Origin of the sequence: Pseudomonas sp. URMO17WK12:I7 (genome assembly GCF_003269045.1) — a bacterium.
Taxonomy (GTDB): Bacteria; Pseudomonadota; Gammaproteobacteria; order Pseudomonadales; family Pseudomonadaceae; genus Aquipseudomonas; species Aquipseudomonas putida_J.
In genome coordinates this window covers 312749-369360 of sequence record NZ_QLTL01000003.1, presented here as the reverse complement: position 1 = coordinate 369360, position 56612 = coordinate 312749, and the positions used below count along the sequence as shown (strand labels likewise).

Sequence of the window (56612 nt, the reverse complement as noted above, 5' to 3'; positions counted from 1 at the left end):
TGATCTCTGCCCCCTGCTTGGCCTGCCCCGCTGTCTGGTCGCACAGTTGGGCAATCCGCACGATCTGCTGGTTGATGTCCTCGGCCACATGGCTCTGCTGCTCCGACGCCGTGGCCATCTGTTGGCTCATGCCGGTAATGCGGCTGACCGCCTGGGCAATCCCGGCCAGCGCCGTCTGCACCGCTTCGACGCTGTGAACGCTGTCCCGCGAGATCTGCTCGCCGCGGCTGGCGGTGCTCACCGCCCGCTCGGCCCCGGCGCGCAGCGAGGCGATGATCTGGTGAATCTCGTCAGTGGAAGCGCGCGTGCGCCGTGCCAGCGACCGCACTTCGTCGGCAACCACGGCAAAGCCCCTGCCCTGCTCGCCCGCCCGGGCCGCCTCGATCGCGGCATTGAGCGCCAGCAGGTTGGTCTGCTCGGCAATCGAGGTGATCGTGTCGACCACGCTGCCGATCGACTGGGTCTGCTCGGCCAGGGCATTGACAGCCTGGCCGATATCGCTGACCGCCTCGCTCATGCTGCCCATGGCCTTCAGGCTCTGCTGCGCCAGTTCGCTGCCGTGCTGGGCCAGTTGATCGGCATCGCCAGCCGCGTGAGCGGTGCTCTGCACATTGTGGGTGACCTCCTGAATGGTCGCCGCCATCTGCGCGATGGCCGTGGCCGACTGGTCGGTCTCGCTGCGCTGGCGGTCGAGCATCTGCGCCTGGGCATCGGACAGGTCGGCCGACTGCGCGGCGCGTGACTTCACGCCGACGCCGGCATCCACCAGGCGGGTAAGCGCGGTTTGCAGGCGCGCCTCTTCGCTGATGATTGCCAGGTCCAGCTGGCCCCGCAGGCCGGGGTTGTCACTGTAGGTCAGGGCCACCAGGGGGCTGGTGAACGCCTTGGGGTGTTCAGCGAGCGTGCGGCGGATCGCCTGGCTTTGCTGATGCTCGATCAGGTACCAGGCCACCAGCAGGCTTGCCATCAGTAGCCCCAGTGCCGCAAAAGCCGGCAGCCACACGTAAGCGGCTGCGGACACCAGGCCCGCACCGATCAACGGCCAGCCATGCCCCAGCAGCTGGCCCAGCCGGGCCGCCGCTGGCACCGCCGGCTTGCCCCCGCGCAATCGTGCATAAAGCGCTTCGGCACGGCGGATCTGCTCACGGCTTGGGACCGAACGCACCGACTCGTAGCCACTGATGCGGCCATTCTCATAAATGGCCGTGACATAGGCGCTGACCCAGTAATGATCGCCGTTCTTGGCGCGGTTCTTGACTACGCCCATCCAGGGCTTGCCCTGCTTGATGGTCTCCCACATATGCCCGAAGACCGCTGGCGGCATATCAGGATGGCGCACCAGATTGTGCGGCTGGCCGACCAGCTCGTCGTAGGTGAAGCCGCTGATCGCAACGAAGGCATCGTTGCAGTAGGTGATGCGGCTGTCGAGGTCCGTGGTGGAGATCAGCCGCTGATCGCCGGAAAAGGTTCTTTCGTGCTCAGTGACGGGCAAATTCATGCGCATCTTGGGGCGGTCCCTGCTCGTATAGATGAAGGGCATCACAGCAAGTAGAGGTTTAGCAGAACGCCATCACCGGAGAGGTCAGGTCAGCGTAGAAATTGGCCAACTTTCCGACGGGCTGCACCCCTCACCCCACGTACAACTGACTCTTCAGCAGGTCGCGGAAGGTCTGAATCAGCGGCTCGCGGCTGCGGCCACGGCGGATGATCAGCGAGAATGGCGCCTGGTAGCCGAACGTGGCCGGCGATAGCACCCGCAAATCGCCTTTGTCCGCCCACGCCTGGGCGTAGTGCTCGGGCAGATAGCCAATGTAGGCGCCCGAGAGGATGAGGATCAGCTGCGCCTCCATGCTCTCGACTGTCGCCGCACTGTGCTTGAAGCCATGCCGGGCCAGCTCGGCCTGGCTCCAGTAGCCGCGCCCGACCATGCGCTGCTGGGTTACCACCTGCTCAGGGATGCGCCTTTCGGCGAACAGCGGGTGGCGGCTGCTGCAATACAGCCAGTGCTGCTCCCGGTACAGCGGCTGGTAAAGCAGGCCGCTCATGCGCGAGGAGAACGCACCGATGGCCAGGTCCAGGCGATTGTCCTGCACGCCCAGTTGCAGTTCGTATGGGCTGGATACCGACAGGTGCAGGTGCACGGCCGGGTGTTCCTGGCTGTAGGCGCCGATCACTTCGGCCAGCGGCAGTGCGCGATCGCCGACGGTGGAATCGATCACACCGAGGTTGAGGGTGCCGCGCAGCTCGCCCTTGAGCGCTGCAGCGTACTGTTCGAAACCATCCAGCTCGGCCAGCAGGCGCAGCGTCTCCTGATGGAACAGCTCGCCTTTGCTGGTCAGGCTGAAGCCGCCGCGGCCGCGGTGGCACAGGACGATACCCAAGGCGCCTTCGAGCTGGCTCATGTAGGTACTGATGGCCGAGGTCGACAGGTTGAGCTCGCGCTGGGCATTGGCGAACCCCTGGTGGCGCACCACGCTGACGAAGATGCGCAGCAGTTTCAGGTCGGGCAAGGTCGAGGCCATGGTGCAACGGTTCCGCAAGGGGTGTTTGCGCGCAGTCTAACCGCTCCAGCGGCCTTTAGTTCAGAAATTCCTGAAGTAAGTATTTGCCGGTAGCGATTTTTCCCGCGCACTACCTTGCGCAGACTTGGCCGAAATGTCCCTGCCCGCCGGCATATCCAGACTGGGAAGGCGTGCGGCGGAACAGGTTCGAACAAACAGAACAATCGACCGACTGATGAGGCCCACCGTGGACAAAGTTCTCCACCAACCACTGGGCGGCAACGAAATGCCGCGTTTCGGCGGCATCGCCACCATGCTCCGTCTCCCACACCTGCAAAGTGCCGAAGGCCTGGACGCCGCGTTCATCGGCGTGCCGCTGGACATCGGCACCTCGCTGCGCTCCGGCACCCGTTTCGGCCCGCGGCAGATCCGCGCAGAATCGGTGATGATCCGCCCGTACAACATGGCCACCGGTGCCGCCCCGTTCGACTCGCTGTCGGTGGCCGACATCGGTGACGTGGCGATCAACACCTTCAACCTGCTCGACGCCGTACGCATCATCGAAGAAGCCTACGACGAGATCGTCGAGCACAATGTCATCCCGATTACCCTGGGTGGCGACCACACCATCACCCTGCCGATCCTGCGCGCCTTGCACAAGAAGCACGGCAAGATCGGCCTGGTACACATCGATGCCCACGCCGACGTCAACGACCACATGTTCGGCGAGAAGATCGCCCACGGCACCACCTTCCGCCGCGCCGTGGAAGAAGGCCTGCTCGATTGCGACCGCGTGGTGCAGATCGGCTTGCGCGCCCAGGGCTACACCGCCGACGACTTCAACTGGAGCCGCCGCCAGGGCTTTCGCGTAGTGCAGGCCGAAGAGTGCTGGCACAAGTCGCTGGAACCGCTGATGGCCGAAGTGCGCGAAAAGGTCGGTGGTGGCCCGGTGTACCTTTCGTTCGACATCGACGGCATCGACCCGGCCTGGGCGCCTGGCACCGGCACCCCGGAAATTGGCGGCTTGACCACCATCCAGGCGATGGAGATCATTCGCGGCTGCCACGGCCTGGACCTGATCGGCTGTGACCTGGTCGAAGTCTCCCCGCCTTACGACACCACCGGCAACACCTCGCTGCTTGGCGCCAACCTGCTGTTCGAGATGCTCTGCGTGCTGCCAGGCGTCGTGCGCCGCTGACACCGCTATACCCCGGCAGGAGCCATGAGGGAGGGCCATAGAGGCCCGCCAACACAAGACTAGACCGCCGGGCGCCGTGAACACGCCTGCGCGGTCGATCTCGCCATAATAAAGATAATCGGGAGACCCCCAATGGCCTTGGACATCATTGTTGTAATGATCTATACCGCCGGCATGCTCGGGCTGGGCTGGTATGGCATGCGACGCGCAAAAACCCACGAAGACTACCTCGTGGCCGGGCGCAACCTCGGCCCCACCCTGTACATGGGCACCATGGCCACCACCGTGCTCGGCGGCGCCTCCACCGTTGGCACCGTGCGCCTGGGCTACGTCCATGGCATCTCTGGCTTCTGGCTGTGTGCCGCCCTGGGCCTGGGCATCATCGCCCTCAACCTGTTCCTCGCCAAACCGTTGCTGCGCCTGAAGATCTTCACCGTCACCCAGGTGCTGGAACGGCGTTACAACCCCATGGCCCGGCAGGCCAGTGCGGCGATCATGCTGGCCTATGCGCTGATGATCGGCGTCACCTCGACCCTGGCCATGGCGACCGTGCTGCAAGTGCTGCTCGATCTGCCCTTCTGGGCGTCGCTGCTGCTCGGCGGCGGCGTGGTGGTGGTCTACTCGACCATCGGCGGCATGTGGTCGCTGACCCTCACCGACATCGTCCAGTTCGTGATCAAGACCGTTGGCCTGATGTTCATCCTGCTGCCGATCTGCCTGTACAAGGCCGGCGGCTGGGACACCCTGGTGGCCACGTTGCCGGCGGCCAGCTTCAGCTGGACCACCATCGGCTGGGACACCATCATCACCTACTTCCTGATCTACTTCTTCGGCATCCTGATCGGCCAGGACATCTGGCAGCGGGTTTTCACTGCCCGTGACGAAAAGGTCTGCCAGCGCGCCGGTACCACTGCAGGTGTGTACTGCGTCCTGTACGGCCTGGCTTGCGCCCTGATCGGCATGTCCGCACACGTGCTGATGCCGGACCTGGCCAACCCGAACAATGCCTTTGCCGAGATGATCAAAGGCCAGCTGCCCGAAGGCATTCGTGGCCTGCTGATGGCGGCGGCCCTGGCGGCCATGATGTCCACTGCCAGTGCCGGCCTGCTGGCGGCCTCGACCACCCTGACCGAAGACCTGCTGCCCAAGCTGCGTGGCGGCAAGCAATCGAGCCTGGGCATCAGCCGCCTGTTCACCCTGATCACCGGCCTGGTGGTGCTGGGCATCGCCCTGGCGGTGAACGATGTAATCAGCGCCCTGACCCTTGCCTACAACCTGCTGGTGGGCGGCATGCTGATCCCGCTGATCGGTGCGATCTTCTGGAAGCGCGCAACCACCGCAGGCGCCATCGCCAGCATGTCGCTGGGCTTTGCCACCGCGCTGTTCTTCATGTTCAAGGACGGGCTGGATGCCAACACGCCAATCTACTACAGCCTCGCTGTCGGCCTGGTGAGCTTCGTGCTGGTGAGCGCGCTGTCGCGCAAACCGGTGGGTGAAGTGAAGCTGGCCTGATGGGCCAGCCTGCACCGGTCTTTTCGCGGGTAAGCCCACTCCCACATGGATATCACCGCTTTCAAGGCCTGTGAGTCTCCTGTGGGAACGGCGGTTCGGCGCCCCGATTTACCCGCGAAAGGGCCGATACTGCCCAAGCAAATGCAACAGACACAAAAAGGCCGCGGCATCTATCCAGATGCTGCGGCCTTTTTGCATTTCAGCGACGACGCGGCTGGCGCCTGTGCTGCTCTTCATCAGTCGGGATCGGCACCGGCTGCAAGGGTGGTGGAATCAGCCCCAAAGCGACGCCCAGGTCGTGGAGCCAGTTGAACATTTGGTTTTTCATAATGCCCCCTTGACGGGTCAGCCTCACGGCAATTCAATCCTGCGATGTTTCATACAGATCATAGCCCGATGTCCTGTATTACGCATGCTCTTGTATCTACAGATATGGGCTAGCATGACGCGGATCAAGCGGAAACGGCGCATTCCGACGACTGGTTAATCGTTTCGCTTTGTTGCAGGTCGATCCAAGCCTGCAAATTGGCCCCGCGCATCCCCTGTCGCCACATCAGCCAGGTTTGCGCGTGATCGAACGGCGACTGCAGGCGATGAGCGCTCACCCGATCGCGCCCAGGCAAACTGTCGAGCATCGACTGCGCCATCAAGGCCACCCCTGCACCGGCGATCACGCAGGCCAGCATGCTCTGGTACGACTCGATCTCCATCACACGCCCCATGGGCGTGTGGTCATGGGCATACCACGCCTCCAGACGCATACGGTAGGAACAACCCTGGCGGAACGTGAACACCGCCTTGCCTGCCACGTCCTTGGCACTGCGTACCGCTGGGTGCTCGGGGCTGGTGATCAACACCAGCACTTCATCGCACAGTGGCACACCATCCAACCCGGCCAGGCGGGGCGGGCCGTCCACCAATGCTGCATCCAGACGGTGGCTGAGCAACCCTTCCAGCAGGTCGCCGCTGGGTGCTGCCTGCACCTGCAGGTTCACTGCCGGGTGTTGCTGGTGGTAGCGCGCCAACAGGGCTGGCAAGTGGATGGCGGCAGTGCTGTACATGGTGCCCAGCACAAAATCGCCGGCCGGTTGCCCGCCCTGCACCGCCGCCACGGCTTCATCACGTAACGCTGACAGGCGGTTGGCGTAATCCAGCAGCACCTTGCCCGCAGGCGACAGCTGCAGGCGCTGGCGCTCACGCAGGAACAGCTCTACCCCTAGCTGCTCTTCGAGCTGGCGCAGGCGCGTCGACAGGTTCGACGGCACCCGGTGCAGGCGCTCGGCGGCGCGGGTTACCGAACCTTCCTCGGCCACCGCCTGAAAGATGCGCAGTTGGCTGAACTCCATGACATTCTCCAAAACAGAACAACTTGATCATCATTATTCAATTTTATTGAAAGTCAATGCGCCCTACCCTGCCATCCATCGCATTGATTCGCGCAGGAGAGTACTCATGTCGCCCTTCGTACAACTGCTGGCCAGCGCCGTGGCCCTGATGATGGCCATGGGCATCGGCCGCTTCGCCCTCACTCCGCAACTACCGCAATTGATCGCTGAAGGCCAGTTCGACCTGACCGCCGCCGGGCTGGTAGCGGCAGCCAACTACCTGGGTTACTTCCTCGGCGCCGTAGACGCCATGTACGCGCGGCGGCCGAACCAGGTGCGGCTGCGCCTGCACGCGGGCCTGTGGCTGTGCGTGCTGCTGACCCTGGCTTCCTGGGCCGCTGACGGTTTCTGGAGCCACCTGCTGCTGCGCTTCGGTACCGGCTTAGCCAGTGCCTGGGTGCTGGTGATGATCACCAGCCTCAGCCAGCAGGTAGCCAATGCCCACAACCGCCAGCGCCTTGGGGCGATGGTGTTCGCCGGGCCCGGGCTGGGTATTGCACTGACGGGTTTGCTGGCACTGGTGGCGCATCTGCTAGGGCTTGGTTCGGCGGCACTCTGGCTGGTGTATGCCATTGCCGCCCTGGTGATGTTGCTGGCCGTACTCCCCTGGCTGCCTCGTGCCCTGCAGCCTGCCGTAGCGCCCGCCGCTGCGCAGCCGGGCCCAACCCGCAGCGTCGGCATCGGCCGCCTGGGGCTGGTCTATGCCTTGTACGGCATCGGCTACATCCTGCCGGCGACCTTCCTGTCGCAGATGGCCAACCAGCAATTTCGCGGCAACTGGATGGCTGACCTGTTCTGGCCAGCGTTTGGCCTGGCGGCGGCGCTCGGTGTGGTGCTGGTCAGCCTGCGCCGGGCGGGCCGTACGTCGGCCTGGCTGACACTCACTCTGTGGTTGCAGGGATTGGGAGTGCTGGCCTGCCTGATGGGAGGTGGTGTTGGTCTGGCACTGGGCGTGGTGCTGTGCGGCGGGCCATTCCTGGCTTGCATGCAACTGGTGATGCAGCGCTCGCGGGAACTGGCACCGCATGCCACACAACGCAATGCCGGGCTGCTGACCGCCTGCTTTGCCATGGGGCAGTTGAGTGGGCCTTTGCTGGCGGCACTGAGCAACCACTACAGTGGGAGTCTGCAGCCAGCGCTAGTGCTGGCGGCGGTTGGGCTGGGACTGGCAGGGGTACTGGTGCTGATCGCTGAGGGTAGCCCTCAAGATTGCCAGGCAGCGACCCGAACAGCCTGAAATTTTGAGATTTCCAGTACCGGCCCTTTCGCGGGTGAACCCGCTCCCACAGGGTTACAACAGAGTTCGAGCCTGCTCAGTCCATGTGGGAGCGGGTTCACCCGCGAAAGGGCCGGTACTGGCAACCTTCAACCCAAGAACCTGCGCAGTTGCTGCTTCACCCAAGGCTCTGCGCTTACCAGGATCACGCCCAGCAGCACCATCACCGCCCCAAGCACAAAGTTCACACTCAACGGCTCGCCCAGCAGCAGCACCCCGAAGGTCACGCCGAACAATGGGGTGATGAACGAAAACACCGCCAGGTTGGAGGCCAGGTACTTGCGCAGCAGCCAGAACCAGGTCAGGTAACTGATGAACGACACCACGATCCCCTGGAACAGCACACTGCCCATCGCAAGCGGCGTCAATCTCACATCGCCAATCTGCCCGCTGACCAGAGCGATCAACAGCAACCCGGCAAAGCCCACCGCCAATTGATAAAACAAGGTAAGGGTGGCTGGGGCCTCGGAAAGGCGCGAGCCACGTACCACTACCGTGGTCGCGCCCCAAGCCAGCCCGGCGAGCACGCCAAAGGCATCCCCCAGCAGCATGCGCCCATCCATCTCGGCGAACGACATCCCCCCCGCGAAGGCCATCGCAATCCCGGCAAAGGCCAGCACGATGCCCAGCCACTGCAACAACCGCAGCCGCTCGCTGGGCAACATGAAGTGCAAGCCAAGCGCTGTGAACACCGGCGCTGTGTAGAGGAACACCGACATGTGCGCCGCCGAGGTCAGCTTCAGCCCTTCGGCAATGAACAGGAACTCAAGCCCGAACAAGCCGCCGGCCAGCAGCCCTGCCCGCCAGGTGCTGCCCACCTGTTCCCAGCCGCCGCGCCAGCAGATCATCAGCCCCACCAGCACTGCGGCGATGCAATTACGCAAAGCTGCCTGCATCACTGGCGCGATATCCACCGCCGCAGTCTTGATCAGTACCTGCTGGCAGCCCCAGATCAGGCACAGGCCCAACATCACCTGAAAGGCGAAGGCATCGGGATGCTTGCGGGCCGCGCTCATGGGCGGGCCTTTTGGGTGGTCGAGGGCATTGGCTAGGGCTCGGCAGAGGTGAAGGAATACCGATTATCGGGTTTCCCTGTCCGCTCTTGCCAGCCTCAAAACGACCTCAAGCGATCTGCGCCTTTGCAGACACCTGCTCGAAGGTGGCTTCGTCCAGCCCGTCAGCCTGCTCATCAAGCACCTGACGCGGGTGTTCGAAGCCCGGGATGCTGCTGTCGATCAAGCTCAATAGGCGCGACCCACGCTCAGTGAGCACGAAATTCTCGCCATTGCCGCCATCCTCTTGCGGCCGACTTTCGATGAAGCCGCGCTCGAACAGCAACTTCTCGTACTCGCAGGCACGGGTTTTCAGATGGTCAAGGTCGCCCACCGACTGGCCCTTGGCGGCCAGTGCCGCGGCGTGCTGCTCGGCATAGGGGCGTGGCGTGAAGCTGTGACCGGCGCCGTTCTGCACTTCGTGCAACATGCGCTCGATCAGGTCCCAGTCGTAGGTGCTGCTCATGGAGGTGGCCTCCTGCTGTGGACGAAGGGGGTATACAGGTTCGGACCTGTTGGCAGGCGGGAGTGTTCCAAAAGATATCTGGAGCCGAGGGGGATCGCGGTAAATATACCCAGGGGTATAGCCGCCGGTCGTTGGCACTGAACCAACCCTCGCGCGCGGGCCTCCACCGCGTATCACCACGCCGGAGGTAGAAAGGATGAAACCGCTGCTGCGCATCGCCTGTGCCACCGCCCTGTGCTGTGCCCTGCCCGCCTGGGCCTGCACACCGGAAGAAGCCACACAAAAACGTGAAGAGCTGGCCGGGCTGGTCAGTCAACTGACCGAGCAGAACCCGCAGAAGGCCAAGGAGATCAATGACGAGCTCCAGGGGATGGAGCTAGGGACGGCGAGCAAGGATTTGCCCGACAAATGTCAGTTGATCGACAAGCGGATCAAGGAGCTGAAGGAAGCAGAAAAGAAAACGGAATGATTCATCAGCCGCTGGCGCCAGCCCTGTAGGAGCGGCCTTGTGTCGCGAAAGGGCTGCACAGCAGCCCCGCGACATTCGCATTGAAGCATCAATTCAAGGGCCGCTTTACGGCCCTTTCTCGACACAAGGCCGCTCCTATAAGGAACCGGATCAGCCTTACTCGGCTGCCGGCTTGCGCTTCTTCAGCGGCGCCAGGCCATCGGAACTGGCCAGCGGGGCATTAGGCCGAGGCTTGGCGGTCGGCTTGCGCTTGGCAGCGGCCTTTTTCTCGCCGGCCTTCTTGTCGACCTTCTTCTTCTTGGCACCCACCGCCTTGCCCGAAGCCTTGACCTTCTTCGGCCCGTTGTAGGTACCTTTCACTTCCTTGATCACCCGGCGCTCGAACTGCTGCTTGAGGTAGCGTTCGATGCTGGACATCAGGTTCCAATCATTGTGGGTGATCAACGAAATCGCCAGGCCTTCACCGCCGGCACGGCCGGTGCGGCCCACACGGTGCACGTACTCGTCGCCGCTGCGTGGCATGTCGAAGTTGATCACCAGGTCCAGGCCGTCGATGTCCAGGCCACGGGCCGCCACATCGGTGGCCACCAGCACCTTGGAGCTGCCCTGCTTGAAGCGCTCGATGGCCAACTTGCGGTCCTTCTGGTCCTTCTCGCCGTGCAGTACGAACGCTTTCACGTCCTTGGCCACCAGGTGGCCGTAGATGCGATCGGCCAGGGCGCGGGTGTTGGTAAAGATGATCGCCTTGTCGAAAGTCTCGTTGGCCAGCAGCCACTGCACGATGGCTTCCTTGTGCTGGTCGTGGTCGGCGGTGATGATCTGCTGGCGAGTGCCTTCGGCCAGCTGCGAGACGCTGTTGAGCATCAGGTGCTCAGGGTCTTTCAGTACCTTGCCGATGATGTCGCGCAGGGCCGCGCCGCCGGTGGTGGCGGAGAACAGCAGGGTCTGCTCGCGGTTCTCGCACTCCTTGCACAGGCGCTCCATGTCTTCGGCGAAGCCCATGTCGAGCATGCGGTCGGCTTCGTCGAGGATCATCACTTGCACGTGGGACAGGTCGAGGTTGCCCGCGTTGAGGTGCTCGAGCAGGCGGCCCGGGGTGCCGATCAGCACGTCCGGCACCTTGCGCAGCATGGCGGCCTGCTCCTTGAAGTCTTCACCGCCGGTGACCAGGCCCGCCTTGATGTAGGTGAACTGCGAGAACAGCTGCACTTGCTTGAGGGTCTGCTGGGCCAGCTCGCGGGTCGGCAGCAGGATCAACGAGCGGATCTCGACGCGCCCGCCTTTGAGGTCCACCAGGCGGTTGAGCAGCGGCAGGACGAACGCTGCGGTCTTGCCGCTGCCGGTCTGCGCGGTCACACGCAGGTCGCGCCCTTGCAGGGCCAGGGGGATGGCCGCGGCCTGCACCGGGGTTGGCTCGACAAATTTAAGCTCGGCCACGGCTTTAAGCAGGCGTTCATGCAGGGCGAATTGGGAGAACACGGAGGTAACCTCAGGCAAGTGCGGGAAATTCAGTTGCATAGGGTAACGTTTTCTGCCGCCTTAGCCGAATTTCTTTTGGCAACTTTGTTGGCTTCCGCGCTCTAATGGCGCTTCGTTTCGCTGCAATAGACTGGTTTACAAGCTTATGGACATCCAACGCATCTGGCGTGACAGCCTCGACCTATGGGGCACCCTCGACCAACATCCCCTGCTCCACGCCGCCATCGGGCTGGCGGTGCTGCTGCTGATTTCCCTGGTCCTCGGCCGCCTGGCGCGCTTTCTGGTACTGCACAGTGCGCGCCTTCTGGCCCGGCAGGCAGCACTGAAGTGGCTCGACGACCTGCGCCATAACAAAGTGTTCCACCGCCTGGCCCAGACCATCCCGTCGCTGGTGATCCAGTTCGGCCTGAAGCTGGTGCCGGAGCTGTCCGAAACCGCCCAGCACTTCCTCGGCAACGTCGCCCTGGCCTTCACCCTGCTGTTCATGACCATGGCCCTGTCGTGCCTGCTGGATGCCCTGCTGGACATCTACGCCCGCACCGAACACGCCCGCACCCGCTCGATCAAGGGCTACGTGCAGCTGGCCAAGATGATGCTGTGGATTTTTGCCTCGATCGTCATCGTCGCCACCCTGATCGACCGCTCGCCGCTGTTGCTGCTGTCAGGCCTGGGTGCGATGTCGGCGGTGCTGCTGTTGGTGTACAAGGACACCCTGCTGTCGTTCGTCGCCAGCGTGCAGCTGACCAGCAACGACATGCTGCACGTGGGCGACTGGATCGAGATGCCCCAGGTCGGCGCTGATGGCGATGTGGTGGATATCACCTTGCACACGGTCAAGGTACAGAACTTCGACAAGACCATCGTCTCGATCCCGACCTGGCGCCTGATGAGCGAGTCGTTCCGCAACTACCGCGGCATGCAGCAGTCGGGCGGGCGACGGATCAAGCGCAGCCTGTTCATCGACGCAGCCGGTGTACGCTTTCTGACCCCGGATGAGGAGCATCGCCTGAGCCAGGTCAGCCTGCTGGGCGACTACCTGGCCGGCAAGCGCCAGGAGCTGTTGGCCTGGAACGAAGCGCTGGGGCCGGTGCCCGAGCTGTCGGCCAACCGCCGCAAGCTGACCAATATCGGCACGTTCCGGGCGTTTGCCCTGGCCTACCTGAAGAACCACCCGAATGTGCACCCGAACATGACCTGCATGGTGCGGCAGATGCAGACCACCGCCGAAGGGATACCGCTGGAGATCTACTGCTTTACCACTACCACGGTGTGGGCGGATTACGAGCGGATTCAGGGGGATATCTTCGATTACCTGCTGGCGGTGTTGCCGGAGTTTGGGTTGAGCCTGTATCAGCAGCCGAGTGGCAATGACATGCGGCTGGGGTTGGCGGGGCGGGTTGTTGAACCTGCGTCGCGTCGACTGGAAGAAATGAGCGAAGTTTGAGATTGCCGGGGCTGCTGTGCAGCCCATTCGCGGGTGAACCCGCTCCTACAAGTACCGCGCAACGCTTAGGCCTGCGCAAATCCTGTGGGAGCGGGTTTACCCGCGAAGAGGCCCTCAACTACCCCGCATAACCCAGCAGGTACAACAGCCCGGTCAAGGTCACCAGGGACGCCACGGTCGATAACAGGATCGTCCGCGAAATCAGCCCAGCCTCGCGGTTGTAGTACTCGGCCAGCATGAACGGCCCGGTGCCGGTCGGCAGCGCCGCCAGCAATACCGCCGAAGCCGCCCACATGGTCGGCAGGCTGAACACCTTGAACGCCAGCACCCAGGTCAACGCGGGCTGGCCAATCAGCTTCAGGCCCACCAGCGGCCATGGGCTGGCTTGCGAACCGGTACGTTTCTCGGCCAGGAACGCCCCCAGCGAAATCAACGCACAAGGCGTGGTGGCCAGCGCCAGCATGTCGAGAAAATGCATCACCGGCTCGGCCAACCCCAGCCCGCCCATGGCCCAGCCCGCCCCTGCCAGCGGCGAAATCACCAGCGGGTTCTTCGCCAGCGCCTTGCTGACCAACAGGATGGCACGGCCGATCTGCCGCTCTTCCTGCAGGCCGATCTCGATCAGCGTCAGGGAAGTCGCGAATACCAGGCAGACCACGATCAACGACGAGATCAGTGCCGGTTGCAGGCCAGGCTGGCCAAACAACAGCAGGCACAGCGGGATGCCGATGTAGCCGGTATTGGCATAACCGGCGCTGAGCCCGTCGATGCTCGCTGCCACCAGCCCATGGCCGCTGTAAAGGCGCCAGCCCAGGGTCACGACAAACATCGCCAGCGCGCCGGCGCCGAAGGCCACGATGAAGCCCGGGTGCCAGATCTCACTCCAGGTCGCTGTGGCGGTGACCTTGAACAGCAGCGCCGGCAGGCACAACCAGACCACCATCTTGTTGATCTCGGCGGCGGCCTTGTCACCGAGCTTGTTGGTCTTGCGGCATAGAAAGCCGACCAGGATCAGGGCAAAGATCGGCGCGACAATGACGAAGATGGTATGCATGTCAGGCCTTGCCGGTCGCAGGCGCCTGCGCGCGATTGCCCAGCCGGCTCAGCCACACCGAGGCAAGAATGATCGCCCCCCCCAGGAACAACCGGCCAAGCGGCTCGTCGCGGTTCCAGATCAGCAGGTTCAGCAGCAGCCCCACTGGCACATGCAGGTTGTTCATCACCGCCAGCGTGGCGCCAGAGACCAGGCACGCGCCCTTGTTCCACCAGTACAGGCCCAGTGCCGTCGGGCACAGGCCGAGGAACAGCAGCACCAGCCACTGCACCTGGGTGCTCGGCAGATGCTGGGCATTGCCGAACAGCAGGAACGCCGGCAGCGCCACGATCAGCGCACCCAGGTAGAAGTAGCCAAAACGCTTGTAGTGCGGCAGGTCGCTGGGGTTGCGCGCCACCAGGTGGCGGTACAGCACCTGGCCGGCGGCATAGGTGAAGTTGGCCAGTTGCAGCAGCAGGAAGCCGATGAAGAAGTCGCCACTGATGCTGTCGAAGCGGATTACCCCGGCCCCTGCCACGGCCACCAGGGCGGCGAGCAGCGCCCAAGGGTTGAAGCGCCGGTTCAAGGCGTCTTCGATCAAGGTCACGTGCAACGGCGTGAGGATGGTGAACAGCAGCACTTCCGGCACGGTCAGCACGCGGAAGCTCAAGTACAGGCAGACGTAGGTGATGCCGTACTGCAGCGCGCCGATCAGCAGCATCGAGCGCAGGAAGCGCGGCTCGACCTGGCGCCAGCGGGTCAGCGGCAGGAACACCAGGCCCGCCAGCACCACGCGCGCGAGCACGGCGAAATAGCTGTCGACGTGCCCGGCCAGGTACTCGCCGATCAGGCTGAAGGAAAACGCCTGGATCAGCGCGACGATTATCAGGTAGCCCATGGTTGCCTCTCGTGGATCAAGGGCGCGACCTTAGCGGGTTGCGGCACGTGAGTTCAACCATTGGGAAAGTAAGGGTGGCTGGCCACTCGGTCTTTGTAGGAGCGGCCTTGTGTCGCGAAAGGGCTGCAAAGCAGCCCCGGCAGTATGTGCTGCCGTGCTGAGATCCTGGGGGGCGCTTCGCACCGCTTTCGCGACACAAGGCCGCTCCTACAACAGCAAAAGCAGACCGCGTGCGCAGGCATAAAAAAGCCCGGCCATAAGGCCGGGCAGGTACACCCAAAGGAGCAAAAACAGGTGTCAGGGATGGGAATTCGTTGAGCCTCAGGCCACCGCAGCCAGCTTGGCCTTGGCCTGGTTCAGGCCCTTCTCGTGGAACTCACCGCTCATGTTCAGGCCTTCGGCATGAATGAAGTCGACATCGTGAATACCGATGAAGGCCATCACCTGGCGCAGGTACGGTTCCTGATGGTCGCTGGTAGCACCGGCATGGATGCCGCCGCGGGCAGTCAGGACAATGGCGCGCTTGCCGGTGAGCAGGCCTTGGGGGCCGGTCGGGGTGTACTTGAAGGTGATGCCGGCGCGCAGCACGTGGTCCAGCCAGGCCTTCAGGGTGCTGGGGATGGTGAAGTTGTACATCGGCGCAGCCAGCACCAGCACGTCGGCCGCCAGCACTTCATCGGTCAGCTCGTTGGAACGGGCCAGGGCTTCCAGTTCGGCGGCGCTGCGCTGTTCTTCAGGTTTCATCCAGCCACCGAGCAGGTTGGCATCCAGGTGCGGCACCGGGTTCACCGCCAGGTCACGTACGGTGATCGCGTCGGCCGGATGCGCCGCCTGCCACTGCTGGATGAAATCACGGGTCAGTTGACGGGACACGGAATCCTGCTGGCGGGCGCTGCTTTCGATGATCAGTACGCGGGACATGGGGTGCCTCCATCGGCAAAAAGGGTAGCGATTCGATGGAGGTGAGATTAAGGCTTGACCTATCGATAAAAAAGCGTAAAAAGTGGGTTCAATCTATCGATTAATCAGTTTTATTGCGCTTTGCAGCTCAGCGCGATGCGCAGCTTGATGATCTGCCGGTTGAAATTGGCCGTCACGTCGACGCTTTTACCGGCCGGGACGTTGACCCGGCGCACCCGTGGCGCCTCGGGCCCGTTGCGGAAGGTCACCTTGCAGGCCGCCGGCACTTGCCCATAGTTGTTCAGGGTAATGGAGCCGATGTCGTAGGCAGTGTCGTAGGTGGTGTAGTCCAGCTTGACCCCGGTCAGTTCCTTCTCCACGTCGATGGGGTAAGCCATGGCCCCAAGGGGCAGGCACATCAGTATTGCCGCACAACATTTCTTCATGGGGCGCTCTCCTTGAAAGAGCGCAGCTTAGGACAACAGGAGCCAAACATGAAAGCGCCGCGCGTGACCCTGGATCAATGGCGGACCCTGCAGGCAGTGGTCGACCATGGCGGGTTTGCCCAGGCCGCCGAAGCCCTGCACCGTTCGCAGTCTTCGGTCAGCTACACCGTGGCACGCATGCAAGAGCAGCTGGGTGTGCCGCTGTTGCGCATCGATGGCCGCAAGGCCGTGCTGACCGAGGCCGGCAATGTGCTGCTGCGCCGTTCGCGGCACCTGGTCAAGCAGGCCAGCCAGCTGGAAGACCTGGCGCATCACATGGAGCAAGGCTGGGAAGCCGAGGTGCGCCTGGTGGTCGATGCGGCCTACCCCAGCGCCCGGCTGGTACGCGCCCTGGCCGCGTTCATGCCGCAGAGCCGCGGTTGCCGGGTGCGCCTGCGTGAAGAGGTGCTGTCCGGCGTCGAAGAAGTGATGCACGAAGGCATCGCCGACCTTGCCATCAGCAGTTACAGCATCGGTGGTTACCTGGGCACCGAGCTGAGCTCGGTGGAGTTCGTTGCCGTCGCCCACCCCGAGCACAGCCTGCACCGCCTGGGCCGGGAGATCACCTTCCAGGACCTGGAAAGCCAATTGCAGGTGGTGATCCGCGACTCCGGCCGAGCGCAGCCACGCGATGTCGGCTGGCTCGGCGCCGAGCAGCGCTGGACCGTCGGCAGCCTGGGCACCGCCGCCACCTTCGTCGGCAGCGGCCTGGGCTTTGCCTGGTTGCCACGGCACATGATCGAACGTGAGCTGCACGACGGCGTGCTGAAGCCACTGCCGCTCGATCAGGGTGGCAGCCGCCACCCACTGTTCTACCTTTATTCGAGCAAAGAGAAGACCTTGGGCCCGGCCACGCAGATTCTCATCGACCTGCTGCGCAATTTCGACACTGCGCCACTGGACGTGCCCTTCGCAGCCCCCCCACAAGCCTGAGAGGACCGCGCCCATGGCCTATTTCGAACATGAAGGATGCTCGCTGCATTATCAGGAATATGGCCAGGGCGAGCCCCTGGTGCTGCTGCACGGCCTGGGCTCCAGCAGCCAGGACTGGGAGCTGCAGGTACCTGAACTGAGCCGCCACTACCGGGTGATCCTCATGGACATCCGCGGCCACGGCCGTTCCGACAAGCCACGCGACGGTTACCAGATCGCCACGTTCAGCGAAGACCTGCTGGCCCTGCTCGAGCACCTGCAGACTGGCCCGGTGCACTTCGTCGGCCTGTCCATGGGCGGCATGGTCGGTTTCCAGTTCGCAGTCGATCACCCGCAATGGCTGCGCAGCCTGTGCATCGTCAACAGCGCACCCGAGGTCAAGCGCCGCACCCGCGGAGACTGGCTGTGGTGGCTCAAGCGCTGGGGCCTGGCGCGCATCCTCAGCGTCGAGACGGTTGGCCAGGGCCTGGCCGCCAGGCTGTTCCCCAAGCCCGGGCAAGCCGACCTGCGCAAGAAGATGGCAGAACGCTGGGCACGCAATGACAAACGCGCCTACCTCAAGAGCTTCGACGCCATCGTCGACTGGGGCGTGCAGGAACGCATCGGGCAGATTCGCTGTCCCACGCTGGTGATTGCCGCCGACCACGATTACACCCCGATACAACTGAAAGAGCGCTACGTCGCCCTGATGCCCCACGCCAGGCTGGTGGTCATCGACGATTCCCGGCACGCTACGCCCCTCGATCAACCCGAGGTCTTCAACCAGACCCTGCTGCAGTTCCTCGCAGCCGCTTCCACCTCTCAAGGATCATTGAGCCCATGCTGAAAAAAATCCTGCTTACCGCCTGCTCGGTCGCCTTCGCCACCAGCGTCATGGCTTCCGACAAGACCCCGCACGTACTGCTGGACACCAGCTTCGGCCAGGTCGAAATCGAGCTCAACGCCGAGAAGGCACCGATCAGTACCAAGAACTTCCTCGGTTATGTCGACAGTGGTTTCTACAACAACACCATCTTCCACCGCGTGATCCCGGGTTTCATGGTCCAGGGCGGCGGTTTCACTGACCAGATGGTGCAGAAAGACACCAAGGACCCAATCAAGAACGAAGCCAGCAACGGCCTGCAGAACACCCGCGGCACCCTGTCGATGGCGCGCACTTCCAACCCGAACTCGGCCACCAGCCAGTTCTTCATCAACGTCGCCGACAACGACTTCCTCAACCCGGGCCGCGACGCCGGTTACGCCGTATTCGGCAAAGTGACCAAGGGCATGGAAGTGGTCGACCAGATCGTCAATTCGCAAACTACCGTCAAGAAAGGCATGCGCGATGTGCCGGCCGACCCGGTGTACATCAAGTCCGCCAAACGCATCGACTGACTGCAGGTTTCACAGGGACGTGAAACCTTCCGAGGTCGGGTAGCACAGGAGTCTTGTCACCCATGCTGTACCGCCGTTTCGAGCAACTGATCGATATCTTCCGCGACGCGCCCAGCGAGTCGCCGCCCGGCCAGGTCTGGCCTTTCTACCTGTATTACCTGCGCCAGGTCTGGCCGAGTTTTCTCGCCCTGCTGGTGGTGGGCCTGTTCGCCTCGCTGATCGAGGTGGCGATGTTCAGCTACCTGAGCCGCATCATCGACCTGGCCCAAGGCACGCCCAATGCCAACTTCTTCAGCGACCACAGCGGCGAGCTGATCTGGATGCTAGTAGTGATCCTGCTGCTGCGGCCGGTATTCTTCGGCCTGCACGACCTGCTGGTACACCAGACCATCAACCCCGGCATGACCAGCCTGATCCGCTGGCAGAACCACACCTATGTGCTCAAGCAGAGCCTGAACTTCTTCCAGAGCGACTTCGCCGGGCGCATCGCCCAGCGCATCATGCAGACCGGCAACTCGCTGCGTGACTCCGCCGTACAGGCGGTGGATGCGCTGTGGCATGTGCTGATCTACGCCATCACCTCACTGGTGCTGTTCGCCGAGGCCGACTGGCGCCTGATGCTGCCGCTGCTGCTGTGGATCACCGGCTACATTGCCGCGCTGTACTACTTCGTGCCGCGGGTGAAGCAGCGTTCGGTGATTTCCTCCGACGCCCGCTCCAAGCTGATGGGGCGGATCGTCGATGGCTACACCAACATCGCCACCCTCAAGCTGTTCGCCCATACCGACTACGAACAGCAGTACGCCCGCGAAGCGATCAGTGAACAGACCGAGAAAACCCAGCTGGCGTCGCGCGTGGTCACCAGCATGGACGTGGTCATCACCACCCTCAACGGCCTGCTGGTCGTCACCACCACCGGCCTTGCGCTATGGCTGTGGAGCCAGTCGCTGATCACCGTCGGCGCCATTGCCCTGGCCACTGGGCTGGTGATCCGCATCGTCAACATGTCGGGTTGGATCATGTGGGTGGTCAACGGCATCTTCGAGAACATCGGCATGGTCCAGGACGGCCTGCAGACCATCGCCCAGCCGGTCACCGTCACCGACAAGCCCCATGCGCCGCCACTGAAGGTCAGCCGCGGCGCCGTGCGCTTCGACAACGTGGACTTTCACTATGGCAAGGCCGCCAACGTGATCGAAGGGCTCAACCTGGACATCCGCCCGGGCGAGAAGATAGGCCTGATCGGCCCGTCAGGCGCCGGCAAGTCGACCCTGGTCAACCTGCTGCTGCGCCTGTACGACGTACAGGGCGGGCGCATCCTGATCGACGGCCAGGACATCGCCGAGGTCAGCCAGGCCAGCCTGCGCGCGCAGATCGGCATGATCACCCAGGACACCTCGCTGCTGCACCGCTCGATCCGCGACAACCTGCTGTATGGCCGCCCTGGCGCCAGTGAAGCGGCGCTGCAAGAAGCCGTACGCCGCGCGCGGGCCGACGAGTTCATTGCGCAGCTGTCGGACGCCCAAGGCCGAACAGGGTTCGATGCCCATGTCGGCGAGCGGGGGGTGAAGCTGTCTGGCGGCCAGCGCCAGCGCATCGCGATTGCCCGGGTGCTGCTGAAGAACGCACCGATCCTGATCATGGACGAAGCCACCTCGGCGCTGGACTCGGAGGTCGAGGCGGCCATTCAGGAAAGCCTGGAAACGCTGATGCAAGGCAAGACGGTGATCGCCATCGCCCACCGGCTGTCGACCATCGCCCGGATGGACCGACTGGTAGTGCTGGACAAAGGGCGGATCGTCGAAAGTGGCAGCCACAGTGAATTGCTGGAGCAGCGGGGCCTGTATGCCCGCTTGTGGCATCACCAAACTGGCGGCTTTGTCGGGGTCGACTAAGTCCTGTTCCGGCCTCTTCGCGGGCAAGCCCGCTCCCACAGGGACTGCATAAGTCTCAAGGACGACGGTGATCCTGTGGGAGCGGGTTCACCCGCGAAGCGGCCCGAAAAGGCAATAGAGATCTCAGTCCTTGCGGTAAGGCAGCATCTCTTTGGCTTCCTCGGCATACCCCCTCACCCCTGCCCGCTCCTGCTGCAGAAAATCCTCCACCGCTCGCCGCAACCCCGAATGCAACAGGTAATGCCACGACCGCGTCAGCACAGGCTCGAACCCGCGAATCAGCTTGTGTTCGCCCTGCGCCCCGGCATCGAAACGCTGCAGCCCTTCGGCAATGGCAAAGTCCATGCCCTGGTAGAAGCAGGTCTCGAAATGCAGCCGGTCAAATTCATCAAGGCAGCCCCAATATCGACCGAACAGGCTGTCGCCCCCGACCAGGCTCAAGGCCATTGCCACATCACGCCCGCCCTGGCGCGCCATCACCACCCGCACAGCCTCGGGCATGCGCTCGGCCAGCAGGCTGAAGAATTCCCGGGTCAGGTACGGTGAGCGCCTGCGCACCGCATAGGTGTTGGCGTAACAGAGGAAGACGAAATCCCACTGCGCCTCGTCCAGCTCGTCGCCGCGGTACCAACGAAAATCAATGCCCTGCCCCGCCACCTGCTCACGCTCCTTGCGCATCTGTTTGCGCTTGCGTGAGCTGAGGCTGTCAAGAAAGTCCTGGAAGTCACGATAACCGTGATTGCGCCAATGAAACTGGCAGCCCAGTCGCTCCATCCAGCCCGGCAGGCCGGCTATCTGCGCATCCAGCTGAGCATCGGTGAAATTGATATGCGCCCCCGACAACCCGCCCTTGCCCAAGTACTCCGGCAATGCCTGCAGCACCAGCAAGGCATCGGCAGGGTCCACCGCCAGCAGGCGCGGCCCGCTGACGGGGCTGAACGGCACGGCACCGAGCAGCTTGGGGTAATAGGCGATGCCGGCACGCTCGCAGGCATCGGCCCAACCGTGATCGAACACGTACTCGCCATAGGAATGCCACTTGCGATAAGCCGGCAGCAACGCACGCACCTGCCCGTCACGTTCGAGCACCAGGTGTTCGGCTGCCCAGCCGGTGTTGGGCGCCACGCTGCCGCTGTCTTCCATGGCACTGAGAAAGGCATGGCGCAGGAACGGTTGGCCAGGGGGAACCAGGGCATCCCAGGTCGCCGCTGGCAGGTCACGCAGGTGGGCAAGGCTGTAGAGACTGGTCACGTTTTCGACTCACTGTTCAAGGCCATCAGTATCGGCGAACAGGGGCCCGTCGCTCAAATGATGATCGGCCCGTTTCGCCTTTCTCTCTCAATTACTTAACAGCAGTGCCATTAATTAGACATTATTCTGTCATTCGCCCCCGCAATACTTGCGCCTGTTTTCCGGAACCCCAGAACCTGTCTAGTCAGGCCCTTTCCGAAGACATGCCAACATGGGGGTGGGCGCTAAGCCTCCCCAAATCTTTTAAGTAGGGAGAACCTTATGCGTCTTGTTTCTACACTTACCGGAGTGAGCCTCACCGGCATGATGCTGGCTCTGAGTACTCCGGCCAGTGCGGCCGTCGACGCCAAGCTGCTCGAAATGCTCCGCGCCAATGGCTCGATCAACCAGGCGCAGTACAACGAACTCCAAGGCGACCTGGCAAAAGAAACCAAGGAAAAGGCCGACCAGAAAGCTCAGTCCGAACGTATGAGCGCTTTCGAACAAAAAGTGGCATGGGCCGCCAAGACCCAGATCAAGGGTGATGTGCGCCTGCGTTACGAAGACGTCAACGTCGACAACCCGATCTCCCGCAGTGGCAACCAGGACCGCGAGCGCGTGCGTGCCCGTGTCGGCTTCTACAGCGAGATCAACCCGCAGGTCGACGCCGGCGTGCGTGTGGCCACCGGTAGCAGCGCCGATGCCCGCTCGACCAACCAGAGCCTGGACAACTACTTCGAAAAGAAATCGCTGTGGGTCGACCTGGCCTACCTCGACTGGCACCCGACTGCCGTACCGAACCTGCACTTGATCGGCGGCAAGATGATGCAGCCATGGGTGAGCATGGGCGACATCATCTGGGACAGCGACATCAACCCGGAAGGCGTGGCTGTCACCTACAAGACCAACGCCGGCCCGGCCGAAGTGTTCGGCAGCATCGGCCACTACAACCTGAAAGACAACGTCGACGGCGACGGTGTTCAGTTCAAGCATGACGCTCAACTGTACGCTGCCCAGCTGGGTACCAAGTTCAACGCGGCTGACACCGTCAAGGTCACCGTCGGTGCCAGCCTCTATGGCTACGATAACGACAAGGCCTCGGCGGCGCTGCGTTCGCTGGGCAACACCACCGACGAGTTCAACCTGGTAGAAGGCTTCGGTCAGCTCGACTTCACCGGCTTCGCCATCCCGCTGTCGGCTTACGGCCAGTACGTCAAGAACACCGAAAGCACCGATGGCAAGGACACCGCCTGGCTGGCGGGCCTGAAGTCGAAGATCGGTGCCTGGAGCCTGGACTACAACTACCGCGACGTACAACGTAACGGCGTGGTCAGCCTGTTCACCGACTCTGACTTCGGTAACGGCTTCACCGGTTCCCGCGGTCACAAGTTCAAGGTCGGTTACGAAATCGACAAGAACTTCGCCCTCGGCGCGGCCTACATGATGGCCAAGACCGACTACTCCAACCTGCCGAACAGCAATGCTGACGTAGACACCCTGCAGGTGGACCTGGAAGCCAAGTTCTAAGCTAGCAAACTCCTCTGCTTCACGCTGAGGCGGGAAATGCCGACCCCATCCGGTATTTCCCGCCTTTTTTTGCCTGCCAGAAATGCACCCGGCCCCTTCGCGGGTAAACCCGCTCCCACAGGTACTCCACAGGACTTGTTAACCGTGGCGTACCAGTGGGAGCGGGTTTACCCGCGAAGAGGCCGGTACAGTCTCTACAAAACTCAGCGCTTGCGCAGAATCACGCTACCAATCGAATAACCTGCACCAAACGAACTCAGCACACCCAACGAACCCTTGGCCAAGTCATCCTGGTACAGGTGGAAGGCAATCACCGACCCCGCCGAACTGGTGTTGGCATAGCGGTCGAGAATCACCGGTGCCTCTTCCTCGTTCACTTCACGCCCCATCAGCTTCTTGACGATCAGGTGGTTCATGCTGAGGTTGGCCTGGTGCAGCCAGAAGCGTTTGACGTCGGACGACTGCAGGCCATTCTCGCCCAGGTGCTTGCCGATCAGCTCGGCGACCATCGGGCAGACTTCCTTGAACACCTTGCGGCCTTCTTGCACGAACAACTTGTCGCGGGCCCCAATGCCCTCTTCCGCCGCGCGGTTGAGGAAGCCGAAGTTGTTGCGGATATTGTTGGAGAACGCGGTTTTGAGCTTGGTGCCGACGATGTCGAACTGGTGCGCCGAGGTGGCCTTGTCAGCACGTTCGACCAGCACCGCAGTGGCGGCGTCACCGAAGATGAAGTGGCTGTCGCGATCGCGGAAGTTCAGGTGCCCGGTACAGATCTCCGGGCTCACCACCAGCAGTGCCCGGGCCTGGCCCAGTTGCACGCTGTTGGCAGCGGTCTGGATGCCGAAGGTGGCCGACGAGCAGGCCACGTTCATGTCGAAGGCAAAACCCTCGATGCCCAGCGCCTGCTGCACTTCGATGGCGATGGCCGGGTAAGGACGCTGCAGGTTGGAGCAGGCGACGATCACCCCATCGACATCCGCCGGGGTACGGCCCGCGCGTTCCAACGCCTGGCGCGCAGCGGCCACGCCCATTTCGCAGAGGATCGACTGCTCGTCGTTGGAACGCTCCGGCAGGCGTGGCTTCATGCGTTGCGGGTCGAGGATGCCGGCCTTGTCCATGACGAAACGGCTCTTGATACCCGAGGCCTTTTCGATGAAGGCAGCGTCGGACACGGGGGCTGCTTCGATTTCGCCACGCTCGATGGCGGCGGCATTGTCCTGGTTGTACTGCTGCGACCAGGCATTGAAGGAGGCCACCAGTTCTTCGTTGGAAATGCTCTGGGCCGGGGTATACAGGCCGGTGCCGCTGATCACGACGTTATGCACGATCGATCCTCTGCTCAAAGGCCATCGCCACGGGGCGCTGGCTGGGAATGTGACAGAATAATGGCACTTTAGTACCAATTTCTCGGCGAGGGTTGCGCCCTCGATCGCGGATGAATCTGCGCCTACAGGACGGTGCAATCCCCGTAGGAGCGGATTCATCCGCGATGGGCCGCAAAGCGGCCCAAATTGCATCAATATTGCCACATCTGCGGAAGTTTATCCTTCCACCAGGCTCCACTGCTTGCTCAATCTCTTGTCAGAAATAGGCACCTTGGTGCCCAACTGCTGGGCAAACAGCGACACCCGATACTCCTCCAGCAACCAGCGATACAAGGTCAGCGCTTCATCGCGCTTGCCCTCCTGGGCATGCTTGTCGGCCCGTGCCTTGTACTGCGCCCACAGGTTGCCCAGCTCGCCGCTCCAGACCCGGTCCTTCTGCACCTGAGCACCCAGCTTCTCGAGGCGCAATTCCACCGCCTTGAGGTAGCGCGGCAGCTCCTTGAACCAGGCTGCCGGCGTCTCGCGCACGAAGCCCGGGTACACCAGGTTGGCCAGCTGTTGCTTGATGTCGTTCAGCGCCACCGCCTGGCTCAGGTCGATCTTGCCCTTGAAGCGCTTCTGCAAACCGTGCCACAGCTTGAGCACTTCCAGGGTCTGGCGGGCCAGGCGCTCGGCATGCTCAGCCCAGCTGCCGCGTTTGCGCTCAGCCAGCCCTGCCAGCGCCGCACCGTCACGCGGCAACGTCGCTTCGCCGTCAAGGATGCAGCTGTCCAGACTCGCCAGCAGCATGTCCTCGACCAGCGCCTCGATGCGGCCCAGTTCGCGGTACAGCAGGCCCAGCTCGGTCAGCCCCGGCAGCTTGCCGCGCAGGAACTTGGCAGGCTCCGCCAACTGCTGCAGCAACAGGCGCTGCAAGGCGCGGCGGTGCTGAAACTCGGCTTCTGCCTGGGTCGAGAAACGGCCTTCACGCACGGTGCCGTTCTCTTCCACCAATGCAGGGTAAACGGTCATCGACAGGCCAGCGATTTTTTGCTGGGCGGTCTGTTTGACCTCGCTGAAGGCCTTGGCTTGTACCGGTTGCTCGCCCTTCTCGGTACGTGGCACGGCCAAAGCGGCCTGGCTGGCAGCGGCAAAGCGGGCGGTCAGTTCGGCCAGGTCGCGGCCTTCACCAAGAAACTTGCCCTGGCCATCGACCACTTCGATGTTCATGCGCAGGTGGCCTTCGACCAGGTTGACCGACTCGGCCCAGGCCTCATCGCTCACCCGCGCGCCGGTCATGCGCAACAGCTCCTGGCCCAGCGCCTGGGGCAGCGCGCCCTGGCCGAAGGTCATCCGCGCCAGCGAGGCCTTGACGAAATCGGGCACCGGCACAAAGTTCTTGCGCAGGGCCTTGGGCAGGTTACGTACCAGCGCCACGCACTTGGCTTCCAGCAAGCCAGGTACCAGCCACTCCAGCCGTTCGCCCGGCAGGCTCGGCAACAGCGGCGCCGGTACCCGCACGGTTACACCGTCACGCGGGTGGCCCGGCTCGAAGTGGTAGGTCAGCGGCAAGCGCAGTTCACCGACTTGCATGCTGTCAGGGTACTGCGCCGCAGTGACTTCGCTGGCCTCGCGGGCCAACACGTCTTCCTCGCGCATGATCAGCAGATTCGGGTCCTTCTGGCTGGTCATGCGGTACCAGGCATCGAAGGTCGCGGTCTGGTGGATTTCCGCCGGCAAGCGTGCTTCGTAAAACGCGTACAGGGTTTCTTCATCGGCGAGAATGTCGCGCCGACGGGCCTTGGCTTCCAGCTCGTCGAGCGCTTCGAGCAGGCGTTTGTTCGCGGCCAGGCACTTGGCACGTGACTGGATTTCACCGCCAACCAGGCCCTCGCGAATGAACAGTTCACGCGAGGTGACCGGGTCGATCGGGCCAAAGTGCACCGGGCGGCGGCCGACCAGGATCAGGCCATACAAAGTGATCTGCTCATAGGCCACCACCTGCCCGCGCTTCTTCTCCCAGTGCGGCTCGAAGTGGTTCTTCTTGATCAGGTGGGAGGCCAACGGCTCGATCCAGTCAGGCTCGATCTTGGCAACCATGCGCGCATACAGCTTGGTGGTCTCCACCAGTTCGGCCGCCATCACCCACTGCGGGCGCTTGCGGCCAATGCCGGAAGACGGATGCACCCAGAAGCGCCGCTGGCGGGCCCCCTGATAATCGCCCTCTTCGGTCTTTTGGCCGATCTGGCTGAGCAGGCCGCTGAGGATCGCCTTGTGCACTTTCTGGTAGTCGGACGGTTCCTTGTTGACCGGTAACTGCAGCTCGCGGCAGATCAGCGACAACTGGCGATGGGCGTCGCGCCACTCGCGCAGGCGCAGGTAGTTCAGGAAGTTCTTGCGGCACCAGTTGCGCAGGGGGCTGGCCGTCAGTGCCTGGCGCTGCTCTTCGAAACCCCGCCACAAATTGACCAGCGCGGCAAAGTCGGTATCGGCGTCCTTCCACTGCGCATGTGCCTGATCGGCGGCCTGCTGGCGCTCTGGCGGGCGCTCGCGCGGGTCCTGTACCGACAGGGCGCTGGTGACGATCAGCACTTCCTGCAGGCTGCCCTGACGCGCACCTTCGAGCAGCATGCGGCCCAAGCGAGGGTCAATCGGCAGGCGCGCCAGCTGGCGGCCGATCGGCGTCAGCTGGTTCTCGCGGTTGACCGCCGAGAGTTCCTGCAGCAGGTTGAAGCCGTCGCTGATGGCCTTGCCATCCGGCGGCTCGATGAACGGGAAAGCGTCGATTGCACCCAGGCGCAGGTGCAGCATCTGCAGGATCACCGCTGCCAGGTTGGTGCGCAGGATCTCGGGGTCGGTGAAGGCCGGACGGCCATTGAAGTCTTCTTCACTGTACAGCCGAATGCAGATACCCGGCTCGACCCGGCCGCAACGGCCCTTGCGCTGGTTGGCACTGGCCTGCGAAACGGCCTCGATCGGCAGGCGCTGGACCTTGGCGCGGTAGCTGTAACGGCTGATGCGCGCGGTGCCGGTGTCGATCACGTAACGGATGCCGGGCACGGTCAGCGAGGTTTCCGCAACGTTGGTGGCCAGCACCACCCGGCGCCCGGTGTGCGACTGGAAAATGCGCTGCTGCTCGGCCGGCGACAGGCGTGCGTACAGCGGCAGGATCTCGGTATGGCGCAACTGCGCCTTGCGCAGGATCTCTGCGGCATCACGGATTTCCCGCTCGCCCGGGAGGAACACCAGCACATCGCCGGGGCCTTTGCCCACGCTGCGCTCGTGCTGGGCGATTTCGTCGAGGGTGGCCAGTATCGCCTGGTCGACGGTAAGGTCGTCCTCGACCTGGTTGCCCTCCTCGTCCTGTTCGCTGGTCAGCGGCCGGTACCAGGTTTCCACCGGGAAAGTACGGCCGGACACCTCGATGATCGGGGCATTGTCGAAGTGCTTGGAAAAACGCTCCAGGTCGATGGTCGCCGAGGTGATGATCAGCTTCAGGTCCGGACGGCGGTGCAGCAGCGTCTTCAGGTAACCGAGCAGGAAGTCGATGTTCAGGCTGCGTTCGTGGGCTTCGTCGACGATGATCGTGTCGTAGCGCTCGAGAAAGCGGTCGTGCTGGGTTTCGGCCAGGAGGATGCCGTCGGTCATCAGTTTGACCAGCGTGTTGGCATCGCTCTGGTCTTCGAAACGCACCTGGTAGCCGACCAGCCCGCCCAGCGGCGTGCCGAGTTCTTCGGCAACCCGGGCGGCGACACTGCGCGCGGCAATCCGCCGTGGCTGGGTATGGGCGATCAGGCCATGGCTGCCGCGGCCCAGTTCCAGACAGATCTTCGGTAACTGGGTGGTCTTGCCAGAACCGGTTTCGCCAGCGATCACCAGTACCTGGTGTTCTGCCAGGGCCTTCTTGATTTCATCACGCTTGGCGGCGATCGGCAGGCTGTCGTCGTAGCGGATCTGCGGCACGCTGTTCTGACGCGCAGTGACCTGGGCGCAGGATGCCTGGACCTTTTCCACCCACTGCGCCAGCTTGGCCTCGTCGGGGCGCTTGCGCAGTTCATGCAGTTGACGGCGCAGGCGATGACGCTCGGCAATCATGGCGTGGTCGAGGTTTTGCAGCAGTTTGTCGATGGCTTGGTCAGTCATGGGGCTTTTTAGTGATGCAGGTGGGCCTGCTTTTTCATGATCGGCATTCGAAGGATGCGCGATTGTCGCAGATTTGCCGGTTCTCTGCTGCCTGTGCCGGCGCTTTCGCGGGTAAACCCGCTCCCACAGGAACCGCAGTGGAATCAGATCTGAGGGAATCCTGTGGGAGCGGGTTCACCTGCGAAGAGGCCAGTCCAGACAGTACATATGTTTAGCCAAGTCCGATGTGAAGGTTGCCATTCACTGCTTTAATCAACCTTAAGCCGCATGTGAGTATCAAAGGCATGACTCCCGCCCAGACCATCGCCCCACCGTCGTCCCGCCCTTCGCCAGCGAAGGCCCGGTCCCACGCCGGTGAAAATCCGCTGGTCCATATCATCCTCGCCTTCTGGGCCCTGTGGCACTGCCGCCACGCGCGCCCCCCGGATTCTTCGCTCACGCCTTTGTGACCCGACTCGGCCCCAGCCCGGCCGTCTGACTCAAGTGGACCGCGCCTGCGCGCAGGTCCCGTGCGCCTGTGAGCGAACCCATCATGCACTTTGCACCTGTAGAGCACGCCAGCCGTTTCCTGGCAGATAACCCCGATATCGAACTGTTCGAACTGTTCATCCTCGACGCCAACGGCGTGCCACGTGGCAAGCTGCTGCACCGCGACGAACTGCTGGCGGTCTACCAGAGCGGGCGCCCGCTGCCCAGCACCATCCTGGGCCTGACCCTCAATGGCGACGACGTGGAAAACTCCGGCCTGGTCTGGGATGTCGGTGACATCGACTGCCGCGCCTACCCACTGGATGGCAGCCTGGTCCGCCTGCCGTGGCGGCGGGTGCCGACTGCAGCAGTGCAGGTCAGCATGCACCCGAGCGAGGGCCTGCCGGCCAGCGTTGCCGACCCGCGCCATGTGCTGCTGCGCACCATCGAGGCGCTCAAGGCTGACGGTTACCACCCGGTGATGGCCTGCGAGCTGGAGTTCTACCTGCTCGACCAGAAACGCGATGCCCAGGGCCGCCCGCAACCGGCACTGGACAACGACGGCGGGCGCCCTCGCAGCACCCAGGTCTATGGCCTGCGTGAGCTGGAACAGATCGAACCGTTCCTCGCCGACCTCTACGCTGCCTGCAAGGCCCAGGGTATCCCTGCTCGCACGGCGATCTCCGAGTACGCCCCGGGCCAGGTGGAAATCACCCTGGAACATGGCGATGCGCTGGAAGCGATGGACCAGGCCGTGCGCTACAAACGCCTGGTCAAGGGCGTGGCCCATGCCCATGGCATGCAGGCCTGCTTCATGGCCAAGCCGTTCGCGCAACTGGCCGGCACCGGCATGCACATGCACCTGAGCCTGGCCGACAGCGCCGGCCACAACCTGTTCGCCAGCGAAGACAAGGCTGGCACCCCACTGCTGCGCCAGGCTGTTGCCGGCATGCTGCGCCACCTGCGTGACTCGCTGCTGCTGTTCTGCCCCAACGCCAACTCGTTCCGCCGCTTCCAGGCCAACAGCTATGCGCCATTGGCGCCGACCTGGGGTGTCGACAACCGCACCGTCAGCCTGCGCGTGCCCGGCGGCCCGGCCAACAGCCGGCATGTCGAGCACCGCATCTGTGGCGCCGATGCCAACCCATACCTGGCTGCCGCCGCCATTCTGGCCGCCTGCCATCGCGGCATCCGCGAGCAGCTGGACCCCGGTGCACCGGTAGAAGGCAACGGCTATGCCCAGGCCACCGAGCACCTGCCCACCGACTGGCTGACCGCACTCGATGCGCTGGAGCGTTCGCACTGGGCGCGGGAGGCGCTCGGCGAAGCGTTTGTCGGCGTCTACCTCAAGGTCAAGCGCGCCGAGTACCGCCAGTTCATGGCCGAAGTCAGCGAACAGGACTGGCGCTGGTACCTGCACCAAGCCTGAGCCTTACCCATCAAGAACAAGGAACACCCATGAACGCAGCATTGCACAACGGCCCGGCCCTGCGCGCGCCGTCCTATTACAGCGCCTCGCTGAACGACCATACAGAGTACCCGCAGCTCAAGGGCACGGTGCAGGTCGACGTGGCAATCATCGGCGGTGGTTTCACCGGTGTGGCCACTGCGGTGGAGCTGGCCGAGCGCGGCTTGAAGGTGGCGATCGTCGAGACCAACCGGATTGGCTGGGGCGCCAGCGGCCGCAACGGCGGCCAGGTCACCGGCAGCCTGTCGGGGGACGAAGCCATGCGCACGCAGATGCGCAACCACCTGGGCGCCGAGGTCGATGATTTCATCTGGCACCTGCGCTGGCGTGGGCACCAGGTCATCGAGCAACGCATCGAGCGCTATGGCATCGACTGCGACCTCAAGCGCGGCCATCTGCATGCTGCGATGAAACCTTCGCACATGGAGGAGCTGCGCAGCTTCCAGGCCGAGGCCGAACGCCGTGGCATGGGCGACCAGGTGCAACTGCTCGACCGCAATGGCGTCGCCGAGCACCTGCAGAGCCCGCTGTACCTGGGCGCACTGAAGAACCTGCGCAACCTGCACCTGCACCCGCTCAACCTGTGCCTGGGCGAGGCCCGCGCCGCCCACAGCCTGGGTGCGCTGATTTTCGAGAACTCCGAGGTGCTGGACATCGTCCACGGCCCACGCCCGGCAGTCGTTACCGCCCACGGCCGGGTCGAAGCGCGCCAGGTGATGCTGGCCGGCGACGTCTACCACAAGCTGGAAAAGCGCCAGCTCAAGGGCAAGATCTTCCCGGCCATGGGCGGCATCGTCACCACTGCCCCGCTGGGCGAACTGGCGGAGCAGATCAACCCGCAGGACCTGGCGGTGTACGACTGCCGCTTCGTCCTCGACTACTACCGCCTGACGGCCGACAAGCGTTTGCTGTTTGGCGGCGGCGCCAATTACTCGGGCAAGGATTCGCGTGATATCGAAGGCGAGCTGCGCCCGTGTATCGAACGCACCTTCCCGGCGCTCAAGGGCGTGCCGATCGAGTTCCAGTGGAGCTGCGCGATGGGCATCGTGGTCAACCGCATTCCGCAACTGGGCAAGCTGTCGGACAACGTGTGGTACTGCCAGGGCTATTCCGGGCACGGCATCGCCACCAGCCACATCATGGGCGAGATCATGGCTGAGGCACTGACCGGAACGCTGGAGAAGTTCGACACCTTCGCGCAGTGCAAGCACGTACGTGTGCCGATGGGGGACTTGCTGGGCAACCCGCTGCTGGCGGCGGGGATGTGGTACTACCAGATGCTAGAAAAACTGCGCTGATTGCACTGGCCTCTTCGCGGGTAAACCCGCTCCTACAGGTTTTGTACAACCCTGCAGGAGCGGGTTTACCCGCGAAGAGGCCGGTGAAATCATTAGAGATCTGAAGATCAAGCGATCTTCTTCAAGCCCTGCTTCTTCAGCTCTTCATCGCGCAGTTCACGGCGCAGGATCTTGCCGACGTTGGTGGTCGGCAGCGCATCGCGGAACTCGATGTACCGCGGCACCTTGTAGCCAGTGACGTTGGCACGCATGTGCTCCATCACCTGCTCCTTGGTCACGGTCATGCCCGGTTTGACCACGATGAACACCTTGATCACTTCACCCGACTTCTCGTCCGGCACACCGATGGCTGCGCACTGCAGCACACCCGGCAAGCCGGCGAGCACATCTTCCAGCTCATTGGGGTACACGTTGAAGCCCGAGACCAGGATCATGTCCTTCTTGCGGTCGACGATGCGCATGTAGCCATCTGGTTGGATCAGCGCGATGTCGCCGGTCTTCAGCCAGCCGTCGCTGTCGAGGATCTCGCGGGTGGCGTCTTCACGCTGCCAGTAGCCCTTCATGACTTGCGGGCCCTTGACGCACAGCTCGCCGGTTTCGCCCAGCGCCAGCTCGTTGCCGGCGTCGTCGATGACCTTGCACAGGGTGGATGGCACCGGGATGCCGATGGTACCCACCTGGTTCGCCTCGGCCGGGTTCACCGCCGCCACCGGGCTGGTCTCGGTCATGCCATAGCCTTCGCAGATGGCGCAGCCGGTAACGCTCTTCCAGCGCTCGGCCACGCTCAGCTGCAAGGCCATGCCACCGGACAGGGTGATCTTCAGCGCCGAGAAGTCCAGGGCGCGGAATGCCTCGTTGTTGCACAGCGCAACGAACAACGTATTGAGGCCGACGAAACCGCTGAACTTCCACTTGCCCAGCTCCTTGACCATTGCTGGCAGGTCGCGTGGGTTGCTGATGAGCACGTTGTGGTTGCCGATCAGCATCATCGCCATGCAATGGAAGGTGAAGGCATAGATGTGGTAAAGCGGCAGCGGAGTGATCAGGATCTCGCAACCTTCATGCAGGTTGGAGCCCATCAGCGCCCGGCACTGCAGCATGTTGGCCACCAGGTTGCGGTGGGTCAGCATCGCCCCCTTGGCCACGCCGGTGGTGCCGCCGGTGTACTGCAGCACGGCCACGTCATTGGCTTGCGGGTTGGCTTCGGTGACCGGCTGGCCCTTGCCCAGCGCGAGGGTATCGTTGAAGCGCACGGCGCGCGGCAGGTTGTAGGCCGGCACCATCTTCTTCACGTACTTGATCACGCTGTTGATCAGCAGGCGCTTGAGCGGTGGCAGCAAGTCGGCCACCTCGGTGACGATGACGTGCTTCACCTGGGTCTTGGGCACCACCTTCTCGGCCAGGTGCGCCATGTTGGCCAGGCATACCAAGGCCTTGGCACCGGAGTCGTTGAACTGGTGCTCCATTTCCCGCACGGTATACAGCGGATTGGTGTTGACCACGATCAGGCCGGCGCGCATGGCACCAAATACGGCTACAGGGTATTGCAGGACATTGGGCAGCTGGACGGCAATACGGTCACCCGGCTTGAGGTCGGTGTGCTGCTGCAGCCAGGCCGCAAAAGCGCCTGACAGCGCATAGAGCTCGCCGTAGGTGATGGTCTTGCCCAGGTTGCTAAAGGCCGGTTTATTGGCAAAGCGTTGGCAGGATTGCTTGAGTACCGCCTGGATATTGGGGAATTCGTCAGGATTGATTTCCGCCGTAATCCCGGCTGGGTATTTATCCTTCCAAAAATTTTCGATCATGGAAGCCCACTCCTTCAGCAACAGCGAAGTTCGATTCACGCGTCGATGCGTTTATTATTGATATGTGATGAGGGTTCGTTGCAAACCTGATCATCTGAAAGCGGCCCGAGAGTAACAGCTTTAAATGGGGTCGCCTAGGGGCCAAGAACGGCCTCTCAGTCACAAAAATGACTCAATGAACGATACAGGTCATTTTTAGAGTAATTGACCAAAATGTCGCAAATCGGGCCGTAAGCAGCCTGTTAGAGCACTTTCAAAGCATTCGCGGGCAAGCTCGCTCGCACAGTTACCGCACATTCTTCAGGCATGTGCAGCGGCTGTGGAAGCGGGCTTGCCCGCGAAGAAGCACATTCCGGATCAGGCTATGTCGCGCAACTCTCGCCGCAGGATCTTGCCCACTGGGGTCATCGGCAGCGACTCGCGCACCACGATGTGCTTGGGTACTTTGTAGCCGGTAAAGTTGGCCTTGCAGTAGGCCTTCAGCTCATCGACGTTCACCCCACCCTCACGCGCTACCACGAACAGCTTCACCGCCTCCCCCGTACGCTCGTCCGGCACGCCGATGGCCGCGCAGCTGGCAACCTGCGGATGCCCCATCACCACATCCTCGATTTCGTTGGGGTACACATTGAAGCCAGAGACGATGATCATGTCCTTCTTGCGGTCGACAATGCGGGTGAAACCGTCCGGGTCGATCACCGCGATATCGCCAGTCTTGAACCAGCCCTCGGCATCCAGCGCCTGGGCCGTGGCCTCCGGCTGCTGCCAGTAGCCTTTCATCACCTGCGGGCCCTTGATGCACAACTCGCCGCGCTCACCCAGTGGCTGCTCGTTGCCGTCATCATCGATGACCTTGAATGCCGTGCCCGCCACCGGAATGCCCACGGTGCCCAGCCGCGCGAGCTGGCCGTAGGGGTTGGTGCTGGCCACCGGCGAAGTCTCGGTCAGGCCGTAGCCCTCGACGATGCGGCAACCGGTGAGTTGCTCCCAACGCTCGGCAGTGGCCTTGACCAGCGCCGTGCCGCCAGAGTTGGTGACTTTCAGCGCCGAAAAGTCCAGCTGACGGAAGCCTGGGTGGTCCATCAGCGCGACGAACAAGGTGTTCAACCCCAACAACGCCGAAAAACGCCACTTGCCCAACTCCTTGATGAAGCCCGGGATGTCGCGCGGGTTGGTGATCAGCACGTTGTGGTTGCCGGTGACCATCATGCACATGCAGTTCGCGGTAAAGGCATAGATGTGGTACAGCGGCAGCGGCGCGATCATCACTTCCTGGCCTTCCTTGATCAGCCGCTGCCCATCCGGGCCGTGCTGGGAGAAGCACGCCAGCACCTGCAGCATGTTTGCCACCAGGTTGCCGTGCGTGAGCATGGCGCCCTTGGCCAGGCCCGTGGTGCCGCCGGTGTACTGCAGCACGGCGATGTCATCGAGGGTGAGTGGCACCGGTTTGTGCGTCAGGCTGCGGCCTTCGCGCAGTACCTGCTTGAACGGGATGGCCTGGGGCAGATGATAGGCCGGGACCATTTTTTTCAGCTTGTCGACCACGGTATTGACCAGCCAGCCCTTGGCTGCGGGCAACAAGTCGCCCATCTTCGCTTCGATCAGGTACTCGATACCGGTATCTGGCAGCACTTCCTGCACGCGCTTGCCGAACATGTTCAGGTACACCAGGGCGCGAGCGCCGGCATCCTTGAACTGGTGACGCATCTCGCGCTCGGTATACAGCGGGTTGGTGTTGACCACGATCAGCCCGGCGCGCAGGGCGCCGAACACGGCAATGGGGTACTGCAGGACGTTGGGCATCTGCACTGCGATGCGATCACCCGGCTTGAGGTCGGTGTGCTGCTGCAGCCAGGCGGCGAAGGCCGCCGAATGGCGCTCGAGTTCGGCGTAGTTCAGGGTCACGCCGAGGTTGCTGAACGCCGGGCGCTCGGCAAAGCGCTTGCAGGAGCGCTCGAACACCTCGACGACCGAAGCGTATGCGTGGATGTCGATGGAGGAAGGCACGCCCTCGGGGCGTTTGTCATTCCAGAAGTCGGCTTGCATTTATTATTGTTCCTCTGCCTGAGCTCGCACTGATTCCTTGTCCCGTTTGCCTGGAGGCAAAAAGGCGTTGAACCGACGTTAGCAGGTAAGCCTGAGGTGGCATATATGCCAAGTGCCGCCATTAACATTGTGAATCTTATTTGTGCCCTTCCTGCAATCCGGGCGGTTATGCATACACTGTGCGGATAACCATCGCGCAAAGGATTCGCCATGCCCCATGACGCCTTCTGGCTACCCGCCAGCGAGCATTGCAGCCTGTACGTGCACCAATGGCTACCGGCCACACCGGTCAAGGCCGTGGTGCTGCTGGCCCATGGCATGGCCGAGCACGCCGGGCGCTACCAGCACCTGGGCCACGCCCTCTGCGATGCCGGCTACGCCCTGCTGGCGCCCGACCTGCGCGGTCACGGCCGCACCGCCGAACTGGGCAGCCTGGGCCTGTTCGCCCGGCACCATGGCTGGAATGCCGTGGTCAACGACCTTGGCCTGCTGGCCCAGCACATCGGCCAGCAGTTTCCCGGCACCCCGCTGTTCCTGTTCGGCCACAGCATGGGCAGCTACATCGCACAGGCCTACCTCACGCACCACAGCGCGAGCCTGCAGGGGGCGATTCTCAGTGGTTCCAACTACCAGCCCGCCGCGCTGTATCGGGCGGCCCGCCTGATTGCGCGCCTGGAAGCCTGGCGCCAGGGGCCACTGGGCAAAAGCGCCTTGATCGAATGGCTGTCGTTCGGCTCGTTCAACAGCGCCTTCAAGCCCAACCGCACGGCGTTCGACTGGCTCAGCCGTGACCCGACGCAAGTGGACCAGTACGTCAACGATCCGCTGTGCGGCTTTCGCTGCAGCAACCAGCTGTGGCTCGACCTGCTGCAGGGGCTGACGCAAATCAGCCAGGCGCGTAACCTCGCACAGATCGATCCGAACCTGCCGCTGCTGGTGATCGGTGGCGAATGTGATCCGGTGAGTGCCGGCAAGCGTCTCACCCATCTGGCCGACGCCCTGCGCGCGACCGGCAATCGACATGTACAGCTGCGCGTCTATCCTGAGGCGCGGCATGAAGTGCTAAACGAAATCAATCGGGACGAGGTCACCGCCGATATCCTCGCATGGCTTGAGCAGGCGCTGGCCCTTGGCCGCCCTGCTCGCAATGAATGATATCGGCCTCGTCCGCCTATCAAGGAAACGCCAATGACCCAGGTCACCAACACGCCTTACGAAGCTTTGGAAGTCGGCCAGAAAGCCAGTTACGAAAAGTCTGTCGAAGAACGCGACATCCAGCTGTTCGCCGCGATGTCCGGTGACCACAACCCCGTGCACCTGGATGCCGAATTTGCCGCCAAGAGCATGTTCAAGGAACGTATCGCCCACGGCATGTTCAGCGGTGCGCTGATCAGCGCTGCAGTGGCCTGCACCCTGCCTGGCCCTGGCACCATCTACCTGGGCCAGAAAATGAGCTTCCAGAAGCCGGTGAAAATCGGCGACACCCTGACCGTGCGCCTGGAAATCCTCGAGAAGCTGCCCAAGTTCAAGGTGCGTATCGCCACCAATGTGTACAACCAGAACGATGAGCTGGTAGTCGAGGGCGAGGCCGAGATCCTCGCACCGCGCAAACAGCAGACCGTCGAACTGGTATCCCCACCGAACTTCGTCGCCAGCTGATATCGGTGCTGGATTCTTCGCGGGCAAGCCCGCTCCCACAAGGAATGCACCGCCTTCACAGGCTTGCACTGCCCCCTGTGGGAGCGGGTGTACCCGCGAAGAGGCCGGCCAGGCCATCACATCAGTTCGCGTAATCGCCTTTCGATATGCCGCCGTTCCGGCGCCTGGCAGGTCAACTCCAGCGCCTTTTCCCAGGCCACCCGCGCCTCCCCGACATTCCCCAACTCTTGATGCAACTGCGCCCGCACCGCATGCGCCAGGTGATAGTCGCGCAACGCTCCGCCTGCCAGAATCGCCTCCACTGCCACCAGCCCAGCCTGCGCCCCGTCACGCTTGGCCAGCGCCACCGCCCGGTTAAGCGCCACAACGGCGGACGGCCAGTGCCTTTGCAGCACATCGTACAGCCCGACGATCTGCGCCCAATCTGTCTCTTGCGCCGTCGCCGCCTCGGCATGCACCGCCGCGATCGCCGCCTGCACGGTGTAGGCACCAAAAGCCCGGCTGGCCAACGCCAGGCGCACCAGTTCACAGCCTTCGGCAATCTGCTCGCGGTCCCACAGGCTGCGGTCCTGCTGATCGAGCAGCACCAGGTTGCCTTCGGCATCGCTGCGCGCGCGCTGCCGCGATGCCTGTAGCAGCATCAGCGCCAGCAGGCCGACGGCTTCTGCGTCTGGCAGTAGTTGCACCAGCAGGCGCCCGAGGCGGATCGCCTCGTCGCTCAGCGCCTGCTGCAGCAACGCCTCGCCCGAAGACGCCGAATAGCCTTCATTGAACACCAGATAGATCACCCGCAACACACTCTCCAGGCGCTCGGGCAACTCGTGCAGCTCGGGGACCTGATAAGGAATGCCGGCGTCGCGGATCTTGGCCTTGGCCCGCACGATACGCTGGGCAATGGTCGCCGGGCTTTGCAGAAACGCACGGGCGATCTGCTCGGTGGTCAGGTCGCAGACTTCGCGCAGGGTCAGCGGCACCTGGGCATCGGCGGCCAGGGCCGGGTGGCAACACGTGAAGATCAGCCGCAGGCGGTCGTCAGCGAGCAGCTCTTCTTCACTGGGGTCTTGCCCCTGGCCTTCGATCAGCATGATCAGGTCGGCCTGGGAGCGGTCGAAACGGGCACGCCGGCGCAATGCATCAATGGCCTTGAAGCGCCCGGTAGAGACCAGCCAGGCGCGAGGGTTGCCAGGGATGCCATCGCGCTGCCAGCGCTCGACGGCGATGAAAAAGGCATCGTGCATGGCCTCCTCGGCCAGGTCGAAATCCCCCAGCAGGCGGATCAAGGTCGCCAGGATGCGCCGCGAATCACGCCGGTACACCGCTTCGACTTCGCCACGCACCTGCGCCAGCTCTGCCATCAGTCAGGCATCCGCTGGGTCACCACTTCCATCAGGCGGTCCAGGCTTTCTCCCCAGCCCTGATGGAAGCCCATTTCTTCATGGGCGCGGCTGTCGGCTGCAGTCCAATGCCAGGCACGGGCGGTGTAGCGGGTCTTGCCGTTTTCTTCGTCAAAGCTGATCACTGCAGTCATGAAGGCCTTGCCCGACGGCACCCAACCCGGCCCGAAGGCATCGGTGAACACCAGCCGGCGGGGGGCGGCAATTTCCAGAAATACCCCCTGGGTCGGGTACTCGGAGCCATCCGGGGCACGCATGAGCGTACGGAATAGGCCCCCGACCCACAGTTGCATCTCGCATTCAGGGGTGGTCATGCCGTGTGGCCCCCACCACTGCATCAGCCACTCGGGCTCGGTCCAGGCACGGAAAACCTTGGCAGGTGGGGCATCGATCAAGCGGCTGATCGACAGCTCGTGCTGCGCAGGCGCGGGTTGGGCAAGGGTCATTCTTGTTGTTCTCCGTTGCTGTCAGGGTTGCAGTTCGCGCACTGGCCGCACTTCCACGCTGCCGACCCGCGCAGCCGGTATGCCCTTGGCGATGTTCAGCGCCTCGTTGAGGTCACGGGCATCGACCAGGTAAAAACCGGCGAGCTGCTCTTTTGTTTCGGCAAACGGGCCATCGGTGATGCTCATTCGCCCTGCGCGCATGCGCACGGTGGTGGCGGTTTGCACGGTCTTCAGCGCTTCTGCTGCAATGATGCGCCCGCAGCTCTGCAGCGATTCGGCGTAGGCCATGCATTCGGCGTCTTCCGGGCTGTCGGGCAGGCTGTGCAGCAGCCCTTCGTCACAATAGACCAGGCATAGGTATTTCATGGTCGTCTCCAGGCGTTGGCAACGTGCATTTGGCGATAGCCGATCAAGGCTTGAGATCGAACAGTGCTTTCTGGGTTTGCATGTCGAACGGTGCCGACCAATGCTCGTGGATCACCTGCCACTGGCCGCCAGACTTGCGGTAACCGACGGTGGCACGGATGAAACCGCACTGGCTCTCGTCATCCCCAGGGCCGCAGCGGTTCAGCCAGTGCGCCAGGCCCAGCTCGCCGTCCGCGTGCACGGTCAGTTGGGCGAGCTCGAAGACCATGGGGCCAGGGCACATGTTCATGCACATTTCCCAGTGCGCCTGGTAGGCGGCCCGGCCCTTGAACTGAAGCGACTGGATGGCATCGAAGGCGACGATGTCTTCGGCGTAGGGTGCGGTGATGGCGGGGATGTCACGGTCGCGTACGGCCTGCATCCAGCGGTCGATAAGCTGACGGATTTCGTTTTCGGCTGCCGTGTTCATCGGGTGTTCCTCCGATCATTCATGAGCATTTCGGTACAGGGTTGGCTCGTACCTTCAGCTCATGGTCGAACGGTAATCGGATAAATCGACAGGGCTTACCAACGTTTTTCTTGAGAGGCGCATGCCTTGATTGCAGTGGCGCCTGTGAAATCGCGCGCCGCCCGCGCGGCGCATCGCGGATGAATCCGCTCCTACATCTGTTTCGAGCCAATCACTCCTGCAAATTCGCCGCTGTCCGCCCTGTTTGTTACCTTCAATATCGAGGTGAGCGCAAAGCGGGCAGCCCATCTGCCACAGGATAGACTGGCCCGAAACAGATGTAGGAGCGGATTCATCCGCGATGCGCCGCGCGGGCGGCGCACGATCTCACAAGCGCCAAACAACTCCAGGCATGCCCCCATCCACCCATGCCCCAACCACAACCTAAACGCCGGCGCCAATGAATTCCTGGTAACCCGAGACAATCACGTACACCGCGAAATAACAGAAAATAGCCGCCGACAGAAGGTATGACCAAGTCAGCAGGCGATCCCCCAGCAAGCGCCCGCCGTGGCTGGCGATGCCGCATAGGCTCATGCACCAGACCAGCCCGGCCGCGAAGAAGCCGCCAAGAAACAAACCGGCGTCCAGCAGGCTGCCGCTGCCTGAGCGGGAAATCAGCACGCCACCGACCGCGGCGAACCAGAGGATGGCGCTGGGCGACGACATGGCCAGGAAGATGCCACGCAGAAATTCGCGCCAGCCCGACTCAACCACCACCTGCGCACTGGCATCCATGTGCCCGCCACGCCAGGCGGCCAGCAGCATCTTGATGGCGAACCACACCAGCATCACCGAACCGCCAAGCCACAGGGTCCAGCGCACACTTTCGAACTGCAGCAGCACGGTCATGCCAGCCAGCGCCGCAATGGCGTAGACCAGGTCGCCCACGCAGGTCCCCAGGCCGAGCCAGAAGCCTTGGAGAAAACCGCGTTGCATGGCCAGGGTGATCATGGCGATGTTGGCCACGCCGATGTCCAGGCACAGGGACAGGCTGAGGAAGAAACCGTTGGAAAAAGGCATTGAACACTCGAAGTCAGGGCAATCAGGCGCCGTAGAGCCTGCCACGAGCGGTCATGGGATGGAAGGGTGTACGATCAAGCCAGAGCTGCCTGCTCGAACACCTCATCCGCCCACTGGTTAAGACTCTTGCCGGCTGCTCGGGCGGCAACACTCGCGGCCGCGTGCACCTCTGGGCGAATGCGCAGCATGACCTTGCCGGACGCGGGTTTTTCCGGGGTGATGCCCTGCTCCGCGCAATCGGCCAGGTAATCTTCCAGCGCCCCGCGGAAGGCTTCATGAAGCTCGGCCACCGAGCTTGCGTGAAAACTGATCATGTCGCGCATGCCCAGCACACGGCCAACAAAAATGTCTTCACGCTCATCGTATTCGATACGGGCGGCATAGCCCTTGTAACGCATGCAACTCATAGGCTGACTCCTGCCCGCAGCAAGAATTCGCGGGCTTCTTCAATCTGATACCGTTTGGCTTCCTTGCCAGGATGGGGGCGATGGCACCTAAAGCTCTGGCCGCCAAGCACCGGCTTGACCCTGGAGCCTTGCCGCTCCAGCACTTGCCCGCCGAGGTGAAGCAGCAGGGCTTCGACCTCGGAAAACGCCAATGAGGCCGTCGTGGGCGCCTTGAAGATAGCGTCGTAGATCTTTCGGTATCGAGTGTTCATCGGAAAGTGCTATCAAAATAAGCTAGCACTTTTCCCCGATAGTCATTCAGGGTTTTTCAGCCCCTGCCAGCACCTGCGCATAACGCCCACGATCCACGTTGGCCCCGCTCAGCACCACTGCCACGCGCTTGCCTGCCTGGTGCTCGCGCTCCTGCAGCAACGCCGCCAGCGCTGCAGCACCGGCGCCTTCGGCCGTGTTATGAGTCGTTTCGTGATAGATCCGCATGGCCTCTGCCACTTCGCTGTCGGTGACCCGTACGATTCGCGCGGCATGCTCGCGTACGAGGGCGAAGGCATCCGGGTGTGGAACCCGGCAGGCCATGCCATCGGCAAAGGTATCGGCGGTGGCCGTGGTGACGATGCGGCCCTGCTCGAAACTCTGCGCGTAGGCATCGGCCGCACTGGACACCACGCCGACGATCTCGGTTTTCAGCCCCAGCAGGTTGCGTGCCTGGATCAGCCCGCAGATGCCCGACCCCATGCCGATCGGCACGTACACGCAATCCAGCTGGCCCACGGCCTCGAACAGCTCCAGGGCATAGGTAGCCACCCCGCGCACCAGTTCAGGGTGGAACGACGGCACCATGTCATAGCCCAGCTCGTCCGCCAGGCGCGCCGCCTCTTCGCGAGCCACGTCGAAGTCGACACCATGCTCCACCAGCTCAGCGCCCAGTGCACGCATGGCGGCGTTCTTTTCTTTCGAGTTGCCCTCGGGCACTACGATCACCAGCGGCACCCCGGCCTGTCTCGCGGCCAGCGCCATGCTCTGGCCGTGGTTGCCGCGGGTCGCGGTGACCAACCCGCGCGGTGGCTGGCCCCCCGCCAACAGCGAGCGCACATAGACCAGCCCGCCCCGCACCTTGAATGCACCGGTGGGCGCGTGGTTTTCGTGCTTTACCCACACCTGGCAGCCCAGCCGCTGGGCCAGCAAGGGCCAGGCGTGCTGAGGGGTGGCGGGTACATGCTGATGGACGAAATCGGCGGCTTCGCGCAGGGCAGCAAGGTCAAACATGGCGATCATCCCTCTTCGGTAGGTGATTGATCCGATCCTAAGCGCCAGGCATTGTATGGGTACAACCTTATATTGCATGGGCAGCAATTTCGTGTGGATCCCCCAGCTGATCGACGATGACCAACCCCGTTATCTCGCCTTGGTCGATGCCATTGCCAATGCCATCGAAAGTGGCGCCCTCAAGGTCGGTGACCGCCTGCCCCCGCAACGCCGGCTGGCCTGGAAACTGGGCCTCAACCCTAGTACCACCCAGCAGGCCTACCGCGAAGCTGCCGCTCGGCACCTGGTGGCTGGCGAGGTGGGCCGCGGCACCTACGTACTGGCGGGCAGCAAGGAAGCGACCCTGTTCCGCATCAAGCATCATGACGGGCAACGCCCGCTGATCGACCTGTCGACCAACGTTCCAGTGGCCGATCCGCACAATCATGATTTGCACGACAGCTTGCGCAGTCTGCTGAAACGCCCGGATAGCGACTTGCTCGATCATTACCTGGGCCCCAAGCAGTTGCTGCTTGGGCGTATGCGTGGCGCCCAGTGGATGGCCAGCCGCGGCCTGGCCCTGTCAGCGGACGAACTGTTGCTGTGTGGCGGAGCCCATCAGGCGCTGGCACTGGTGCTGCAGTCGTTCTGCCAGGCAGGTGAGCCGGTCATGCTCGAGGCCCTGACCGCACCGGGTATCAAGGCGGCCTGCCGGCAATTGCGTCTGCCCGTGCATGGCGTGGCACTGGACGACCACGGCCTGCGGCCCGATGACCTGGACCGTGTGGCGCGCGCCAGCGGTGCCCGCGTGCTGGTAACTACCCCGACCCTGCATAACCCCACAGGCGCCTGCATGGATGATGCTCGCCGCGCGGCGATTGCTGAGGTAGTCAAACGTCTGGGGCTGTTGCTGATCGAGGATGATGTGTACGGCGCATTCAGCGACCAACCGCCGCTCTACCCACTGCTGGACGATCAAGGGGTTTACATCAACAGCCTGTCCAAGACAGTGGCTGCTGGCGTGCGATTGGGATGGATTGCGGCCAGCCCGAAGCTGCTGGCACAGGTTGACCCGCATGCCCAGGCCAGCCACTGGCCGGTGTCGCCATTGAGCCTGGACATCGCTTGCCAATGGATCGAAGACGGTACAGCCGCGCGGCGGCTCGCCTGGCAGAAAACGGAAATCACCGAGCGATGGCGCCTGGCTCGCAGGCTGCTGGGTGATGGGCTGCACCACACAGGCCAGCCTTCGCCCCATGCGTGGCTGGGCACGCCGCGGGGGGCCGAGGCGGTGGTAAAGCTATGTCGCGAGCGAGGCGTGGAAGTCGTCCCGGCCAGTGTATTTGCCATTGGCGCGACCGAGGTGCAAGCCGTGCGCATCAGCCTGTCGGCAGCAGGCAGCCGAGCAGAACTGAAACAAGGCCTGGAGGTAGTACAGCAGGTACTTTCGGGCCAATGAACAGGGGACGAAAGCAGCCACTTCGCTACTGCTCAACGCGAAGAGGCCGCTGACGCAGCGCTATCAACCCTGCTGGCAACCTTCACCCATCGCCCGATACTGAATGGTGTGCACCTGGCCCTGGTGGTCTTCATAGGTCATGGTCGCAGGCACCACTTCACAGACATTGGGGATGGTCGACAGGTTGATCACCCGTTTGATGTCAAGGTTCATGGAATAGTCGTACTGCTGGGCCACAGGCTCGCTGGAGACCGGTTTGGCCTCATCGGCGAGGGCGAACGAGGACATACCGACCAGAGCAAGAATCAGTAATGGTTTCATGGGGTTTGACCTTTAAAGCAATCCAGCTGATCGAGTGACTTCTTATGCCGTCAATGGCGCGGAGAAGTTGTCATCAACTGCAAAGATGACACGAAGTACCGATCCCGCTTCGTCTACTGCCAGGGGGAATGGTTAAAATTCTACTCCTGGCCGGGAATAGTTGAACCCTGAACTCGGACATTCACCCTTGCAGGTTTTGCAACAATCTGCGACAAAGCGAAACGGCTCGATAGCCTGCAATCAGCGAGCTAGAGCCCACCGTTCCAGGTATACCCATGACTGCCCTGCACTGCGCCCTGCTCATCGGCCCCGAGCGTCGATTGCTTGAACACTTCTACAAACAGCAGGGTTCGCGCATGCGTGCAGCCAATGATGGTGAATCGTGGGTGGCGCGCAGTGACGGGATCGTTGCCGGCCTTTGCCTCAGTGCGATTGCCGACGGCCAATGGCTCACCGGCCTGTTCGTTGCCCCGCAAGCGCGCAAGCGTGGCGTGGCCGCGCAGTTGATCGAGGCCGCGCTGGCCGGGCACAGTGGCCCAACCTGGCTGTTCTGCCACCCCGGCCTTGCCGCCTACTACCAGCGCCTGGGTTTCAGCATCGCTGCGCAACTGCCCGAAGCCCTGGCCTCGCGCCTGCAGCGCTACCAGCGCAGCAAAAGCCTGCTGGCCATGGTGCGGGCTCAGTCGTCGCTGGCATCCAGCCCAGGGAACAGCACATCGGTGTAGCCGAACCTGGCAAAGTCCTGAATGCGCGAGGGGTACAGGCGGCCGATCAGATGGTCGCATTCGTGCTGCACCACCCGCGCATGGAAGCTATCGGCAAAGCGGTTGATCGGGTTGCCCTGCGGGTCGATGCCTTCATAGCTGATGTGCTTGAAGCGCGGCACCACTCCACGCAGGCCAGGCACAGACAGGCAGCCTTCCCAACCGTCCTCGATCTCGGGGGTCAGCGGCGTGATCACCGGGTTGAGCAGGATGGTTTGCGGTACCGGCTCGGCGTCCGGATAACGCTCGCTGCGCTCGAAACCAAAGATCACCAGCTGCAGGTCGATGCCAATCTGCGGCGCGGCCAGGCCCACGCCGCCGACGTGGTGCATGGTTTCGAACATGTCGTCGATCAACTGCTGCAACTCGGCGCTGCCGATCAGATGGTCGGGGACCGGCGGGGCGATGCGCAGCAGGCGCTCGTCGCCCATCTTGAGAATTTCACGGATCATCGCGGGTTCGGCTCGGTCGGTTCAGGCTTGACCGGGTGTTCATGGCCAAGCACGGTGAGGGTTTCCTTCGGTTTTTCAGCCTCGAAATCCTTTTCACCCGGGTTTTTGCCCTCCTCCGACATGTGCTCGATCACCGCATTCATCTCTGCGCCCAACAACAGCACGGCGGCGGAAATGTAGAAGTACAGCAACAGCACGATGATCGCACCGATGCTGCCATACATGGCGTTGTAGTCGGCAAAGGTCTTGACGTAGTAGGCAAAGCCCAGGGAGGCGATGATCCATACTACTACCGCCAGTACCGAACCGGGGGTGATGAAGCGAAACTTCTGTTTCACGTCCGGCATCACGTAATAAATGAGCGCGACTGCTACCATCAACAGAATCACAATCGCCGGCCAACGCAAGATCGTCCACACCGTGACGATGACTTCCTGCATGCCAACCTGCGCCGCGATCCACTCCATCACTTGCGGGCCAAGCACCATCAACGCCGCCGCCACCAGCAACATGCCGGCAATACCGACGGTATAGAAGATCGACAGCGGGATGCGCTTCCACACCGCTCGTCCTTCGGGCACGTCGTAGGCGGCGTTCATCGCGCTCATCATCAGGCGCACACCCGCCGAGGCAGTCCACAGCGCGATGACGATACCCACCGACAACAATCCGCCCTTGGACTGTTGCAACTGGTCGATCACCGGGTTTACCTGCTCCAGCGCTTGGGGTGGCAGCACTAGTTCCGACTGCAAGCGCAACCAGGTAAAGAAGTCTGGGAGGTGCAGGAAGCCGATCAGGGCGATCAGGAACAGGATGAAGGGGAACAGCGAGAACAGCATCTGGTACGCCAGTGCGGATGCATAAGTCGACATCTCGTCGTCGACGAACTCCTTGACGGTGCGCACCAGCACACGGTGCAGGGGCAGCCCGCGCAGGTCGGGAAAAATCATAGCGTCTCCTTTCGCCGCTCGATTCATGTGTACAACGGGTAAGTCTAATAGACCACGCGGTCGATGTACTGCTCCCTGCCACGCCCGGAAAAATGCTAAGGCAACATGCACCGGCCTCACCAACGAGGCCGGTGCAGGCGCAGAATCAAGGCTTTTTCACTGCATCCTTGACGTCGCCCTTGATTTGCTGGGCTTCGCCCTTGAGCTCCTGTGCCTTGCCTTCGGCGCGCAGCTTGTCGTTGTCGGTGACCTTGCCCACACCTTGCTTGATGTTGCCCATTGCTTCGTTGGCCAGGCCTTTTGCTTTGTCTTTGGTGCCGCTCATGGCAAATCTCCTGCAAATGGAGACACGAGAACCGTGTCGACAGTAGGTGGACCAAGCACCCTCGCCAGGAGTTTCAAACATTTTGCTCAACTCAAGCCAAGCGGTCAGTCTGCGGGCGAATACCGCACCGAATCGGCCTCGCAGCGCTGCGCACTGCCGGGCGACTCCCTTAGAATCGCCAGCAAACAGCCTATAAAAACAACAGCTTCTGGATACCCCGATGCGCCTTATGCCCCTGATCGCGGCTTTGCTGCCGCTGCTGCCCCTGTCTGCCCTGGCCGCCGCACCGGCCAGCGAAACCCTGAAAGTCGAGCGTTATGCCGACGATGACCAACCCGGCACCCTGCGCTGGGCCATCGAAACCAGCAACCAGAACCCCGGCCACTACCGCATCGATATCGCCGCAGTGGGCAAGCCGCCCTACGTGATTCGCCCAACCCGCGCCCTACCGGAAATCAAGGGCCCTGTGCAGATCACCGGGCTGCCCTGGGCCCGTGACGGCCAGTACATCGCCATCGACGGCTCGGGCTATATCAAGGACCAGGGCGTGCGCACCTGCCCCGGCGCCTTGCCCGGCCAGTTCGGCACCAACGTGCGCACCACCACCAACCCTGGGCTTGTGCTGCGTGATACACAGGGCGTGCACCTGAGCGGCCTGGAGGTGCGCAACTTCTGCATCGGCATCCTGGTCAACCGTGCCAGCGGCAACGTCATCGAAGACAACCGCATCGTCGCCAACAAAGGCGGCGCCGGCATCATGCTCACGGGCGACGACGGCGCCGGCAACCCGACCGCCACCACTACGGTCAACAACAAGGTGCTGCGCAACCAGCTGATCGACAACGGCGATGGCCTTGAGCTGACCCGCGGCGCGGCCTTCAACCTGGTGGCCGATAACCTGTTCCGCTCCACTGCGGCCAACCCCGAGCCTTCCCAGGGCATCGAGATCCTGCTGGGCAACGACAACAGCGTGGTGCGCAACCGCTTCGAAAACTACTCCGACGGTTTGCAGATCAACTGGGGCAAGCGTAACTACCTCGGTGCAAACACCTTCAGCGGCAACTCGATCGGCGTCAGCGTCACCGGCGAAGGCAACATCCTCGACGGCAACCTGATCCACGGCAACCGTATCGGCGTGGCCCTGCGCCCGGAGCCGGATGTCACTGCCACCCGCCTCACCGGCAACCGCATCTGGGGCAACAGCCGGGACATCCGTCGCTGCGAGGCCGGCGGCTCGTGCGTGCCTGACCAGCGCACCGGGGCCATCATCTTCGGCGTGCCGGCCCAGGCCCATGCGCTGTATGTGGGTTCACGCGGGGTCGGCGCGGATTTGCCGAAGCAGGACCAGGCGATCATCTGCGATGCCAAGGGTGAGCCGAAGCCGTGCCAGCCGTTGCCCAACCACAACCAGCAGGCGCCACGGCTGATCGCCCTGGACGGCAACGTGCTGCGTGGCGAGGTGCAGGGGCCGGTGTCGAGCTTGTTGCGCATCGAGGTGTTTGGCAATGCCCAGGCGAATGGGGCCGAGGCGGAGCAATATCTGGGGGAGCTGTTGGTCAATAGCGATGCGCAAGGGCAGGCAAGGTTTGCTCAGGCGCTGGAGAACATCGGCCAGTTGAAGAGTTTCACTGCGACGGTGACCACTGCGGATGGGGCTACTTCAGCGTTGAGCAGGCCGATCAGCCGCTAGGGCTGATGGCCTCTTCGCGGGCAAGCCTGCTGCCACAGGGATGTGACAGAGCCTGAAGGCAATGACATTCCTGTGGCAGCGGGCTTGCCCGCGAAGAGGCCTGTAAACCTTGCTAGGCCCGGTGCCACCCCTCACAATGCAGCCCTAATCAAGCGTCAACCCGCAGGAACCTGCATGAAACTCGACAAACCAGCCGCCATCGCCCGCCGCAACCAGGCCCTGGCCAACCCGGTGCTGACCAGCGCCAATACCCTGTTCGCCATCCTCGACCGCAAGCGCAACCTGTGGTGGTTCGAGGTGCCGGTGGCACTGCTGCGCAAGGGCCAGCCCGACTGGGTCAACCTGCTGCTGCACACCCCGGAAAGCGACGAGCTGCAACACCTGAAGGTGCCGACCAACTTCCTGCGTGCTCACCAGGAGCAGATGGAAGTGCGCAACCCTGGCAAGCGCCGCTCGACCATCAGCCTGGCCCTGAGCGCCGACCGCGACTCGCTGCTGCGCGACACCCGCCCGGGTGGCGAGCAGCTGGACTTCCGCACCTTCGTCCAGGCCTGATCAGGCCTTTTCGATACGATCGTCATGGATGACGATGCGGCCTTGCTTGAACAGCCCGCCAATGGCCTTCTTGAAGTTGCCCTTGCTGACGTTGAACATCTGGCTGATCACTTCCGGGGCGCTCTTGTCGCTCACCGCCAGCACCCCGCCTTCGGCCTCCAGGCGCGCCAAGATGCGCTCCTGCAGGTCGTCGCCCAGCGCCTTGCCGACCGGCTGCAGGCTCAGGGCGATCTTGCCGTCATGGCGCACTTCCTTGATGAAGCCTTCCACGTGCATGCCCGAACGCAGGAACTTGAACACCTCGTTCTTGTGGATCAGGCCCCAGTGGCGGTTGTTGATGATGGCCTTGAAGCCCATCGGCGTCTCGCCGGCCACCAGCAACTGCACCGGCTGGCCGACCGCGTAGTCAGCAGGCGTGCGATCGAGGTAGCGGTCCAGACGCGAAGTGGCGGTGATGCGCCGGGTGCGCTTGTCGAGGTAGGCATGCACCACGCAGTAGTCGCCGATCTTCAGCTGGCGTGATTCTTCCGAATACGGCATCAGCAGGTCCTTGGACAGGCCCCAGTCGAGGAAGATGCCGGCACCGTTGATGTCTTTGACCTTGAGGCTGGCGAACTCGCCGACCTGCACCTTGGGCTTCTCGGTGGTGGCGATCAGCTGGTCTTCGCTGTCCAGGTAGATGAACACGTTCAGCCAGTCGTCGACCTCGGTTTCGGCGTCCTTCGGGATGTAACGCCCGGGCAGCAGGATTTCGCCGTCGGCGCCGCCATCCAGGTACAGGCCGAATTCCACGTGTTTCACGATTTGCAAACTGTTGTAACGCCCAAGCAGAGCCATTTCCGATGTTCCTCAAGACAAGGCGGCTATTCTACACCTGAAGCCAGCGCGCTGCCCGGTCGCTGATTCGGCGGAACCGCGCCGCCCCCCTTGCGTCTACCGAATGGCCAGCCACTGCAAGGATTCGCACATGCCCGAACGCCAGTCCAAAGCCCTGTTCCTCGCCATCGCCTGCACAGTGGCACTGGCCGCCTGCAGCCGGATCGACCTGGCCTACCGCAACCTCGACCGCCTGGTGCCCTGGTCGCTGGGCGACTACATGGCGATGAACCGCGAGCAGAAGACCTTGCTCGACGAACGGTTGAAAGAGCACCTGGCCTGGCACTGCAAGACCCAGCTGCCCGGCTACCTCGACTGGCTCGACCGCGTGCGCGACATGGTCGCCGAGGACCAGGTGACCGACCAGGCCCTGCAGCAACGCACGGTCGAAGCACGCCAGGCGATTGGCCGGGTGGCTGAAGAAATCACCCCCTCGGCCACCGAGCTGCTGCGCGGCATGAGCGATGCGCAAGTGGCGCAGATGCGCGATGCCTTCCGCGACGATATCAGCGAGCGGCAAAAGCAATATGTCGACACCCCCTTGGCCAAACAGATCGCCCGCCGCAGCGAACGCATGGAAAAACGCCTGAACACCTGGTTCGGCGAGCTCAACTCTGCCCAACACCAGCGTGTGCAGGCCTGGTCGCAGGCGCTGGGTGACCAGAACCGCCAATGGATCGCCAACCGCCAGCACTGGCAGCAGCAACTGCTGCTGGCCATGAACCAGCGTAACGACGCGAGCTTCGAGCCGCGAATGGCGACGTTGTTGCAACGCAAGGAAAGCCTGTGGACGCCGGAGTATCGCGCTGCCTATCAGAATAGCGAGCAGCAGGCACGCAGCCTGTTGATCGATTTGCTGCGCTTGAGCACTCCGGTGCAGCGCCAATACCTGCAAGAGCGGCTGGCCAAGGTGCGCACCGATTTCAGTGAGTTGAAGTGCCTGAAAGGGTGAAGTGAACAGCAGGCCCGGCCTCTTCGCGGGTAAACCCGCTCCCACAGATTCCACACTGGACTCACGTGCGCACAAAACCTGTGGGAGCGGGTTTACCCGCGAAGAGGCCGGGCCTGGAAGCCGAGGATCAGCGCCCCTTGCGCCGATAGGGGAACACGTCGATCACCTTGCCTTCGCGGATCGCCGCCTGCAGCCCCTTCCAGTAATCCGCGTCATACAACTCCCCGTGTAACCGGCTGAACAGCCGGCGCTGGCTGATATCGGCAAACAGGAACGGCGGGAACTCCTCGGGGAACACATCGTGCGGCCCGATCGAATACCACGGCTCGCCAGACATCTCGTCCTCCGGGTAGCGCGGCGGCGGGATGTGTCTGAAATTCACCTCGGTGAGGAAGCTGATCTCGTCATAGTCGTAGAACACCACCCGCCCATGCCGGGTGACGCCGAAGTTCTTCAGCAGCATGTCACCCGGGAAGATGTTCGCCGCCGCCAGCTGCTTGATGGCCAGCCCATAGTCCTCCAGGGCTTCGAGCACTTGACCTTCGCTGGCCTGCTCCAGGTACAGGTTGAGCGGGGTCATGCGCCGCTCGGTCCAGCAGTGGCGCACCAGCACCGTGTCGCCCTCCAGCGCCACGGTCGAGGGTGCGACTTCCAGCAATTCGGCCAGGCACTCGGGCTCGAACTTGCCACGCGGGAAGCGGAAATCGGCAAACTCCTGGGTATCGGCCATGCGCCCCACCCGGTCGACGCTTTTCACCAGCCGGTATTTGTCGATCACCGTGGCGCGGTCGACGGTCTTGGACGGCGAGAAGCGGTCCTTGATGATCTTGAACACCGTGTTGAAGCCCGGCAGGGTGAACACGCTCATGACCATGCCGCGCACCCCGGGCGCCATGACGAAGCGGTCGTCGCTGCTGGCCAGGTGGTTGATCAGGGCGCGGTAGAACTCTGACTTGCCCTGCTTGTAGAAGCCGATCGAGGTGTACAGCTCGGCAATGTGCTTGCCGGGCAGAATGCGCTTGAGGAAGTTGACGAACTCCGCTGGCACCGGCACGTCAGCCATGAAGTACGAACGCGTGAACGAGAAGATGATCGATACGTCGGCCTCGTCGGTGATCAAGGCGTCGGCCTCGATGCCGTGGCCTTCACGGTGCAGCAGCGCAATCACCAGCGGCCACTGCTCGTCGCTGTTGTACAAGCGGCCGACCAGGTAAGCGCCCTTGTTGCGGTACAGCACCGGCACGAACAGCTCCACGGTCAGGGCCGGGTCCTTGCACACCCAGTCCGGCAGGCATTCGCGCAATTGCTCCTCAAGGCGGGCGAGGTCGCCTTCCAGGTCGCCATAGGGCGCATCGAACGGGTAATCGGCGAAGATCGCCCGCAGCAGGCTCTTCAGGCCGGCACCCAGTGTGTAGGTGCGGGTCTGCGCAGCGCGCTCATGGGCGCGGATCGAAGGCCGGGTGGTGTGGATGAACATGCAGCCGTCGCTGATCTGGTCATGGCTGAACAGGCTGCAGAACAGCGAGTTGTACCAGGTTTCCGCCAGCTCATCGTCCAGGCGTGGGTCGATCAGACGGATGTAGGCGTTTTTCACCAGCGGCCACTGCTCCACATCCAGCAGCACGTCTGCCTCGAAGCCGTCACGCAGCCAGCTGTTGACCTCGCCGACCTTCTGTTCATAAAGGTTGATACGCACGGCCGACGCCCGCTGAATCTCTTGCCAGCGCGCCTGCTCGAAGCGCTCGCGAGCCCCCAGGGTGATGCGGCGAAAATGCTCGCGATAGTCGTCAAAACCGTCGAGGATCATCCGGGCGATCTCGCCGGCTGGCCAATGCTGGGTCATGCGATGAACCTCACGCCTGGTGAGATGAAGAGCTTAGCCTGTACTGGCCTCTTCGCGGGTAAACCCGCTCACACAGGTTTGCGCAGTGCTTGAAGGCAGTGATATCCCTGTGGGAGCAACTGTCTTCTTGTGGGAGCGGGTTCACCCGCGAAAGGGCCGGTACAGCCACCCACAAGCCAAGCGCCCGCCTTGAAGTCCATGCTGCACTTGTGGGAGCGGGTTTACCCGCGAACAGGCCGGCACAGGTTTACAGCGCAAGAAAGCACAAGAAACACACCCGACGCCTGGCGTACACTCGCGCCCTGCCCTGTACCCGGAGACCGTTGTGAGCCCCATCGCCCTAGCCCGCCTGCTGACCCTTGCCGCTGTCTGGGGGGCGAGCTTCCTGTTCATGCGCATCATCGCCCCGGAGCTGGGCACCATCCCTACCGCGTTCTTCCGCGTCTCCATCGCCTGCCTGGGCCTTGTCGCCATCCTCGCGGCCACCCGGGTGCGCTGGAACTTCAACGGCAAACTCGGCGCCTGCCTGGTGCTGGGCATGATCAACTCAGGCATCCCGGCCACCTTCTATTCAGTCGCCGCGCAAGTGCTGCCCGCTGGCTACTCAGCCATCTTCAACGCCACCACGCCGTTGATGGGCGTACTGATCGGCGCGCTGTTCTTCCGCGAGGCCATGACCCTGCCCAAGCTCGGCGGTATCTTCCTTGGCCTGTTCGGTGTCGGCATCCTCAGCGGCGCTGGCCCGGTCGCGCTGGACATGGCCCTGGTGCAAGGGGCCCTGGCTTGCCTGGCGGCCACCACCTGTTACGGCTTTGCCGGCTTCCTCGCGCGGCGCTGGATCAGCGGCCTGGACAGCCGCCTGTCGGCCTTGGGCAGCATGCTCGGCGCCACCTTGATGATGAGCCCGCTGTTCGCCTGGAGCGCCCTGACCCAGCCACCGGCAAGCTGGGGCGGCTGGCAGGTATGGCTGTCGCTGCTGGGCCTGGGCCTGCTGTGCACCGCCTTCGCCTACATCCTGTACTTCCGCCTGCTGGCCGAGATCGGTCCGGTCAAGGCCAGCACCGTGACCTTCCTCATCCCGGTATTCGGCGTAGTGTGGGGCGCGTGGTTGCTGGATGAGCCTTTGTCGATGGCGCATGTGTATGGCGGTGTGCTGATTGCCCTGGCACTGTGGCTGGTGCTACGCCCGGCGCGTATGTGAGGCGAAGCGAACCATGAGCGACACATACAAAAAGGTGCTGTTCCGCCTGGAGCAGGACGAACACGGCTACCCACCAGCCTCGGTGGAAGGCTTGTGGACGCAAGCGGTCGCAGGTGGCCATCGGGTCGACAGCATCCCCTTCCACGTCTACGGCATCGCGCCCGGCGACATCATCAGCATCCGCAATGAGGGCGACCAGGCCTGGTTCGATGCTTTGCAGCAGAGCGCCGGAGCGTCGGTGTTCCGGGTCGTGGTCAAACCACCGGAAACGTTGGAGCAGGTGCACGCGGCCCTGATCGAGTTCGGTTGCACCTGCGAAGTGGAAAAAGCGGTCAGGATGCTGGCAGTCGAGGTGCCGGCAACGCGATCGGCCGACACCCTGCTCTACTACCTGCTGACCCAGCGCGAAGCCGGCACCCTGGACTTCGAGGAAGGCGTGTTACGCCACGCCATCCCCGAAGAATTCCGCTAGGCCTTACGCCTCAGCCAGCCGCGCGGCCGGTTTGCGGAACACGAACAGCAGGCCGACCACGATCAGCCCCATGCCCAGCAGGCTCAGCGGCGCCAGGCGGTTACCGAAGATCAGGAAATCCATCACTGCGGTCACTGCCGGCACCAGGTAGAACAGGCTGGTGACGTTGACGAGGTTGCCCTTGGCGATCAGCCGGTACAGCAGCAGCGTTGCCAGCAGCGACACCACCAGCCCCATCCACAACAGCGCGCCGATGAAGCCGCCGGTCCATGCCACCTGCAACGGCTGCAGCGGTGCAAACACCGCGCACATGGCGAAGCCTGCGATGTATTGCAATGGCAGTGTGCCCATGGGGTTGTCGGTGATGCGCTTCTGCAGGATCGAACCCAAGGTCATGCTGGCCAGCGCCAGCAGGGCGAACAGCATGCCGAGCAGCGAAACCCCGCCCAGGTTGATGCCCTGGTAGACCACCATCACCAGCCCACCAAGCCCCAGCGTCAGCCCGAACAGCCGGCTCCAGGAACGCTGGCGCTCCATCAGCACCACGGTGAGGATCGGTTGTACCCCCATCACTGTGGCCATCACGCCTGGGGTGACATGGGTGTTGAGTGCCAACAGGTAGAAGATCTGGTAGGCGCCGAGCAGCACGCAGCCGGTACCCAAGGCACGCAGTATCGCCCCCCTGCTGCGCGGCCAGCGCAGGCCAAGCAACGGGCCGATCAGCAGCAGGCCGGTCAGGGCCAGCGCCGAGCGCAACAGCAGGAAGGCGAAGGGGCTGGCATGGGCCAGGCCAAGTTTGGAAACGATCGCGCCGCTGCTCCAGAGCAGGACGAACAGGCTGGTAGTGGCCGCCGAGGCCACGGATGCTTTGTTGAAGACAGACACGTATTGCCACCTGATATAAGGCGAATAAGCCAGACGGCGGGCGTGAACTTCAGCGAGGGAAGGTGCCGACCGTGTTCAGTAGGTTGCGGGTGCGAGGGGATGCGGCAGGAGCCGATCAGGCCAGCACGACCACACAACGAGGCGGAGCTACGCCGCCTACGACGCCACTGACAGGTGGTGGGTAGTGACTGATCATGGCCGGCTGCGGGCTGCCACGCACGACCATGCCGGCGACTGGCGCGATGGCAAAGCTTGCGGTGGAAGGGAGGGCGGGCATGATCGGGTCTTCAGGGAAGAGAAGTGTTTCGGAATATAGCGGTGAATCCTGGGTTGGGCAATAGCCTGTTCCGGCCTCTTCGCGGGTAAATCCGCTCTCACAGGTAGTGCACAGGCTTCAAGTACTGCGCGATCCCTGTGGGAGCGGGTTTACCCGCGAAGAGGCCAGACCTGCCTTAGAACAACCAGCGGTACAACACGTAAGCCACCACCACCGCCAGCACCGGCCGCAGGATGCGGTAGGCCTTGGGGTTGGCACGCTTGAACTGCTTCACGCGGGTGCTGATCTTGTTGCTGAAGCGCTTGCTCCAGGCATAGGCCTGGTTGATCCCGCCCACACGCTCGTCGTCGGTGTTCTGCGGCGCGGTGGCGCGGCCGAGGAAGGCACTGACCTTGCGGTTGATACGGGTCATCAGCGGGCTGCTCAGCGGCCGCTCGATGTCACAGAACAGGATCACCCGGGTCACGTCGGTTTCGTTCTTGACCCAGTGCACGTAGGTCTCGTCGAACATCACGTCCTCGCCGTCACGCCAGGCGTATTCCTCGCCGTCGACATAGATGCGGCAAGCGTCGGAGTTTGGGGTCGACAGGCCCAGGTGGTAGCGCAGGGAACCGGCAAATGGGTCGCGGTGCGGGTTCAGGTGGCTACCGCCCGGCAGCAGGGCGAACATCGCGCCCTTGACGTTGGGGATGCTGCTGACCAGCTCGACAGTCTTCGGGCACAGGGCTTCGGCAGACGGCAGCGGCTTGTCGTACCACTTCAGGTAGAAGCGCTTCCAGCCTTTCTTGAAAAACGAACCGAAGCCGGCGTCGTTGTCCTTTTCGGCAGCCCGGATGTAACCCTCGTCGAACAGGCGCATGGCCTCCTCGCGGATCACCTGCCAGTTGTCCTTGAGCACGTCCAGCTCAGGGAAGCGCTGGCGGTCCAGGTAAGGCTTGGACGGCACGCCGGAG

At 63.0% G+C, this 56612-nt stretch carries 54 protein-coding genes (2 of these 54 running past the window's edge); 21 read left to right on the top strand and 33 right to left on the bottom strand.

Annotated elements, in window-relative coordinates; all coding sequences use genetic code 11:
- Together H040_RS05920 and H040_RS05915 are read right to left on the bottom strand one after the other, a co-directional pair.
- On the bottom strand, window positions 1-1504 hold the 5' portion of the coding sequence (locus tag H040_RS05920; RefSeq protein ID WP_027918724.1) for a methyl-accepting chemotaxis protein. The gene continues 62 nt to the left of window position 1, outside the view; only the first 1504 of its 1566 coding nucleotides appear in the window; it begins with the start codon at window positions 1502-1504; the stop codon falls past the left edge of the window.
- Between the two features lie 124 nt (window positions 1505-1628).
- A complete protein-coding gene (locus tag H040_RS05915; RefSeq protein ID WP_027918723.1) occupies window positions 1629-2522 on the bottom strand; it encodes a LysR family transcriptional regulator in 894 nt (297 codons plus the stop codon).
- 226 nt (window positions 2523-2748) lie between these two features.
- Between H040_RS05915 and speB the strand changes: the two genes are divergently transcribed.
- Together speB and H040_RS05905 are read left to right on the top strand one after the other, a co-directional pair.
- Window positions 2749-3699 carry an agmatinase gene (gene speB, locus H040_RS05910; RefSeq protein ID WP_027918722.1) on the top strand — a complete coding sequence of 317 codons (951 nt, stop codon included), beginning with the start codon at window positions 2749-2751 and terminating at the stop codon, window positions 3697-3699.
- Between the two features lie 132 nt (window positions 3700-3831).
- Window positions 3832-5211, top strand: coding sequence for a sodium:solute symporter (locus H040_RS05905; RefSeq protein ID WP_027918721.1), 1380 nt, complete (start codon window positions 3832-3834; stop codon window positions 5209-5211).
- A gap of 199 nt (window positions 5212-5410) precedes the next feature.
- Here the strand turns inward: H040_RS05905 and H040_RS27945 are convergent, their stop codons facing one another.
- Both H040_RS27945 and ptrR read right to left on the bottom strand, forming a co-directional pair.
- Entirely contained in the window at window positions 5411-5539 is a 129-nt protein-coding gene (locus tag H040_RS27945) for a PA1414 family protein (RefSeq protein WP_305809497.1), read from the bottom strand.
- Window positions 5540-5663: 124 nt separating this feature from the next.
- Window positions 5664-6557 (bottom strand): putrescine utilization regulator PtrR, encoded by an 894-nt coding sequence (ptrR, locus tag H040_RS05900; protein WP_027918720.1) that lies wholly within the window; start codon window positions 6555-6557, stop codon window positions 5664-5666.
- A gap of 106 nt (window positions 6558-6663) precedes the next feature.
- On the opposite strand from ptrR, the gene H040_RS05895 reads away from it, so the two are divergent.
- On the top strand, window positions 6664-7833 hold the full coding sequence (locus H040_RS05895; protein WP_027918719.1) for an MFS transporter: 1170 nt from the start codon (window positions 6664-6666) through the stop codon (window positions 7831-7833).
- Between the two features lie 128 nt (window positions 7834-7961).
- Here the strand turns inward: H040_RS05895 and H040_RS05890 are convergent, their stop codons facing one another.
- Together H040_RS05890 and H040_RS05885 are read right to left on the bottom strand one after the other, a co-directional pair.
- Window positions 7962-8888 (bottom strand): DMT family transporter, encoded by a 927-nt coding sequence (locus H040_RS05890; RefSeq protein ID WP_027918718.1) that lies wholly within the window; start codon window positions 8886-8888, stop codon window positions 7962-7964.
- Between the two features lie 106 nt (window positions 8889-8994).
- Window positions 8995-9390, bottom strand: coding sequence for a hypothetical protein (locus tag H040_RS05885; RefSeq protein WP_027918717.1), 396 nt, complete (start codon window positions 9388-9390; stop codon window positions 8995-8997).
- 196 nt (window positions 9391-9586) lie between these two features.
- On the opposite strand from H040_RS05885, the gene H040_RS05880 reads away from it, so the two are divergent.
- Window positions 9587-9859: a hypothetical protein gene (locus tag H040_RS05880; protein ID WP_027918716.1), complete on the top strand. Its 273-nt coding sequence runs from the start codon at window positions 9587-9589 to the stop codon at window positions 9857-9859.
- Between the two features lie 156 nt (window positions 9860-10015).
- Here the strand turns inward: H040_RS05880 and H040_RS05875 are convergent, their stop codons facing one another.
- Window positions 10016-11377: a DEAD/DEAH box helicase gene (locus H040_RS05875; protein WP_027918715.1), complete on the bottom strand. Its 1362-nt coding sequence runs from the start codon at window positions 11375-11377 to the stop codon at window positions 10016-10018.
- A 106-nt stretch (window positions 11378-11483) separates the two neighbouring features.
- Between H040_RS05875 and H040_RS05870 the strand changes: the two genes are divergently transcribed.
- Window positions 11484-12782 carry a mechanosensitive ion channel family protein gene (locus H040_RS05870; protein WP_027918714.1) on the top strand — a complete coding sequence of 433 codons (1299 nt, stop codon included), beginning with the start codon at window positions 11484-11486 and terminating at the stop codon, window positions 12780-12782.
- Window positions 12783-12900: 118 nt separating this feature from the next.
- Here H040_RS05870 and H040_RS05865 read toward each other — a convergent pair whose 3' ends face one another.
- The 4 genes from H040_RS05865 to H040_RS05850 all read right to left on the bottom strand — a co-directional run bounded on the left by H040_RS05865 (window position 12901) and on the right by H040_RS05850 (window position 16059).
- Window positions 12901-13836, bottom strand: coding sequence for an AEC family transporter (locus tag H040_RS05865; RefSeq protein ID WP_027918713.1), 936 nt, complete (start codon window positions 13834-13836; stop codon window positions 12901-12903).
- A gap of 1 nt (window position 13837) precedes the next feature.
- Window positions 13838-14713: a carboxylate/amino acid/amine transporter gene (locus H040_RS05860; RefSeq protein WP_027918712.1), complete on the bottom strand. Its 876-nt coding sequence runs from the start codon at window positions 14711-14713 to the stop codon at window positions 13838-13840.
- Window positions 14714-15034: 321 nt separating this feature from the next.
- Window positions 15035-15634 (bottom strand): FMN-dependent NADH-azoreductase, encoded by a 600-nt coding sequence (locus H040_RS05855; RefSeq protein WP_027918711.1) that lies wholly within the window; start codon window positions 15632-15634, stop codon window positions 15035-15037.
- Window positions 15635-15744: 110 nt separating this feature from the next.
- Window positions 15745-16059 (bottom strand): 3-phosphoglycerate kinase, encoded by a 315-nt coding sequence (locus H040_RS05850; RefSeq protein WP_027918710.1) that lies wholly within the window; start codon window positions 16057-16059, stop codon window positions 15745-15747.
- A gap of 48 nt (window positions 16060-16107) precedes the next feature.
- Here H040_RS05850 and H040_RS05845 point away from each other — a divergent pair, with 48 nt between their 5' ends.
- The 4 genes from H040_RS05845 to H040_RS05830 all read left to right on the top strand — a co-directional run bounded on the left by H040_RS05845 (window position 16108) and on the right by H040_RS05830 (window position 20303).
- Entirely contained in the window at window positions 16108-17031 is a 924-nt protein-coding gene (locus H040_RS05845; protein ID WP_027918709.1) for a LysR family transcriptional regulator, read from the top strand.
- Window positions 17032-17044: 13 nt separating this feature from the next.
- A complete protein-coding gene (locus H040_RS05840) occupies window positions 17045-17857 on the top strand; it encodes an alpha/beta fold hydrolase (RefSeq protein WP_027918708.1) in 813 nt (270 codons plus the stop codon).
- Window positions 17851-18408 (top strand): peptidylprolyl isomerase, encoded by a 558-nt coding sequence (locus H040_RS05835; RefSeq protein WP_027918707.1) that lies wholly within the window; start codon window positions 17851-17853, stop codon window positions 18406-18408. Before H040_RS05840 ends, H040_RS05835 begins: the two co-directional genes overlap by 7 nt.
- Before the next feature lie 62 nt (window positions 18409-18470).
- A complete protein-coding gene (locus H040_RS05830; protein WP_027918706.1) occupies window positions 18471-20303 on the top strand; it encodes an ABC transporter ATP-binding protein in 1833 nt (610 codons plus the stop codon).
- Window positions 20304-20426: 123 nt separating this feature from the next.
- Here the strand turns inward: H040_RS05830 and H040_RS05825 are convergent, their stop codons facing one another.
- Window positions 20427-21554, bottom strand: coding sequence for a GNAT family N-acetyltransferase (locus H040_RS05825; RefSeq protein WP_027918705.1), 1128 nt, complete (start codon window positions 21552-21554; stop codon window positions 20427-20429).
- A gap of 261 nt (window positions 21555-21815) precedes the next feature.
- On the opposite strand from H040_RS05825, the gene H040_RS05820 reads away from it, so the two are divergent.
- On the top strand, window positions 21816-23060 hold the full coding sequence (locus H040_RS05820) for a putative porin (RefSeq protein ID WP_027918704.1): 1245 nt from the start codon (window positions 21816-21818) through the stop codon (window positions 23058-23060).
- Window positions 23061-23263: 203 nt separating this feature from the next.
- On the opposite strand, the gene H040_RS05815 is transcribed toward H040_RS05820, so the two are convergent.
- On the bottom strand, window positions 23264-24385 hold the full coding sequence (locus tag H040_RS05815) for a beta-ketoacyl-ACP synthase III (protein WP_027918703.1): 1122 nt from the start codon (window positions 24383-24385) through the stop codon (window positions 23264-23266).
- 216 nt (window positions 24386-24601) lie between these two features.
- Window positions 24602-28507, bottom strand: coding sequence for an ATP-dependent RNA helicase HrpA (hrpA, locus tag H040_RS05810; protein WP_027918702.1), 3906 nt, complete (start codon window positions 28505-28507; stop codon window positions 24602-24604).
- A 532-nt stretch (window positions 28508-29039) separates the two neighbouring features.
- On the opposite strand from hrpA, the gene H040_RS05805 reads away from it, so the two are divergent.
- Window positions 29040-30404: a glutamine synthetase family protein gene (locus H040_RS05805; RefSeq protein ID WP_027918701.1), complete on the top strand. Its 1365-nt coding sequence runs from the start codon at window positions 29040-29042 to the stop codon at window positions 30402-30404.
- Window positions 30405-30433: 29 nt separating this feature from the next.
- Entirely contained in the window at window positions 30434-31741 is a 1308-nt protein-coding gene (locus H040_RS05800; protein ID WP_027918700.1) for an NAD(P)/FAD-dependent oxidoreductase, read from the top strand.
- Between the two features lie 107 nt (window positions 31742-31848).
- Here the strand turns inward: H040_RS05800 and fadD1 are convergent, their stop codons facing one another.
- Together fadD1 and fadD2 are read right to left on the bottom strand one after the other, a co-directional pair.
- On the bottom strand, window positions 31849-33546 hold the full coding sequence (gene fadD1, locus H040_RS05795; RefSeq protein WP_027918699.1) for a long-chain-fatty-acid--CoA ligase FadD1: 1698 nt from the start codon (window positions 33544-33546) through the stop codon (window positions 31849-31851).
- 357 nt (window positions 33547-33903) lie between these two features.
- Entirely contained in the window at window positions 33904-35592 is a 1689-nt protein-coding gene (gene fadD2, locus H040_RS05790) for a long-chain-fatty-acid--CoA ligase FadD2 (protein ID WP_027918698.1), read from the bottom strand.
- 210 nt (window positions 35593-35802) lie between these two features.
- Here fadD2 and H040_RS05785 point away from each other — a divergent pair, with 210 nt between their 5' ends.
- Both H040_RS05785 and H040_RS05780 read left to right on the top strand, forming a co-directional pair.
- Window positions 35803-36747 carry an alpha/beta hydrolase gene (locus H040_RS05785; protein ID WP_027918697.1) on the top strand — a complete coding sequence of 315 codons (945 nt, stop codon included), beginning with the start codon at window positions 35803-35805 and terminating at the stop codon, window positions 36745-36747.
- Between the two features lie 33 nt (window positions 36748-36780).
- Window positions 36781-37251, top strand: a complete 471-nt coding sequence (locus H040_RS05780) for a MaoC family dehydratase (RefSeq protein WP_027918696.1) — start codon at window positions 36781-36783, stop codon at window positions 37249-37251.
- A 116-nt stretch (window positions 37252-37367) separates the two neighbouring features.
- On the opposite strand, the gene H040_RS05775 is transcribed toward H040_RS05780, so the two are convergent.
- The 8 genes from H040_RS05775 to H040_RS05740 all read right to left on the bottom strand — a co-directional run bounded on the left by H040_RS05775 (window position 37368) and on the right by H040_RS05740 (window position 42658).
- Window positions 37368-38606 (bottom strand): RNA polymerase sigma factor, encoded by a 1239-nt coding sequence (locus H040_RS05775; protein ID WP_027918695.1) that lies wholly within the window; start codon window positions 38604-38606, stop codon window positions 37368-37370.
- Complete coding sequence (locus tag H040_RS05770) at window positions 38606-39091, bottom strand: SRPBCC family protein (protein WP_027918694.1); 486 nt, start codon at window positions 39089-39091, stop codon at window positions 38606-38608. Before H040_RS05770 ends, H040_RS05775 begins: the two co-directional genes overlap by 1 nt.
- Before the next feature lie 21 nt (window positions 39092-39112).
- On the bottom strand, window positions 39113-39457 hold the full coding sequence (locus H040_RS05765) for a YciI family protein (RefSeq protein WP_027918693.1): 345 nt from the start codon (window positions 39455-39457) through the stop codon (window positions 39113-39115).
- Between the two features lie 43 nt (window positions 39458-39500).
- The gene (locus H040_RS05760; protein ID WP_027918692.1) at window positions 39501-39926 is read right to left on the bottom strand and encodes a YybH family protein; all 426 of its coding nucleotides are present in this window, start codon (window positions 39924-39926) and stop codon (window positions 39501-39503) included.
- Window positions 39927-40349: 423 nt separating this feature from the next.
- The gene (locus H040_RS05755) at window positions 40350-40988 is read right to left on the bottom strand and encodes a LysE family translocator (protein ID WP_027918691.1); all 639 of its coding nucleotides are present in this window, start codon (window positions 40986-40988) and stop codon (window positions 40350-40352) included.
- 74 nt (window positions 40989-41062) lie between these two features.
- On the bottom strand, window positions 41063-41395 hold the full coding sequence (locus H040_RS05750) for a type II toxin-antitoxin system HicB family antitoxin (RefSeq protein ID WP_027918690.1): 333 nt from the start codon (window positions 41393-41395) through the stop codon (window positions 41063-41065).
- Complete coding sequence (locus tag H040_RS05745; protein ID WP_027918689.1) at window positions 41392-41646, bottom strand: type II toxin-antitoxin system HicA family toxin; 255 nt, start codon at window positions 41644-41646, stop codon at window positions 41392-41394. The genes H040_RS05750 and H040_RS05745 overlap by 4 nt, the downstream gene beginning before the upstream one ends.
- Window positions 41647-41692: 46 nt before the next feature.
- A complete protein-coding gene (locus H040_RS05740) occupies window positions 41693-42658 on the bottom strand; it encodes a threonine dehydratase (protein WP_027918688.1) in 966 nt (321 codons plus the stop codon).
- A 76-nt stretch (window positions 42659-42734) separates the two neighbouring features.
- On the opposite strand from H040_RS05740, the gene H040_RS05735 reads away from it, so the two are divergent.
- Window positions 42735-44096, top strand: a complete 1362-nt coding sequence (locus H040_RS05735; RefSeq protein WP_081784279.1) for an aminotransferase-like domain-containing protein — start codon at window positions 42735-42737, stop codon at window positions 44094-44096.
- A 63-nt stretch (window positions 44097-44159) separates the two neighbouring features.
- Here the strand turns inward: H040_RS05735 and H040_RS05730 are convergent, their stop codons facing one another.
- Entirely contained in the window at window positions 44160-44417 is a 258-nt protein-coding gene (locus tag H040_RS05730; RefSeq protein ID WP_003254632.1) for a DUF2790 domain-containing protein, read from the bottom strand.
- Between the two features lie 275 nt (window positions 44418-44692).
- Here H040_RS05730 and H040_RS05725 point away from each other — a divergent pair, with 275 nt between their 5' ends.
- Window positions 44693-45142 carry a GNAT family N-acetyltransferase gene (locus H040_RS05725; protein WP_081784278.1) on the top strand — a complete coding sequence of 150 codons (450 nt, stop codon included), beginning with the start codon at window positions 44693-44695 and terminating at the stop codon, window positions 45140-45142.
- Here H040_RS05725 and def read toward each other — a convergent pair.
- The 3 genes from def to H040_RS05710 all read right to left on the bottom strand — a co-directional run bounded on the left by def (window position 45097) and on the right by H040_RS05710 (window position 46908).
- Window positions 45097-45633, bottom strand: a complete 537-nt coding sequence (def, locus tag H040_RS05720; protein ID WP_027918685.1) for a peptide deformylase — start codon at window positions 45631-45633, stop codon at window positions 45097-45099. The genes H040_RS05725 and def overlap by 46 nt on opposite strands.
- Entirely contained in the window at window positions 45630-46583 is a 954-nt protein-coding gene (locus H040_RS05715) for a YihY/virulence factor BrkB family protein (protein WP_027918684.1), read from the bottom strand. Before H040_RS05715 ends, def begins: the two co-directional genes overlap by 4 nt.
- A 145-nt stretch (window positions 46584-46728) precedes the next feature.
- The gene (locus tag H040_RS05710; protein WP_027918683.1) at window positions 46729-46908 is read right to left on the bottom strand and encodes a CsbD family protein; all 180 of its coding nucleotides are present in this window, start codon (window positions 46906-46908) and stop codon (window positions 46729-46731) included.
- Window positions 46909-47128: 220 nt separating this feature from the next.
- Between H040_RS05710 and H040_RS05705 the strand changes: the two genes are divergently transcribed.
- Both H040_RS05705 and H040_RS05700 read left to right on the top strand, forming a co-directional pair.
- Window positions 47129-48598, top strand: coding sequence for a right-handed parallel beta-helix repeat-containing protein (locus H040_RS05705; protein WP_027918682.1), 1470 nt, complete (start codon window positions 47129-47131; stop codon window positions 48596-48598).
- 174 nt (window positions 48599-48772) lie between these two features.
- Window positions 48773-49153 (top strand): hypothetical protein, encoded by a 381-nt coding sequence (locus tag H040_RS05700; protein WP_016391875.1) that lies wholly within the window; start codon window positions 48773-48775, stop codon window positions 49151-49153.
- Here the strand turns inward: H040_RS05700 and H040_RS05695 are convergent, their stop codons facing one another.
- A complete protein-coding gene (locus tag H040_RS05695) occupies window positions 49154-49990 on the bottom strand; it encodes a CvfB family protein (RefSeq protein ID WP_027918681.1) in 837 nt (278 codons plus the stop codon).
- A gap of 130 nt (window positions 49991-50120) precedes the next feature.
- On the opposite strand from H040_RS05695, the gene H040_RS05690 reads away from it, so the two are divergent.
- Window positions 50121-50981, top strand: a complete 861-nt coding sequence (locus H040_RS05690; RefSeq protein WP_027918680.1) for a DUF6279 family lipoprotein — start codon at window positions 50121-50123, stop codon at window positions 50979-50981.
- A 127-nt stretch (window positions 50982-51108) separates the two neighbouring features.
- Here H040_RS05690 and aceK read toward each other — a convergent pair whose 3' ends face one another.
- The gene (gene aceK, locus H040_RS05685) at window positions 51109-52824 is read right to left on the bottom strand and encodes a bifunctional isocitrate dehydrogenase kinase/phosphatase (RefSeq protein ID WP_027918679.1); all 1716 of its coding nucleotides are present in this window, start codon (window positions 52822-52824) and stop codon (window positions 51109-51111) included.
- Between the two features lie 325 nt (window positions 52825-53149).
- On the opposite strand from aceK, the gene H040_RS05680 reads away from it, so the two are divergent.
- Both H040_RS05680 and H040_RS05675 read left to right on the top strand, forming a co-directional pair.
- The gene (locus H040_RS05680) at window positions 53150-54025 is read left to right on the top strand and encodes a DMT family transporter (RefSeq protein WP_027918678.1); all 876 of its coding nucleotides are present in this window, start codon (window positions 53150-53152) and stop codon (window positions 54023-54025) included.
- Window positions 54026-54038: 13 nt separating this feature from the next.
- On the top strand, window positions 54039-54497 hold the full coding sequence (locus tag H040_RS05675; protein ID WP_027918677.1) for a DUF4265 domain-containing protein: 459 nt from the start codon (window positions 54039-54041) through the stop codon (window positions 54495-54497).
- Between the two features lie 3 nt (window positions 54498-54500).
- Here the strand turns inward: H040_RS05675 and H040_RS05670 are convergent, their stop codons facing one another.
- The 3 genes from H040_RS05670 to H040_RS05660 all read right to left on the bottom strand — a co-directional run.
- Window positions 54501-55382 carry a DMT family transporter gene (locus H040_RS05670; protein ID WP_027918676.1) on the bottom strand — a complete coding sequence of 294 codons (882 nt, stop codon included), beginning with the start codon at window positions 55380-55382 and terminating at the stop codon, window positions 54501-54503.
- Between the two features lie 115 nt (window positions 55383-55497).
- A complete protein-coding gene (locus tag H040_RS27455) occupies window positions 55498-55659 on the bottom strand; it encodes a hypothetical protein (RefSeq protein ID WP_177326696.1) in 162 nt (53 codons plus the stop codon).
- Between the two features lie 175 nt (window positions 55660-55834).
- Window positions 55835-56612, bottom strand: the 3' portion of a protein-coding gene (locus tag H040_RS05660) for an aspartyl/asparaginyl beta-hydroxylase domain-containing protein (RefSeq protein WP_027918675.1). It continues 158 nt past the right edge of the window; 778 of the gene's 936 nt are visible here — the last part of the coding sequence; its start codon lies off the right edge, out of view; the stop codon is at window positions 55835-55837.

Coding starts and splice junctions, on each gene's coding strand:
- H040_RS05845 (WP_027918709.1), top strand. CDS start 16,108: ATGAAAGCGCCGCGCGTGACCCTGGATCAATGGCGGACCCTGCAGGCA.
- H040_RS05855 (WP_027918711.1), bottom strand. CDS start 15,634: ATGTCCCGCGTACTGATCATCGAAAGCAGCGCCCGCCAGCAGGATTCC.
- H040_RS05715 (WP_027918684.1), bottom strand. CDS start 46,583: ATGATTTTTCCCGACCTGCGCGGGCTGCCCCTGCACCGTGTGCTGGTG.
- H040_RS05915 (WP_027918723.1), bottom strand. CDS start 2,522: ATGGCCTCGACCTTGCCCGACCTGAAACTGCTGCGCATCTTCGTCAGC.
- H040_RS05745 (WP_027918689.1), bottom strand. CDS start 41,646: ATGAACACTCGATACCGAAAGATCTACGACGCTATCTTCAAGGCGCCC.
- H040_RS05700 (WP_016391875.1), top strand. CDS start 48,773: ATGAAACTCGACAAACCAGCCGCCATCGCCCGCCGCAACCAGGCCCTG.
- def (WP_027918685.1), bottom strand. CDS start 45,633: ATGATCCGTGAAATTCTCAAGATGGGCGACGAGCGCCTGCTGCGCATC.
- H040_RS05860 (WP_027918712.1), bottom strand. CDS start 14,713: ATGGGCTACCTGATAATCGTCGCGCTGATCCAGGCGTTTTCCTTCAGC.
- ptrR (WP_027918720.1), bottom strand. CDS start 6,557: ATGGAGTTCAGCCAACTGCGCATCTTTCAGGCGGTGGCCGAGGAAGGT.
- H040_RS05785 (WP_027918697.1), top strand. CDS start 35,803: ATGCCCCATGACGCCTTCTGGCTACCCGCCAGCGAGCATTGCAGCCTG.
- H040_RS05780 (WP_027918696.1), top strand. CDS start 36,781: ATGACCCAGGTCACCAACACGCCTTACGAAGCTTTGGAAGTCGGCCAG.
- H040_RS05830 (WP_027918706.1), top strand. CDS start 18,471: ATGCTGTACCGCCGTTTCGAGCAACTGATCGATATCTTCCGCGACGCG.
- H040_RS05905 (WP_027918721.1), top strand. CDS start 3,832: ATGGCCTTGGACATCATTGTTGTAATGATCTATACCGCCGGCATGCTC.
- H040_RS05870 (WP_027918714.1), top strand. CDS start 11,484: ATGGACATCCAACGCATCTGGCGTGACAGCCTCGACCTATGGGGCACC.
- H040_RS05695 (WP_027918681.1), bottom strand. CDS start 49,990: ATGGCTCTGCTTGGGCGTTACAACAGTTTGCAAATCGTGAAACACGTG.
- H040_RS05840 (WP_027918708.1), top strand. CDS start 17,045: ATGGCCTATTTCGAACATGAAGGATGCTCGCTGCATTATCAGGAATAT.
- H040_RS05690 (WP_027918680.1), top strand. CDS start 50,121: ATGCCCGAACGCCAGTCCAAAGCCCTGTTCCTCGCCATCGCCTGCACA.
- H040_RS05835 (WP_027918707.1), top strand. CDS start 17,851: ATGCTGAAAAAAATCCTGCTTACCGCCTGCTCGGTCGCCTTCGCCACC.
- H040_RS27945 (WP_305809497.1), bottom strand. CDS start 5,539: ATGAAAAACCAAATGTTCAACTGGCTCCACGACCTGGGCGTCGCTTTG.
- H040_RS05710 (WP_027918683.1), bottom strand. CDS start 46,908: ATGAGCGGCACCAAAGACAAAGCAAAAGGCCTGGCCAACGAAGCAATG.
- H040_RS05885 (WP_027918717.1), bottom strand. CDS start 9,390: ATGAGCAGCACCTACGACTGGGACCTGATCGAGCGCATGTTGCACGAA.
- H040_RS05865 (WP_027918713.1), bottom strand. CDS start 13,836: ATGCATACCATCTTCGTCATTGTCGCGCCGATCTTTGCCCTGATCCTG.
- H040_RS05775 (WP_027918695.1), bottom strand. CDS start 38,606: ATGGCAGAGCTGGCGCAGGTGCGTGGCGAAGTCGAAGCGGTGTACCGG.
- H040_RS27455 (WP_177326696.1), bottom strand. CDS start 55,659: ATGCCCGCCCTCCCTTCCACCGCAAGCTTTGCCATCGCGCCAGTCGCC.
- hrpA (WP_027918702.1), bottom strand. CDS start 28,507: ATGACTGACCAAGCCATCGACAAACTGCTGCAAAACCTCGACCACGCC.
- H040_RS05760 (WP_027918692.1), bottom strand. CDS start 39,926: ATGAACACGGCAGCCGAAAACGAAATCCGTCAGCTTATCGACCGCTGG.
- H040_RS05895 (WP_027918719.1), top strand. CDS start 6,664: ATGTCGCCCTTCGTACAACTGCTGGCCAGCGCCGTGGCCCTGATGATG.
- H040_RS05805 (WP_027918701.1), top strand. CDS start 29,040: ATGCACTTTGCACCTGTAGAGCACGCCAGCCGTTTCCTGGCAGATAAC.
- H040_RS05765 (WP_027918693.1), bottom strand. CDS start 39,457: ATGAAATACCTATGCCTGGTCTATTGTGACGAAGGGCTGCTGCACAGC.
- H040_RS05820 (WP_027918704.1), top strand. CDS start 21,816: ATGCGTCTTGTTTCTACACTTACCGGAGTGAGCCTCACCGGCATGATG.
- H040_RS05730 (WP_003254632.1), bottom strand. CDS start 44,417: ATGAAACCATTACTGATTCTTGCTCTGGTCGGTATGTCCTCGTTCGCC.
- H040_RS05735 (WP_081784279.1), top strand. CDS start 42,735: ATGGGCAGCAATTTCGTGTGGATCCCCCAGCTGATCGACGATGACCAA.
- fadD2 (WP_027918698.1), bottom strand. CDS start 35,592: ATGCAAGCCGACTTCTGGAATGACAAACGCCCCGAGGGCGTGCCTTCC.
- H040_RS05750 (WP_027918690.1), bottom strand. CDS start 41,395: ATGAGTTGCATGCGTTACAAGGGCTATGCCGCCCGTATCGAATACGAT.
- H040_RS05890 (WP_027918718.1), bottom strand. CDS start 8,888: ATGAGCGCGGCCCGCAAGCATCCCGATGCCTTCGCCTTTCAGGTGATG.
- H040_RS05675 (WP_027918677.1), top strand. CDS start 54,039: ATGAGCGACACATACAAAAAGGTGCTGTTCCGCCTGGAGCAGGACGAA.
- H040_RS05875 (WP_027918715.1), bottom strand. CDS start 11,377: ATGCAACTGAATTTCCCGCACTTGCCTGAGGTTACCTCCGTGTTCTCC.
- H040_RS05770 (WP_027918694.1), bottom strand. CDS start 39,091: ATGACCCTTGCCCAACCCGCGCCTGCGCAGCACGAGCTGTCGATCAGC.
- H040_RS05725 (WP_081784278.1), top strand. CDS start 44,693: ATGACTGCCCTGCACTGCGCCCTGCTCATCGGCCCCGAGCGTCGATTG.
- H040_RS05740 (WP_027918688.1), bottom strand. CDS start 42,658: ATGTTTGACCTTGCTGCCCTGCGCGAAGCCGCCGATTTCGTCCATCAG.
- H040_RS05755 (WP_027918691.1), bottom strand. CDS start 40,988: ATGCCTTTTTCCAACGGTTTCTTCCTCAGCCTGTCCCTGTGCCTGGAC.
- H040_RS05800 (WP_027918700.1), top strand. CDS start 30,434: ATGAACGCAGCATTGCACAACGGCCCGGCCCTGCGCGCGCCGTCCTAT.
- fadD1 (WP_027918699.1), bottom strand. CDS start 33,546: ATGATCGAAAATTTTTGGAAGGATAAATACCCAGCCGGGATTACGGCG.
- H040_RS05880 (WP_027918716.1), top strand. CDS start 9,587: ATGAAACCGCTGCTGCGCATCGCCTGTGCCACCGCCCTGTGCTGTGCC.
- H040_RS05705 (WP_027918682.1), top strand. CDS start 47,129: ATGCGCCTTATGCCCCTGATCGCGGCTTTGCTGCCGCTGCTGCCCCTG.
- H040_RS05850 (WP_027918710.1), bottom strand. CDS start 16,059: ATGAAGAAATGTTGTGCGGCAATACTGATGTGCCTGCCCCTTGGGGCC.
- aceK (WP_027918679.1), bottom strand. CDS start 52,824: ATGACCCAGCATTGGCCAGCCGGCGAGATCGCCCGGATGATCCTCGAC.